The sequence below is a fragment of the Streptomyces sp. 3MP-14 genome, from assembly GCF_006334905.2.
GTDB classification, from domain to species: domain Bacteria; phylum Actinomycetota; class Actinomycetes; order Streptomycetales; family Streptomycetaceae; genus Streptomyces; species Streptomyces triticirhizae.
This window is the reverse complement of record NZ_VDLZ02000012.1, coordinates 56,556-114,226: the sequence shown is the minus strand read 5'-3', so window position 1 is coordinate 114,226 and position 57,671 is coordinate 56,556. Positions and strand designations below refer to the sequence as shown.

55 protein-coding genes, 2 pseudogenes and 1 riboswitch are annotated in these 57,671 nt (G+C 69.8%); of the genes and pseudogenes, 34 read left to right on the top strand and 23 right to left on the bottom strand.

All coding sequences use genetic code 11. The features are described 5' to 3' along the window. Positions 1-56: 56 nt before the first annotated feature. From FH609_RS20325 to FH609_RS32465, 3 genes and pseudogenes are all read left to right on the top strand, one after another. Entirely contained in the window at positions 57-779 is a 723-nt protein-coding gene (locus FH609_RS20325; protein ID WP_139672431.1) for a DUF2637 domain-containing protein, read from the top strand. A gap of 266 nt (positions 780-1,045) precedes the next feature. Then, a complete protein-coding gene (mobC, locus tag FH609_RS32310) occupies positions 1,046-1,399 on the top strand; it encodes a plasmid mobilization relaxosome protein MobC (RefSeq protein WP_319789611.1) in 354 nt (117 codons plus the stop codon). After that, positions 1,396-1,833, top strand: a pseudogene (locus tag FH609_RS32465) (relaxase/mobilization nuclease domain-containing protein); the annotation flags it as partial. The gene mobC and the pseudogene FH609_RS32465, both read left to right, overlap by 4 nt. Before the next feature lie 769 nt (positions 1,834-2,602). On the opposite strand, the gene FH609_RS32460 reads toward FH609_RS32465, so the two are convergent. The 5 genes from FH609_RS32460 to FH609_RS20295 form a co-directional block, all read right to left on the bottom strand. After that, the gene (locus FH609_RS32460) at positions 2,603-2,908 is read right to left on the bottom strand and encodes a hypothetical protein (RefSeq protein ID WP_139672437.1); all 306 of its coding nucleotides are present in this window, start codon (positions 2,906-2,908) and stop codon (positions 2,603-2,605) included. A 120-nt stretch (positions 2,909-3,028) separates the two neighbouring features. Then, complete coding sequence (locus FH609_RS20310; RefSeq protein WP_139672440.1) at positions 3,029-3,235, bottom strand: DUF397 domain-containing protein; 207 nt, start codon at positions 3,233-3,235, stop codon at positions 3,029-3,031. A gap of 10 nt (positions 3,236-3,245) precedes the next feature. Next, the gene (locus FH609_RS20305; protein WP_226961836.1) at positions 3,246-4,100 is read right to left on the bottom strand and encodes a helix-turn-helix domain-containing protein; all 855 of its coding nucleotides are present in this window, start codon (positions 4,098-4,100) and stop codon (positions 3,246-3,248) included. Between the two features lie 7 nt (positions 4,101-4,107). Next, positions 4,108-4,635 carry a DUF6879 family protein gene (locus tag FH609_RS20300; RefSeq protein ID WP_139672446.1) on the bottom strand — a complete coding sequence of 176 codons (528 nt, stop codon included), beginning with the start codon at positions 4,633-4,635 and terminating at the stop codon, positions 4,108-4,110. Beyond that, positions 4,595-5,014: a hypothetical protein gene (locus FH609_RS20295; protein WP_139672449.1), complete on the bottom strand. Its 420-nt coding sequence runs from the start codon at positions 5,012-5,014 to the stop codon at positions 4,595-4,597. Before FH609_RS20295 ends, FH609_RS20300 begins: the two co-directional genes overlap by 41 nt. Positions 5,015-5,240: 226 nt before the next feature. On the opposite strand from FH609_RS20295, the gene FH609_RS31180 reads away from it, so the two are divergent. The 9 genes from FH609_RS31180 to FH609_RS31805 all read left to right on the top strand — a co-directional run bounded on the left by FH609_RS31180 (position 5,241) and on the right by FH609_RS31805 (position 10,470). Beyond that, a complete protein-coding gene (locus FH609_RS31180) occupies positions 5,241-5,414 on the top strand; it encodes a hypothetical protein (protein ID WP_193318058.1) in 174 nt (57 codons plus the stop codon). Beyond that, positions 5,411-5,572, top strand: coding sequence for a hypothetical protein (locus FH609_RS31175; protein ID WP_193318059.1), 162 nt, complete (start codon positions 5,411-5,413; stop codon positions 5,570-5,572). The genes FH609_RS31180 and FH609_RS31175 overlap by 4 nt, the downstream gene beginning before the upstream one ends. A 235-nt stretch (positions 5,573-5,807) precedes the next feature. After that, entirely contained in the window at positions 5,808-6,332 is a 525-nt protein-coding gene (locus FH609_RS20290; RefSeq protein WP_139672452.1) for a hypothetical protein, read from the top strand. Positions 6,333-6,592: 260 nt separating this feature from the next. Continuing rightward, positions 6,593-7,135, top strand: coding sequence for a hypothetical protein (locus FH609_RS20285; RefSeq protein ID WP_139672455.1), 543 nt, complete (start codon positions 6,593-6,595; stop codon positions 7,133-7,135). An 89-nt stretch (positions 7,136-7,224) separates the two neighbouring features. Continuing rightward, positions 7,225-8,214, top strand: a complete 990-nt coding sequence (locus FH609_RS20280; protein ID WP_139672458.1) for a radical SAM protein — start codon at positions 7,225-7,227, stop codon at positions 8,212-8,214. A 2-nt stretch (positions 8,215-8,216) separates the two neighbouring features. Further along, positions 8,217-9,005, top strand: a complete 789-nt coding sequence (locus tag FH609_RS20275) for a hypothetical protein (RefSeq protein ID WP_139672460.1) — start codon at positions 8,217-8,219, stop codon at positions 9,003-9,005. Between the two features lie 75 nt (positions 9,006-9,080). Continuing rightward, positions 9,081-9,884, top strand: coding sequence for a hypothetical protein (locus tag FH609_RS20270; protein ID WP_139672463.1), 804 nt, complete (start codon positions 9,081-9,083; stop codon positions 9,882-9,884). Beyond that, on the top strand, positions 9,860-10,204 hold the full coding sequence (locus FH609_RS31810; RefSeq protein WP_226961835.1) for an AAA family ATPase: 345 nt from the start codon (positions 9,860-9,862) through the stop codon (positions 10,202-10,204). The genes FH609_RS20270 and FH609_RS31810 overlap by 25 nt, the downstream gene beginning before the upstream one ends. Next, positions 10,189-10,470, top strand: a complete 282-nt coding sequence (locus tag FH609_RS31805; protein WP_226961834.1) for a hypothetical protein — start codon at positions 10,189-10,191, stop codon at positions 10,468-10,470. Before FH609_RS31810 ends, FH609_RS31805 begins: the two co-directional genes overlap by 16 nt. Positions 10,471-10,729: 259 nt before the next feature. Here the strand turns inward: FH609_RS31805 and FH609_RS20260 are convergent, their stop codons facing one another. The 3 genes from FH609_RS20260 to FH609_RS20245 form a co-directional block, all read right to left on the bottom strand. Further along, a complete protein-coding gene (locus FH609_RS20260) occupies positions 10,730-12,322 on the bottom strand; it encodes a hypothetical protein (RefSeq protein ID WP_139672466.1) in 1,593 nt (530 codons plus the stop codon). A 1,266-nt stretch (positions 12,323-13,588) separates the two neighbouring features. Continuing rightward, on the bottom strand, positions 13,589-15,595 hold the full coding sequence (locus tag FH609_RS20250; RefSeq protein WP_264372785.1) for a Shedu anti-phage system protein SduA domain-containing protein: 2,007 nt from the start codon (positions 15,593-15,595) through the stop codon (positions 13,589-13,591). A 104-nt stretch (positions 15,596-15,699) separates the two neighbouring features. Next, positions 15,700-16,299, bottom strand: coding sequence for a transposase family protein (locus tag FH609_RS20245; protein ID WP_139672472.1), 600 nt, complete (start codon positions 16,297-16,299; stop codon positions 15,700-15,702). An 842-nt stretch (positions 16,300-17,141) separates the two neighbouring features. On the opposite strand from FH609_RS20245, the gene FH609_RS20240 reads away from it, so the two are divergent. From FH609_RS20240 to FH609_RS20230, 3 genes are all read left to right on the top strand, one after another. Further along, positions 17,142-17,945 carry a hypothetical protein gene (locus tag FH609_RS20240; protein ID WP_139672475.1) on the top strand — a complete coding sequence of 268 codons (804 nt, stop codon included), beginning with the start codon at positions 17,142-17,144 and terminating at the stop codon, positions 17,943-17,945. Further along, entirely contained in the window at positions 17,932-19,101 is a 1,170-nt protein-coding gene (locus tag FH609_RS20235; protein ID WP_193318060.1) for a helix-turn-helix domain-containing protein, read from the top strand. The genes FH609_RS20240 and FH609_RS20235 overlap by 14 nt, the downstream gene beginning before the upstream one ends. A gap of 216 nt (positions 19,102-19,317) precedes the next feature. Beyond that, positions 19,318-19,686: a CPCC family cysteine-rich protein gene (locus FH609_RS20230; protein WP_226961833.1), complete on the top strand. Its 369-nt coding sequence runs from the start codon at positions 19,318-19,320 to the stop codon at positions 19,684-19,686. Here the strand turns inward: FH609_RS20230 and FH609_RS20225 are convergent. The 9 genes and pseudogenes from FH609_RS20225 to FH609_RS20185 form a co-directional block, all read right to left on the bottom strand. Then, positions 19,683-20,945 carry a tyrosine-type recombinase/integrase gene (locus FH609_RS20225; protein ID WP_139672480.1) on the bottom strand — a complete coding sequence of 421 codons (1,263 nt, stop codon included), beginning with the start codon at positions 20,943-20,945 and terminating at the stop codon, positions 19,683-19,685. The genes FH609_RS20230 and FH609_RS20225 overlap by 4 nt on opposite strands. Further along, positions 20,945-21,157, bottom strand: coding sequence for an excisionase family DNA-binding protein (locus tag FH609_RS20220; protein ID WP_139672484.1), 213 nt, complete (start codon positions 21,155-21,157; stop codon positions 20,945-20,947). The genes FH609_RS20225 and FH609_RS20220 overlap by 1 nt, the downstream gene beginning before the upstream one ends. Next, positions 21,150-22,457, bottom strand: coding sequence for a replication initiator (locus tag FH609_RS20215; RefSeq protein ID WP_193318062.1), 1,308 nt, complete (start codon positions 22,455-22,457; stop codon positions 21,150-21,152). Before FH609_RS20215 ends, FH609_RS20220 begins: the two co-directional genes overlap by 8 nt. 141 nt (positions 22,458-22,598) lie before the next feature. After that, a complete protein-coding gene (locus FH609_RS20210; RefSeq protein ID WP_139672490.1) occupies positions 22,599-22,793 on the bottom strand; it encodes a hypothetical protein in 195 nt (64 codons plus the stop codon). 23 nt (positions 22,794-22,816) lie between these two features. Next, positions 22,817-23,002 carry a mobile element transfer protein gene (locus tag FH609_RS20205; protein ID WP_139672493.1) on the bottom strand — a complete coding sequence of 62 codons (186 nt, stop codon included), beginning with the start codon at positions 23,000-23,002 and terminating at the stop codon, positions 22,817-22,819. Between the two features lie 18 nt (positions 23,003-23,020). Further along, the gene (locus FH609_RS20200; protein ID WP_139672496.1) at positions 23,021-23,590 is read right to left on the bottom strand and encodes a DUF2637 domain-containing protein; all 570 of its coding nucleotides are present in this window, start codon (positions 23,588-23,590) and stop codon (positions 23,021-23,023) included. 5 nt (positions 23,591-23,595) lie between these two features. Beyond that, positions 23,596-24,927: an FtsK/SpoIIIE domain-containing protein gene (locus tag FH609_RS20195; RefSeq protein ID WP_139672499.1), complete on the bottom strand. Its 1,332-nt coding sequence runs from the start codon at positions 24,925-24,927 to the stop codon at positions 23,596-23,598. A gap of 1 nt (position 24,928) precedes the next feature. Beyond that, positions 24,929-25,302, bottom strand: a pseudogene (locus tag FH609_RS20190) (hypothetical protein). Positions 25,303-25,455: 153 nt separating this feature from the next. After that, positions 25,456-26,244, bottom strand: coding sequence for a GntR family transcriptional regulator (locus tag FH609_RS20185; RefSeq protein ID WP_139672502.1), 789 nt, complete (start codon positions 26,242-26,244; stop codon positions 25,456-25,458). Between the two features lie 85 nt (positions 26,245-26,329). Here FH609_RS20185 and FH609_RS20180 point away from each other — a divergent pair, with 85 nt between their 5' ends. From FH609_RS20180 to FH609_RS31790, 5 genes are all read left to right on the top strand, one after another. Continuing rightward, positions 26,330-26,761, top strand: coding sequence for an NUDIX hydrolase (locus tag FH609_RS20180; RefSeq protein WP_139672505.1), 432 nt, complete (start codon positions 26,330-26,332; stop codon positions 26,759-26,761). A 130-nt stretch (positions 26,762-26,891) separates the two neighbouring features. Next, on the top strand, positions 26,892-27,344 hold the full coding sequence (locus tag FH609_RS31800; protein ID WP_226961832.1) for a hypothetical protein: 453 nt from the start codon (positions 26,892-26,894) through the stop codon (positions 27,342-27,344). 3 nt (positions 27,345-27,347) lie between these two features. Further along, positions 27,348-27,557: a hypothetical protein gene (locus FH609_RS31795; RefSeq protein WP_226961831.1), complete on the top strand. Its 210-nt coding sequence runs from the start codon at positions 27,348-27,350 to the stop codon at positions 27,555-27,557. A 290-nt stretch (positions 27,558-27,847) separates the two neighbouring features. Then, entirely contained in the window at positions 27,848-28,027 is a 180-nt protein-coding gene (locus tag FH609_RS20170; RefSeq protein WP_319789610.1) for a hypothetical protein, read from the top strand. Positions 28,028-28,071: 44 nt separating this feature from the next. Continuing rightward, a complete protein-coding gene (locus FH609_RS31790) occupies positions 28,072-29,988 on the top strand; it encodes a hypothetical protein (protein WP_226961830.1) in 1,917 nt (638 codons plus the stop codon). Positions 29,989-30,274: 286 nt separating this feature from the next. On the opposite strand, the gene fxsT is transcribed toward FH609_RS31790, so the two are convergent. Both fxsT and FH609_RS20155 read right to left on the bottom strand, forming a co-directional pair. Continuing rightward, entirely contained in the window at positions 30,275-33,082 is a 2,808-nt protein-coding gene (gene fxsT / locus FH609_RS20160; RefSeq protein WP_139672508.1) for an FxSxx-COOH system tetratricopeptide repeat protein, read from the bottom strand. A 918-nt stretch (positions 33,083-34,000) separates the two neighbouring features. Further along, positions 34,001-34,435 (bottom strand): hypothetical protein, encoded by a 435-nt coding sequence (locus FH609_RS20155; RefSeq protein ID WP_139672511.1) that lies wholly within the window; start codon positions 34,433-34,435, stop codon positions 34,001-34,003. 477 nt (positions 34,436-34,912) lie between these two features. Here FH609_RS20155 and FH609_RS20150 point away from each other — a divergent pair, with 477 nt between their 5' ends. From FH609_RS20150 to FH609_RS20135, 4 genes are all read left to right on the top strand, one after another. Next, positions 34,913-35,404, top strand: a complete 492-nt coding sequence (locus FH609_RS20150) for a hypothetical protein (RefSeq protein ID WP_139672515.1) — start codon at positions 34,913-34,915, stop codon at positions 35,402-35,404. Between the two features lie 103 nt (positions 35,405-35,507). Next, positions 35,508-36,008, top strand: a complete 501-nt coding sequence (locus FH609_RS20145) for a hypothetical protein (protein ID WP_139672518.1) — start codon at positions 35,508-35,510, stop codon at positions 36,006-36,008. A 143-nt stretch (positions 36,009-36,151) separates the two neighbouring features. Continuing rightward, positions 36,152-40,690, top strand: coding sequence for a DUF6531 domain-containing protein (locus FH609_RS20140; RefSeq protein WP_139672521.1), 4,539 nt, complete (start codon positions 36,152-36,154; stop codon positions 40,688-40,690). Next, positions 40,687-41,139 (top strand): SUKH-3 domain-containing protein, encoded by a 453-nt coding sequence (locus tag FH609_RS20135; RefSeq protein WP_139672525.1) that lies wholly within the window; start codon positions 40,687-40,689, stop codon positions 41,137-41,139. The genes FH609_RS20140 and FH609_RS20135 overlap by 4 nt, the downstream gene beginning before the upstream one ends. Before the next feature lie 177 nt (positions 41,140-41,316). On the opposite strand, the gene FH609_RS20130 is transcribed toward FH609_RS20135, so the two are convergent. Genes FH609_RS20130 through FH609_RS20120 form a run of 3 tightly spaced genes read right to left on the bottom strand, consistent with a single transcriptional unit; the run spans position 41,317 to position 43,495 of the window. Beyond that, entirely contained in the window at positions 41,317-42,168 is an 852-nt protein-coding gene (locus FH609_RS20130) for an ABC transporter permease (protein WP_139672527.1), read from the bottom strand. Next, positions 42,165-43,109: an ABC transporter ATP-binding protein gene (locus FH609_RS20125; protein WP_139672530.1), complete on the bottom strand. Its 945-nt coding sequence runs from the start codon at positions 43,107-43,109 to the stop codon at positions 42,165-42,167. Before FH609_RS20125 ends, FH609_RS20130 begins: the two co-directional genes overlap by 4 nt. Further along, the gene (locus tag FH609_RS20120; RefSeq protein ID WP_139672533.1) at positions 43,106-43,495 is read right to left on the bottom strand and encodes a GntR family transcriptional regulator; all 390 of its coding nucleotides are present in this window, start codon (positions 43,493-43,495) and stop codon (positions 43,106-43,108) included. The genes FH609_RS20125 and FH609_RS20120 overlap by 4 nt, the downstream gene beginning before the upstream one ends. A gap of 162 nt (positions 43,496-43,657) precedes the next feature. Here FH609_RS20120 and FH609_RS20115 point away from each other — a divergent pair, with 162 nt between their 5' ends. The 10 genes from FH609_RS20115 (at position 43,658) to FH609_RS20070 (ending at position 57,369) form a co-directional block, all read left to right on the top strand. Further along, positions 43,658-44,035: a hypothetical protein gene (locus tag FH609_RS20115; protein ID WP_139672536.1), complete on the top strand. Its 378-nt coding sequence runs from the start codon at positions 43,658-43,660 to the stop codon at positions 44,033-44,035. A 113-nt stretch (positions 44,036-44,148) separates the two neighbouring features. Beyond that, the gene (locus FH609_RS20110) at positions 44,149-44,865 is read left to right on the top strand and encodes a hypothetical protein (RefSeq protein WP_139672539.1); all 717 of its coding nucleotides are present in this window, start codon (positions 44,149-44,151) and stop codon (positions 44,863-44,865) included. 112 nt (positions 44,866-44,977) lie between these two features. Then, positions 44,978-45,086: riboswitch (SAM riboswitch) on the top strand. A gap of 114 nt (positions 45,087-45,200) precedes the next feature. Continuing rightward, complete coding sequence (locus FH609_RS20105) at positions 45,201-46,406, top strand: peroxidase-related enzyme (RefSeq protein ID WP_139672542.1); 1,206 nt, start codon at positions 45,201-45,203, stop codon at positions 46,404-46,406. 135 nt (positions 46,407-46,541) lie between these two features. Then, positions 46,542-47,648: an ABC transporter substrate-binding protein gene (locus tag FH609_RS20100; RefSeq protein ID WP_139672545.1), complete on the top strand. Its 1,107-nt coding sequence runs from the start codon at positions 46,542-46,544 to the stop codon at positions 47,646-47,648. After that, positions 47,645-48,883 carry a FecCD family ABC transporter permease gene (locus tag FH609_RS20095; protein ID WP_226961829.1) on the top strand — a complete coding sequence of 413 codons (1,239 nt, stop codon included), beginning with the start codon at positions 47,645-47,647 and terminating at the stop codon, positions 48,881-48,883. Before FH609_RS20100 ends, FH609_RS20095 begins: the two co-directional genes overlap by 4 nt. Next, complete coding sequence (locus FH609_RS20090; RefSeq protein ID WP_139672548.1) at positions 48,880-49,764, top strand: ABC transporter ATP-binding protein; 885 nt, start codon at positions 48,880-48,882, stop codon at positions 49,762-49,764. The genes FH609_RS20095 and FH609_RS20090 overlap by 4 nt, the downstream gene beginning before the upstream one ends. A gap of 77 nt (positions 49,765-49,841) precedes the next feature. Further along, positions 49,842-51,791, top strand: coding sequence for an FAD/NAD(P)-binding protein (locus FH609_RS20085; RefSeq protein WP_139672551.1), 1,950 nt, complete (start codon positions 49,842-49,844; stop codon positions 51,789-51,791). A 73-nt stretch (positions 51,792-51,864) separates the two neighbouring features. Next, positions 51,865-56,355 (top strand): DUF6531 domain-containing protein, encoded by a 4,491-nt coding sequence (locus tag FH609_RS20080; protein ID WP_139707890.1) that lies wholly within the window; start codon positions 51,865-51,867, stop codon positions 56,353-56,355. 71 nt (positions 56,356-56,426) lie between these two features. Beyond that, positions 56,427-56,783: a hypothetical protein gene (locus tag FH609_RS20075; protein ID WP_139674920.1), complete on the top strand. Its 357-nt coding sequence runs from the start codon at positions 56,427-56,429 to the stop codon at positions 56,781-56,783. A 10-nt stretch (positions 56,784-56,793) separates the two neighbouring features. Then, positions 56,794-57,369 carry a GNAT family N-acetyltransferase gene (locus FH609_RS20070; RefSeq protein WP_139674923.1) on the top strand — a complete coding sequence of 192 codons (576 nt, stop codon included), beginning with the start codon at positions 56,794-56,796 and terminating at the stop codon, positions 57,367-57,369. Positions 57,370-57,395: 26 nt separating this feature from the next. Here FH609_RS20070 and FH609_RS20065 read toward each other — a convergent pair whose 3' ends face one another. After that, positions 57,396-57,626, bottom strand: coding sequence for a PH domain-containing protein (locus FH609_RS20065; protein ID WP_139674926.1), 231 nt, complete (start codon positions 57,624-57,626; stop codon positions 57,396-57,398). Positions 57,627-57,671 lie beyond the last annotated feature (45 nt).

Below are 57,671 nucleotides of genomic sequence, written 5' to 3'. Positions count from 1 at the left end.
GCGAGAGCAACGGCAAGACGGCCAATACGGCACCTCACGCACCACCCCGAGGACCCATGAACGCCAACACACCCACCGCCACCCGCCGGGACCGCTACGCCATCGTCGGCCTCGGCCTCGCCGGCTGCGCCCTCTCCTACGACGCCCTCGTTCAGATGGCGCTGGCCGCCCACATCCGACCGCCGTTGACCTACCTCTTCCCCATAGTGATCGACGGCTTCATCGCCTACGGTGTCCGCGCCCTCCTCGTCCTGCGCACCGCGCCCGTCCGCCCTCGCCTCTACGGCTGGACGCTGTTCATCGCCGCCACCACCGCCAGCATCTGGGCCAACTGCCGACACGCCATCAACCTCAACCAACCCGGCACCACCACCCTCCGCCTCGACGACACCACCGTCGCCGTCCTCTCCGCCATCGCACCTCTCGCCCTCGCGGGAGCGACCCACCTCCACATCCTCATCAACCGCCACAGCCACCCACCCGCCGCATCACCCTCCATTCCGGCCGACCCGGCCGGCCCGCCCCCAACCGGCCAACCGCCGCTCCCCATTCGGCCGGCCCTGGCCGAAACAGACCGGCCCCACCGCCCCGGCCGCCGCGCCGATGCCTCCATCCCGCACCTCGCCAGCACCATCGCCGCCGCCCACCCCCATGCCGACCACATCACCCGCGCCATGGCCCGCACCGCCATCGAGGCCGCCGGCCTTGCTGCCGGCAACCAACGCATCAAGGAAGCCCTCCACCACCTCCACACCGCCCGCCCCACCCCAGGAAACTGACCATGGCCGCACACCACCAACGCCCACCCGCAACCACCGACGGCGGAGCAAGGTATCCCGTTGGACCGTCCAAGGGCCGGTCCAACGGGGAGTCCTCCGCCCCGGGGGTGGCGGATGAGGGCGGGCGCCGAGGGGCGCCCGAGGGGGAGAGGGCGGGCCCGTCGTCGGTGCGGAGTGCCGCGGAGGAGGCGGCGTTGCGGCGGGTCGCTCGGCGTCGCCGGCGTGAGCCCGTGCGGCGGGCGGAGCGGGTGGATGTCCGGTACAGCGTGGCGGAGAAGCGGGCGATTCTGACGCGGGCCCGGTCGTTGAACATCGCGGGCGCCCATCTGGTGGGCGCGGCGGTGATGGCTTATCTGGACGGCGAGTTGACGCTGCCGGGGCAGCGCACGGCGGTGGACGACCTGGTCGACGAGTTGGCCGCGTTGCGCGCCCAGGTCGCAAGGCTCGGCGGCAACGTCAACCAGATCGCCCGCGCGTTGAACTCCCAGGCCGATCCCCAGCCTGTGGACGCGGTCGTCCTTACCCGCGCCCAACGTCTCCTGGAGACCGTCCACTCCACGATCGCGGCGCTCGACACGGCAGCGCACCGCACCACGGCCGGAAGGCCGACGGCCACGTGATCGCGAAGATCACCCGTGGCGGCGACACCGGGAAGCTGATCGCGTACCTCTACGGCCCTGGCCGAGCCAACGAACACACCGACCCGCACCTGGTCGCCTCCTGGGACGGCTTCGCCCCCGATCCGGGCCGCATCAACAGCACCACTGCCATCGCCGCCAGGAAGCAGCTGGTCAACGCCCTCGACCTGCGCGTCCACCAGGCCGGACAGCGGGCGCCGCGCCGCCACGTGTGGCACTGCTCGATCCGTGCCGCGCCACAGGATCGCCTCCTCACCGACGCCGAGTGGGCGGACATCGCGCGCCGGGTCGTGGCCGCCACCGGCATCGCGCCCGAAGGTGATCCGGACGGCTGCCGCTGGGTTGCCGTCCGCCACGCCGACGACCACATTCACATCGCGGCCACGACCGTGCGGGGCGACCTGCGGCCGGCCCGGCACTGGAACGACTACCTCACCGCCGACCGTGAACTCTCCCGGGTCGAGATCGACTACGCGCTGCGGCGCGTCCCACGCGGCGACCGCACCGCCGCCTCGCGCCCCACCCCGTGCCGAACGCGAGAAGGCCAACCGCGTAGGCCACACGGGCACCGCCCGCGAGCGCCTCCGCACCCTCATCCGCACGGCCATCGCCGCGGCCAGCAGCCCCGAGGAGTTCCTCGCGCTGCTGGCCCACACCTCCGATGTCCTCGTCGAAATCCATCGCCTGCCTTCGGGCGACATTCGTGGCTACAAGGCCGCGCTGCGAGGCGACATCAACGCGGCCGGCCAGCCGGTCTGGTATGCCGGTTCCACCCTCGCCGAGGACCTCTCCTGGCCCCGCATCCGCCAACGCCTCCCCGCAGCGCCGTTCCACGCCCCGGCCTCCTGGCACAGCACCGCCGACACCGTCGAAGGCATTCCGCACCATCTCCACCACGGCCCCGATCCGGCAGCCCAAGCCCACATCAACGCTCTCGGCGAGACCCTCGACCTGCTGCCTCTCCTGGTCCCACCCGCCCTTGGGGCCCAACTCCGGTCCGCAGCAGCGGCCTTCGAACGCGCCACGCGCTCCCGCATCAGGGCCCACCACGACCACGCTCGCGCCCTGCGCACAACCATCCGCGCCCTGCTGCGTCAACCGCCCCCGCCTCCGGGCGACGCGACCTTCGCCATGCTCGTCGACGCGCTCGTCCTCGCCGTCATCGCGGCCCATCATTGGCACCGGTCACGCCAGCACGACCAGCAGGCCGCTGCCGCGCACCAGACCCTCGTTCATCTCCAGGCCGCCTACCGCCAGGCCACCGAGGCGCTTCCCCTGGGCGTCGCGCACCATCGGCCGCCCCAAGCCGCCGCACGCGCCCGGCACCTCTACCACCTCCGCCGCGCCCTCCCGGCTCATGCCCAGCAGATCATCGACGACCCTGCGTTCCCGCACCTCAGCGCCGCGCTCTCCGCTGCCGAAGCCGCGGGCCACGAACTTGACCATCTCCTCCGGCAGGCCACCCACCAGCGCCCCCTCGACTACGCGCACGCCCCCGCACGCCTCCTAACCTGGCGCATCCAACGCCTCATCCCCAGTGCAACCTCAACCCGCCCACACCCCACCCCTCGTCCTCAACAGCCCCGACGCCGCCGCTGAACCAGGCAAGCCTCAACTCCCCGCTCCCGGAGCCCGCTTCGCGTACTCGACGAACGCGCCCCAGGCGTCCCGCCGGGCGGTTACCGTTCCCCTCGCGCGCGCCTTGGTGTCCCTGACCCTGACCTCTCGCACGTCGTTGTCGGCCACCTCGACACAGCTGTCGGACTTCGTGTGGGTGCTGGTGCGCCAGTTGGGTACCACAGGGCTCGCGCAGTTCATGAGGACTTTCCTAGTCGGTCGGCAGTTGGTCGTAGTGGTGGCTCGCCCGAAGGACGAGTTCACGGACGGCGGTGCCGTAGACGGCCGACTGCTGGAGCAGGGCGAACGCCTTGGTGTACATCTCGATCTCGCGGGGCTGGGTGACGGACAACTCGGCCGAGTAGGTCTCGACGAGGACCAGTCGGTCGTCGAACATCGAGAAGGAGTTGCCCGGCCAGATGGCGACCGGTGCCGTCCTGGGGATGATGCCGAGGCTGAGGCGCGGCAGCCGCATCACGGCCAGGAGCCGGTCGAGTTGGCCCTTCATCGTCTCGGGGCCGCCGAAGTTCGTGTACAGCGCCTGTTCGCCGAGGAGGACATTGAAGATCTTCTCGCCTCGGTACAGGTAGCGCTGGCGTTCCAACCGTTTGGCGACGGCTGCCTCGGCGTCGTCGGGGACCTCGTAGAAGCCGACGACCTGGTCGAAGACCGCCGCGGCGTACTCGGAGGTCTGGATCGTTCCCCAGATGACCGTGGGGTGCCAGATGCGGAACACCCTCGTCTTGCCATAGATGGGAATCGCCTGTTGCTGTCGCTGTTCGGCGCCCGTGCGCAGCAACCTGCGCAGGTCGAGCCAGAGTTCGTCCACGTGGCGAACGATCGCGATCAGGTCGCCGAGTTGGTCGTTCTGTCCGGTGGCCTGGCACCAGATCCGGATGTCGTCCTCGCTGGGCCGCTGCCTGCCGTTCTCGATCCGGGAGACCTTCGACTCCTGCCAGGAGGTGGCGCGCGCGAACGCCCGGCCGCTGGTGAATCCGGCGTCCTTGCGGAAGCCGCGCAGCCGGGCGCCGAGCGCCTGAAGTGCCTCTTCTACCTGGGTGGTCACGGGCGGTTCAGGACAGGTGGTAGTCGCGGTGCGGAACGGCGGCGGCCCAGAGCCGGTCCCGCAGGCGGACGCAGGCGGCCACGGTCTCTGGGTCCTGGACCAACCCCGAGCCGAGGACCCGGCCATCGTTGTCGAAGTGGCCGACGGCGAGGAGGCGGTCGTCGAACAGCCACCAGTCGTTGCCTCCCACAGGAAGAGCGAGGCCGGTCGGCAGTCGGTGTCGGGCGAGCCAGCGAATGTCCTCGCCTGCCTCCTCGTTGAAGCGGGTGGTGGCGTGTTCCCAGCGGATGTAGGGGCTGGGCGGCTCGGTGACCACGCGCACCCGCCGGACCGTGCGCCCCTCACTGGTGACGCGTCGTATCAGCCGCGTCCAGGGCGCCATGTAGGAGTAGTCGACGTTCTCACCGCGCAGCCAGCTGGTGAACGGGCTGTCCTCGTCGGGAACGGAGTAGTCGTCCCGCAGCTCCAGGTGGAACGCGTCCCGCTCGAAGCTCTCAAAGAGCTGGTTGCGCTCGGCGCTGGAGATCAGCTCCACGTGGCTCCTCCAGTAGGGCGGTGATCGCGGTCCTGGGGACCTCGACCACGGTCTCGTAGTCCGGGATGTCCATCTGGGCCAGGGCGCCCGGGTCGGTCACCTCACGCCCCTGGACGACGAACGTACCGCCCGGCGTCAGGATCATGATCGGGTCCGCCACTCGCCTGATCTCCCCGGTTGGCAGGCCGTCCTCGGTGAGGTGCTCGAACAGTTCGGTGGGCACCTCCACGGCGGTCTCTCCCTTCCGGAGGTTGAGCCGCATCAAGAGGTCGTTCGCGAAGATCCTCCAGCCCTGGACGAGGTAGGTGTCACGGTCGGTGGCGTACAGGGTCGGGCAGTCGCCGACCGTGGAGTTCTTACCAAGGAACCGTAGCTTCATGGTCGTTCCCCTGTCTGCTGCCTTGCAGAGTTTTGCGCGACACGACGATGGTCGGTTCGGTGTTCGAGGCAGTCAATCGGCTTGCCGCAAACTCGCGCAATCTCCTTGGTGCCTCAACGACGGCCGCTCTACCTTCGATCCCGAACCCGAGCTGCCGAGGCGAACAACCCGCCCCACGGCACCGCCCGAACGAAGGAACCTACCCACGCAGCAACGGAGTCGACCCATGCCTCCACCCCCACACCACGCACCCGACCCGAACCCCGAAGGCCGCCAGCCCTCGACCTCCCCACCCGAGGAAGCGGCGGGCGATCAGGCCCTGACCACCGAGGAACTGCTGGCCAGGGCCAACGACTTGCGCAGCCGCGTCCATAGTCACCTCGCGGGGATGGCCCAGTGAACGGCCGCCATCGCCGCCAGCACCTCCCGACGATCGACGGCCACTTCGCCGGCCTGGCGCTGATCCTCCTGAACGTCTTCGGCCTGGTCTTCATCGGCTACGCCGCCGAGACCACCGCAGCCATCTCCGACCAGGCGACGACGGCCCCGGACGCCTGACGGCGCTCTCCCACAGACTCCGCCCGACGGCCTGGCGTGTTCTCCTGCTCCCAGTCCCGGAGAACTGCACACGTCGGGCGGACCGTCGCCCGCCCCGGGCGTCCCGCCTCTCGCGGTGGGTGCGGGCGACACCCCGCCGTTCCCCCGGGCCGGGCGAGACCCAACGCTCCCGGCCCGGGGGAACGGCCCCAGCCCACCCCCTGAATCCCTGCCGTTGCGACCCCGGAGTGTTCCCATGCCGCAGACCGCCACCGACAGCCCGTCGGCCCCGTCCCCCGAACTCCCGCGCATCACCCGTCCGTTGACCGTCCGGGTGACCCTGCTCGCCACCACGCGCGACAACCACGTGCTGATGGTCCGAGACCCGCACATCGAGGGCGGCTGGCAATTGCCGAGTGGCACGGTGCCGCCGGGCGACTGCCCGGTACGGACCGCGCGGCACCTGAGTGTCTCGCAGACCGGCTACTACCAGGAGGCCACGCACGCGTTGGCCATCACCCTGGAGCACGGCCCGTCCGGGCTCCCGATCGCGCTGGACTACATCCTTGACGGCGGCCGGACGGACACCCCGCCCTGCGACGCGGCATCCCTCACGGCCGGTGCCGGTTGGCGCCCCATGCGGGAGTTGCTGGAGTCCCTGCCCCTGGTGCAGAACGCCCTGTTGGCTCTGGCCCACGGTGAGCGTGTCCCCGTCCTGGTCAACGGTGACCGACCGGCCGCCGACTGGCCGGAGCCGGACGCCGAGGACCAGTCCGCCTGATGCTGCTGGCGCTGTGCGCCGCGCCGCTCGCGTTGTTGGCACCCCCTCCTTCCGGGGTGTGCCTTCACCGTCGTGTTGGTCCGGCGCATCGCTCAGGCCGACCGCGACACCGCGCAACCCCACCCCTTCAGCCGTCGCCCGGAAAGTTGATCGCTGTGCCCGAACTCCTCGTCCCCGAATCCCTGATGACCTGGGGCCCGCGCCGTCTCCCGGTTCCCTACGCCGCGGCCTGGAGTGGCGAAGAATCCAATGGGCGAGGGGTGACGATCCGTTCGGACTTGGCCGGCATTCGCTACCGGGACGAGACGCCGGCCGACCGCGACACGTTCGGCGTGCTGTGGGCGCGGGTGCGCCAGGCGCCCGGCGAGGGCCGCCCGAACTTCCCCGCCATGCACCCGGCGCGTCAACGCCAGGTGCAGGCCGAGCGGTTGTGCCAGGTCTGCGGCGGGACCGCCAGCCACACCCGCGACGGCTGGCTGTTCCTGATGAACGACGACGAGGACTGCTACGAGGGGGCGAGGGTTACCAAGCCCCCGGTCTGCCTCCCCTGCGCCGCCCTCGCCGTCCGCCTCTGCCCGCACCTGACCAACCCGGTCGGAGTACGCTCCCGCCGCCCGAAGATCTGGGGCGTCTTCGGCACCCTCTTCGGCCCCACACCGAACGCCCAACTGAAGGTTCATGAGGACGACCACCTGCCCTACGGCCACCGGGCCAGCGACTGGTTCCTCGCGACGCAGCTGGTGGTGCAACTCAAGCGCTGCACCGTCGTGGATCTCGACACGGAGCTCGCAGCTTTGACCTGATCTCGGTGCTCACGCTGGCCCCTCCCCGGCTCACCCTCGTGCCACCCCGCATGTTGTGGCCCCAAATCCAACCCATGGGAGAGACGAACATGACGCACCTTGGTATCCCCGCCGTGCCCAGCCCGGCCTCGCGGCCTGTCGGTGGCGGCGTGGCGTTCGCCAACGACGGCCATCACTTCGCCGCCGACACCGGCGTGGACACCGCCTCGTTGGCCGCTGCCGCGAGCGCTCCGCTGTCTGTGATCCTCCAGGTCACCAAGCGGTGCAACTTCGACTGCTCGTTCTGCTCGGAGATCCTCCAGTTGCCCGACCCGACGTTGGAGCAGCTCGACGTGATGCGTCGCAACCTCACCGGCGTGGCGCGAGTGTTCCTCTCCGGTGGCGAGCCGTTGATGCGGCGGGACTTCGGCGAGATCGTGGACATGTACCACCAGGACCACATCCTGGCGGTGCCGACGAACGCCACCCACGGGTTACAGCACGCCCGGCAGATCGCGGGGAAGATCGCTTTCGCCAACGTCGGGTTGGAGGGGCCCAGGGCGACCACGAACCGCGTACGGGGCGACTACGACCAGGTGATGCACGGAGTCCGGGCCCTGATGGACGCCGGCATCCCCCTGTCCCTCTCCGCCGTGGTCTACCGCTCCACGCTCCCGGCGTTGCCGTTCACCTGCCAGATCGCCGATGTGTTGGACGCCGGCAAGGTCAAGCTGATCATGCCGCTGCGCAAGGGCAACGCGCTGGACCTGGACGAGAACGAGTTCATCTCTGACCAGGAAGCCGCCGAGACCTTCTCCCGGTTGTCGGAGTTGCGCACCGTGCACCAGTGGCGGCCGGCGCTGCGCATGACGACGTGGACGCCGAGCAACGAGGGGCACATGATCGTCATCGAGCCCAACGGTGTGGCGCGGGCCTGGCCGGTCTACGACGCGCCGGACCTGTGGGAGCCGCTGGGCAACGTGCTCCAGGAGCCGATCAGCGCGATCTGGCAGCGGTACCGGTTCAAGGAGAACCACTTCGCCAAGTACCTCGGCCGCTCCATCCGCACTGCCGCCCACACCCCGGCAGCGCGAGGCTGACGGTGCTGCGGATCTCGAACCTGTCCTGGCCCGACACCCCCTTCGGCGCGGACAAGCGCCCCTTCCCCAGGAACGTGCGGCTGTTGACGGGCATGGCGATGCACTGCGCCGACGACGGACAGGACACCGTGCCGGTCAGTGCGGCGGCCGTCTTCCTGCCCGTCAAGCGCACCCAGCGCCGGCACGTCGAGGCGGCGACCCTGCACTTCGGCTTCCGCCTCGCGGTCATCGAACATTCCGAAGACGCACAGGAGTTGCTGCGGCTGACCGATGGCGTTCTCGTTCAGGGGCGGCGGCACGCGGAGATGCTGGCCTGGCACTCCTTCCCGGACGACCTGCACGTGGTGCGGATGCTGGCCGCTGGACGCCTGCCGGGCTTCACCGCAGTGGGTGACGCCTGGCCCAGGCGCGCGGAACGGGAGCGCGGGCTGGCGACCCTGGTGGACACTGGCCACGATCTCGGCACCACTTCCCTCGCCAGTACGATCGCCGGTGACCTGGGGATCGACATCGGGCCGCGCCTGCACGCCCTCCAGCAACCGGCAGCGATACAGGCACGGTTCGAGGAACTCGCCACCGGGCGTTCCGACTCCGCCCGCGCGGTGCAGGAGCTGGCGGCAGGGGTCCTCGGCCAGGCGCTGTGCGTGGCCCTGCTGACGGGCCAGCACACCGAACGCCTCGCTTGGCAGGCGCCGCTGAACGCCGCCGAAGCGGTCGAACGCGAGGCGTGGCACCTGCTCCCCGCCGTGTTTTCGACCAACCCACCGAACACAGCCGATCCCAACCAGTAACGTCCCCAGGGCAAGCGGTGGGACCAGCCCCGGCAACGGTCGCCGGCCCCACCACCGCCCCGTTGGAGAGACGCCGTGATCACCACCAGCAACCTGACCAGCCCCACCCGCGCCCCCGAAAAGCGCTCCGCTGTCGTGCGGTTGGCGTCCATCGATGTCGAGTGGACCAAGAACTACCGGATCAAGAACGGCAACCGGCCCTTCTGCTACTCCGTGGTCTGGCTCGACCTCCCCACGGGCGTGCGGGACCCGTCCGACCTCGCGGACGTCCCGTTCCACTTCACCAGCGTCTATGTCGAGGACGCCGATGAACAGCCGGCCCTGGTGCGCTCGGCCGCCAACGCCCTGCGCACCGCTACCAACAGCGCTGACCTGATCACCGGGCACCAGCTCTGCTCGGATCTCGCCGTCCTCGCCGCCACCGCCGACCGGCCCCAACCCACCATCGACCAGGCCCGCGCCTCCTGGAAGCAGCGCAACGCCCCAGCCGAGGGGGACCCTCGCTACCTGGACACCCGCTTCGACGCCGGCCACCTGCTGACCGGCACCTCACGCCGCCTGGTCGATGTGTGCACCGAACTCCGCCTGGACGTCACCCAACCCGAACTCCGCGGCACCTCGATGACCGCCCTCCACCGTCGCTGGCTCACCGAAGCGGACGCCACCGCCCGGGAGAAGATCAGCGTCCTCAACCTCCGCCATTCCCTGTCCACCGCCTATGTCGCCGCCCACGCGGCCGGCCTGGGCCACTGGGCGCCCGAGGGACTCAACGTCAACCGCGTCCTGGCCGCCACCACCACCGGCGCCTGGGACTGGCTCGCCTCCCCCACCTTCCACTCCCTGCTGGGAGAACCATGCCTATCCGCGACTGCACCGTGATCGCCATCGAGGGAACCCAGGCCGCCGGCAAGACCACCCTCGTCCACGCCCTGACCGCCCACTACCGCGAACGGTCCGTCAACGTCACCTGCACCGGCGAACCCGCCCGCACCAGCCCGTTCATGGAGGCCGTCGTCCTCCACGGTCAGGGCACCTTCGACCTCGCCGCCGAACTCGACCTCTTCGCCCTCCAACTCACCACCCCGTTACGCGCCGCCCGCAACCACCGCCTGCTGATCACCGACAAGACCCCGGCCAACGTCCTCGCCCTGGCCGCCTCGTCCTCGACCCGAACGAACCCGGCGTGGCCGACACCCTGACCGCCATGGAAGCCCTCTGCACGGCCTGGATGCCCACCGCCTACGACCTCGTCGTCCACTGCCGCGACCGGTTCGACCAACGCGCCGGCGGGGACCGCTTCCGGGACAAGGTCCTCACCCTCCAGGAGCAGGCAGACCAAGCCGTCCTCGACGCCTGCACCGCGACCGGCGTGCCCCTCGTCGAGCTTCCCACCGGATTGGACACCTCCGAGCGCGTCGCCTGGATAGCCGAGCAGCTCACGCTCCGCGATCTCCCGCCCTGCTGACACCGGCGGACTCGCTAGCGGAGGAGCAGACCCGGGCCCACCGCGCAACGATCCGCTTCCGCCAACTGGCGCCCCGCAGTGGGCGGCCCGGGCTGCTGCAGCCCGCATGACGTGAGCGGTCTGCTGAGGAGGAGAACCGCCATGCTCAGACGGTCTCGCCATCTCGGCTGTCCCTGGGGCCGCGCCCGGAGCCCAGTGCTCGCGACGCAGGCCTTTCATCGGAACGCGTAGGGCACGCCCAGTTCGCGAGCGGAACCGTTCACCCAGGCCCCTGCCCCGCAGTACGGTCCGACCTGTGGCGTTCCGCACAGCTGTCGGCCGGGTCGCCGGCCGGACCGACGCGGACCTGCTCGGTCGGCACCCGCAGCGGCTTGTCGGTCGTGACGTTCCACAGCACGACCTGTCCGTCGGCCGCCCCGCCCCCGAAGGACACGTACGGGCGGGTGGGTTCCAAGCGTCCGCCTTGCTCGTTGAGGTCCGCGAGCGGCACGGTCGGCGTGATGCACACCCACTCCGGCTCTACCCCGAAGTACGACGGCGGCGCAGTCCGCTCCTCCGCTGCCCGCCGGAGCGAGGCGGCCGCCTCGGCCGGCGAGTCGAGGGCCGCCACCAAGTCTGAAAGCAGCGCCGAGACGAGGGCGAGCACTGCCATGGTGATGCCGGCTGGGTGCCTGGGGCGCAGGAGGTGGAGGTACCGCAGCGTCCCCCACGTGGCGAGGATCAGCAGACCGGTGGCCAGCGACGGCCACACGAGCTTGATCGCCGCGAATACCTGCCACAGACCGAGCGCGGAGGTCTCTGACTCGGTGAGGCCCAGCTCGTCCGCGTACGCGTCGTGGAGGAAACGCCCCACACCCGGCGCGACGGCGAGCAGGACGGTAACGGCACTCGGCACCAGCACGCCGGCCAGCACGCCCCGCCAGCGCCAGTGGCGGACCAATAGCCAGTTGCCCACGACGACGTAACCACCGGCGGCGAGCGCCAACGCCTGCCGGCACTCCAACCCCTCGTAGCCCCCTGGTATCCCCAGCGCCCACACCACGACCAGTACCGTCAGCACCACGGCGACTGTCGCAGCGCCGGCCTGTGTGGATGCCACCGGCAGCCTGACGGCGCTCCAGCACGCCGTCCCCGCAAGAGCGGCGGCGGCACCCCCAAACAACAGCTTCCCGGGAAGCGGTGCCTCCCGTGCGACAACCAGTACAAGCGCCATCAGGAGGAATGGCACCACCACCATGACCATGCCACGGTTGAAAGCGTCCTCCTTGTGCTGGACGCCCCCCGCACGGCCCCGGCCATCCAGAGGCCGCACGTCGACATCGGTCCGCGGCCCGCGAGCCGGAAGGCGCCGGGCCAGGCTGAGCGCCTCTTCCCGGTCGCCGCGCACCCGCTCGCCGACGTCGAACATCCCCAGCCTGACCGCCGTGCCGTACAGCCGAGCCCGTAGCCACCACATGGGCCCCGCCCACCACGCCACCAGCGCTGGCCTGGTTGCCCAGGCGGCGTGCCGCGTGCTGTAGACCCGCCACTCCGGTAACAGCGTCCGATCCGCATCCTCTCGCCCGAACCATCGGGCCTGGAGCACAAGCTCGCCCTTGCCGACCCTCGCGACCTGCCAGCCCGCCTCACGGTCCAGCCCCCACACGGAGCCCGGCACTGGCACGTCGGCCCAGAAGTAGTCGAACCCCCGCTCCCGGCCCCCGAAGATCCGCCGCGCTACCCGCCTTTCCCTCGGAGATGCCTCCCGGACCGGCCATCCCCGCTCCCGGAACAGTTCCCTGGCCCGCTGCCACTTCGCGGCGCCGCCCTCGACCTCCACCAGGGTCGGCACCAGGTAGTCGTGCCCTTTCACTGCGGCCCATCCAGTGGCTCGTCCAGCCGCCGGCTCCAGAACAGCGCGGTCGCACTCGCGCTAGGTATGCCCTCGTACATGGCGGTGTTCAGGCGTACAGCGCGGTCGCCATACGCCGGTACGCGCGCACCGCAGTCACCTTCACGTTGCTGACCTCCAGCCAGGCAGTACGGGTGCTGCGCCGCCGCCCGTACGCACCCACCCGCGCCATCGGCTCGGCGCCGATTCCGCGGTCGCGTGTGGCGGGCGCCACCGTTGCCGTCCCACAGGCGGCGTGGCCGCTTCTCCGCCTTCGGGACTGCATAGCCGCACACCTGTCCGTTGCACCCGGCGACCTGCACATGCCAGTCCAGGCGCACGGAGCCGCTGTCCTCGCCCGGAACCCCTTCCCCCATAGCGCATCGACCGGCACCGCCCATAGTGCGAAACCGCCCTCCGGCAGCCGTAACCTCGAACATCGCGTCCACACTGAACGAGTCGTCGAGGCACGTGACCGCCTCCAGGCCCGTCGGCATCGCCTTCCGGTACACCACGCCCCGCGGCACGTCCACCCCTTCCCCCGCACCTCGACGCGACGTTCGCCCGGTGAATGCGGAACACATGATCGTAGCGGTCTTCGGTGAGCATGGGCCTGCCGAAGGGCGTGGGCAGCGGCCTCTACGGCTGCGCGTTCCGGGGAATGGCAGCCGATCGCGGGCCACGGCTGGCGTTCGCGATCCCGAAGCTGCGGGCTGGCAGCTTCTACGAGCACCACCCGGCCTCCTCCGCTTCCCGTGTCTACCCACGTCATGGCCCTCTGCCTCTCCGGCGTGAACGCCCGCCACCTGGCGCGACCCGCACGCGGTGCCCGCATGAACATCCAGCCCCTGCTCGACACGCCCGACGTCCAAGATGACGTTGCCCGGGCCCTGGCCGACGACCTCCGCTCACAAATCACCGAACTGCAGGGTCGACTGCAGGAAGCCGAGACCCACCTTGATCACCTGGCCATCACCCGGAAGACCGACACCGCCCTCACCGAACGGCTCCACGCCCGAGCCACCTCGCCCGACCTGCCCGAGCACCCCGAGTACCCCACATCCTCGCCGTCTTCAACGAGGCGACCAGCCCCCTCCGCGCCCGCGATATCAGCCAAGTCCTCGGCCACGAACTGCTGCCGAAGAACATCAAAGACACCCGCGCCAAGCTGAAACGCCTCGTCAAGCGACGTCCTCGCCGAGGTCGATACCGGCAGCTTGTGGCACGTCTTCCGCGGTCGGGTACGGCTCAGCGGTCCTCCACGATGAAGCAGGCTCGTTCGTAGAGCTCGTCAAACGTGATGACTTCGACGTCCTGGATAGATCGCCTGTACTGCTCGAAGGAGGCCATCTTTTCTGGGTTCGTCGCGCCTCGCTCGGTGAACTCGCTGAGACTTCCGATCACAAGCACCTGTCGGGGGCGAGCGGTAGAGATTTCGATGTCGGTCGGGGCGCCGTCGTCCCGGTAGAGCCTGTGCAGTTCGCCGGTGATCAGACGTAGGGCCTTGTGAGCGGTCTTCTGCACCTGCGCCACGGCGCCAACGACATCCTTGGAGACCTGGTAAACGTCCGGAGGTCGGTACGGTGCACTGGCCAGCAGGGGTGTGACATGGGTCTTGATCTCGCAGAGCAACAAACTGCTGATGAATCCCTTGGAACGCATGACGGCGTCACTGCGCTTCCCCGCCCCTGTGAAGATATTGGCGCCAGTCGTGATGCGCTCCAGTTTTCCGTCATCGAGGGGTTCACAAGCGACGAGATTGAGGCCGTAGCCGAAGATCCACGGATTCTCCTCGAAGAATCTTTGCCAGACCGCTTCCGGTCCTGCCGCCTGAACGCGTTCCCGTTCGAAGAACTCCGTGTCGGTCAACAGGCTCTTGAACCGCTGGAGTTGCCACTTTCGGTTGCTGACTCGCCGAATGTCCTCTTCCGTGAGGGCACCGCCGATGGCGGTCCTGACGGCTTCGAGGAGCGTCGTCCGGTCTTGGTCGGCGAGCAGCCTGGCCAACTCGGCCTCGTCTCCGACGAACAATCGTCGGCTTCCTCCTGGGATGTTGCCCAGCCCGACACAGTTCTGGATGAAGCAGATGACCTTCCAGAAGTTCTCGTAGACATCGCTAGTATCAACGAGCGCCTTGACAATATGAGTGGCCTCAGTGCCGGGTATCGCCTCCCTGGCCACCGTCCTCTCGGTCCTTGTCTTGTCTTTCTTCCACAGTTTGATCCTGGGCGAGAGGGCGCCGCCCTTGTCGATGAGGGTGACGTGGCACAGCGTTGCCACCAACGGCCGGTCATCGAGGAGGAAGTCGGTGATCACCCGATCTGTACGGGTGTCGTAGAAGTAGGAGAATCCGCGGCCACGAATCTCAAGGTCGGAAAAATCTTGCCGTGCGACATCGAATTCCTTGGACGGGAAGGCGATGCGAAGGCCCCGAACGAACGAGGGATTGAACTCGGCCGTCTGGTTCCGCCAGTCCGGCGCGGCGGCTGGCAACGGTTCGATGTCACCTTCGACCACGAGGGTCTGGACATCGTCGCGTTGCAGCCTGGCAAGCACGGCTTCCAACCGCTGCCAAATCGCCTCGGTGACGGCCTCTGTGAACGCGGGCAGGAGCGCACGATCCACGATAAGAACAGCCTCGTAAGTATCGGCTGTCCATCCGTCGCCGGGCATTGGGTGGTAGAAGCCGCCGTCACGACGCAGCGTCAGGAGGGCAGGGCGGAGCAGGTCGCGGGCGACCTCCTCACCATCGCGGTCGAGGAGGCTGTGGGTTTGACCGAGAACGAGGTCGAGCTTCCCGGTGTCGTCGTCATCGAGGGGCAGCGACACCAGTGGGCCGGTGGCCTGCGTGCGGACCGGTGTATAGATCGGCCGACCCGACAGGAACTCGACGGCGCGGAGGGCCCAGCCGTCCGGCCCGAGAAGGCGGTTCAGCTTCTCAACACGTTGGGATGATTGGTCGGCATCGGGCAGCACTTCTGGATGGACGAGCCTAGCCAGGAAAGCGAGAAACACTTCGTCGGGGCCGTCGAGGAGTCGGAAACGCGGGTCTTCGAGGACCCAGTCGTCAGGCCAGTCCAATGGATTGTTGATCCGGTGCTGGACGTTGTCACCGCGCACTGTCGCGAACCGGGAGTCCGTCGACGCCAGCCCGTCCAGGTCATACAAGCCCTTGAGGAAGTCGGTCTCTTCCAGCCGTCCCCACCAAGGTCCGCCCTCGCCACGTATGTAGTCGAAGACGTCGCGTCGCGTCACCGCCGTGATCCTCCGCGTACTGTGCGGTGTGAGGGAAGGGTCAGACAAAGTCATGCGCCCAGGATGGCAGCCCGTCGACTCACCGGGGGAGTCATTGAGCTCTTTCAGTACTGCCGCTCCAGAGTGAGGACAGCTGCGGAGATTGACGACATTCGATTCGGACTGCGTCGGGACTTGCGGAAGATCCGCCATGACTTCAGTCGTGCGACGCCGCGCTCGACTGGCGCCCGCGCTGTGGACAGCGCGCGGTTGACAGTTTGCTGGGTCGGTGTGAGGTCACGGCCTGGCGGGCGTCTGAGGGGTGTCGTCACCCATGGTCCGGCTCCCATGGAGGCGCGGTCGGCGAGGACAGGAACGCCCTGGCGTTCGTAGATCCGGAAGATTCGGTCGCACTCCGCGAGGGTGCCGTCGAGCAGGGCGTAGTCCGGGTTTGCCTCGCGTAGGGTGCGCAGCAGGCCGGGTGCGCGGTCGGCGAGCAGGTCGACGACGGCTGTCGTGTAGGCGTGGGCGGTGTCGACGGAGATGCCGATCCCGGCAGCAAGCTGGGCGAGGGTGTTGTGCCGGCGCAGGTACACAAGGCCGACCAGGGCACGCTGGTCTGGTGGGAGCTTGCAGCGGCGGTCACCCTCGCGGGTGACGATGAGCATCGTGACCCACTCGACCAGGGCGTGGGGAAGGTCGAGTGCGGCAGAATACCGAACCAACGCGGCTCCTGTGCCTGTGGGTTGAGACTTCTAACACCTCCCCCAAACGGCACGGGAGCCTCGTGCGTTGCGGGCATCGATCCCGTCACCCGATCAGTGACCACGCTGAAAGAGCTCAGTGCCTCGTGGAAGAGACCGGCGGTGAAGTACGCGTTCCACTCCGGCAGGGCACTGGCGAGATGCGACCGGGCGGAGATCTGCCAGGCCACCGGGAGGGCACCCAGCTCGAACGAAGCGCTTCACGCGTTCACTCTGCACCGCACGGCTCGTTCGGGCTCACATAGAGAAGAGTCTCGCGGGCGGTCGGCCACATCCGCCAGCCGGCGGCCGAGAGGACTGCATCCACCTGGTCGACAAGAGCATCGTCGTCGCCTGCCAGGTGACGAGGGATGACCCAATACATCGGATCCGGGAGGGAGGAGGCATGGTGATGCTGCCAGCACAGGGCGCCTCAGTGAGTTCAGGCTCCTGAGCAGTCGTCTACGTTGACATGGCTACACGGCTGCATCCAGCCCCTTGGGCTTCTTCTCCGCCTGCCTCCGGCGAACCGGCTCAACAGAGGGACCCAACCCACGGCGGGCCCGTCTGCTCCGATGCCACGGCCGCGCGCCCTGCTTGTCAGTTGCGGGTGTGATGATCCACTGCATGGCTACCCGGCCAGGCAACACCAACTTCGACGGGCAGCCACCAGCAAGGACTGAAGTGTCGCTGACCGCTCGGGCCCGGATCGATGCAAGGATCACGCGACACGGCCAAGCAGTTGTGAAAAAACTCGTACATCAACTAAAGTGCAGCGCGTACAGGAATGCTCCGATGCGTAGTCCGACTTGAGGAGTCGCCGCATGAGTGTGCACGTTCCCCCCTGGGCGGCTAACGTCCTCGGCAAGGCGGCGCCCCTGGTTCAGGTGGGCCTCGGACAGGCTCTGCGGAACATGCAGGCCAACGCTCAGGCGGCCCACGAACAGAGCGATTCCCAAACGAAGCACACGTTCGGAATGTCCCGCTGGGAGAACCAGTTCCAGCGCGTTCAGGACGAACTGAAGGACCTACCTGACGCGACCGCCGTGAGGCCGTACCGTTTTCCGTTCGACCTGATGCTGGTCGGGCGCGGTCTCATCTACCCGTACAAGTATGCCGAGACCACGGTCGACGTCAGGAAGGCGCGTGGCCCGAAGGAATCCGAGCTGATCCGGGAGCTCTTCTCCTTCGCACCTCCGACGCGCCACGTCCAAGATGCACTCGACATCGATTGGGATGTGTCGGCCCCTCAGCCCGAGCCACGCGGTGGGCTGGCAAACCTGCCCGAGGGAACGCGCCTGATCCTGGTCCCCTTCGCCTGCAATGCCTCCGAGCTCCTGGCCGCGTTCTGGGGTATCGCAGCACTGGGAACGGAGCGTCATCTGGAGTGGGTCACCGAGCCTGCGCCCCTCACGGTACCCAAGACGGTCACGTCCCACGGGACACGGCTCTCCACCATCCCGGCACAGGCTTCGGTGGAATCCCAGCACACCGGCTTCGCCGAGGGAAGCGAGCCCACGCTTACTCTGTCCTCGCGCGGGTCCTCGGAGCGACTTCGAGGCATCCCGCCCCTGACCGAAGCAGAGCCCGTCCAGGACCAAACCAGCGAAGACGATGCGACCCACTAGGCAAGACCTCATCCCGGGCTTGGAGGAGCGGGGCACAACCCCTCGCGCCATCGCCGATGCCTTCGACCCCGCCCGGCTGACACAAGCACGTCGGCTGGCGGAGATGACCAAGAAGGACGTGGCAATAAGCCTCGGGGTGACACCGGCCGCCGTGGGTCAATACGAAACCGGCGTCTCCAAGCCCCGTCCTGACCTGATCCCGCGCCTCGCGGAGACGCTTGGAGTCCCAGCGACGTTCTTCCTCGTCGGACGACCGGCCAACCGCCTCGATGCCTCAATGGCCCACTTCCGTAGCCTCCGCAGCACCCCAAAATCGCAGCGGGAGCGGGCCCTGGCATTCGCAGAGCAGATCTGGGAACTCACCTACGCCTTGGAGCAGCGCGTGCAGCTGCCCTTCGTCGATCTTCCGGGCTTCGCCGGCGGAGAGGTGCACCCTGGGGCGGAATTGCCTACCGATCCCGTCGCAGCCGCGCAGGAGCTACGGCTGCGTTGGGGCCTGGGTGATGGCCCCGTGACTCATCTGGTGCGCAGGATGGAATCCCACGGCATCGTCGTCGTCACTCCCCCCGCCAGCGACCCCTCCGCATCCACCGTCGATGCCTTCTCCACCCGGGCAGCACGACCGCTCGTCATCCTGACCGCCAATCGCGCCGACGATGTCTTCCGCCACCGATTCACAGCAGCCCATGAGCTCGGCCACCTCGTCCTTCACGGGGATGCGACAGGTGACAGCCGCCAGGAGAAGGAGGCCGACGCCTTCGCCGCAGAGTTCCTGACCCCGCAGGCGAGCATCCTGTCGCTCCTGCCCAAGAGGATGGACTTCACCTGCCTCTCCGAGCTCAGGCAGATCTGGGGCGTGTCGATCCACTCCCTTGTTTACCGTTGTCGCGAAGTCGGGCTCATCTCCGACGCCACGACAAGCAGGGCCTACCAGCGGCTCCGTGCGCTTGAGGGGCAACCTGGATTCTCGCCGGAATCGGTGTCCAACTACGCCGGGGAACAGCCCTCGCTGCTCAGGCAAGCCTTCGACCTCGCAGCTCAGGAAGCGAATCTGTCTGTGGGGAAGCTCGCCCACGAACTGGCATGGACCACAACGCGAGTGCGCGAACTACTCGGCGTGCAGGACCAACGGCCCATCCTGCGGCTGGTGCAGTAGCAGCCCAGCATTCAATCCACTCGATGGAGGCTCCCAGAGCACAGGGGAACGGCGCCGCTACTCGGTAGCTAGACCAGCCTGGGCGACCTCAGTGACCGCCACGCCCGTAGTTCGCAACCAGGGAGCGCTACGGCCGGCTGCTCCGGATACTCATGTGGTGATGTCGTACGTGAATGTTCGTAGAGACGCTGGTGAGGGGCCGTATCCCTGTCCCTGTTGCAGGTTTGTCACGCTCATCGAGAGCGGCGGATAGAGATCTGCCCCATGTGCTTCTGGGAGGACGACGACCAGGACGACCACGATGCCAGCCGCGTACGCGGAGGGCCGAACGGACGGCTGAGCCTCGGCCAGGCTCGCAGCAACTTCCACGCCATCGGAGCATGCGACGAGCGCCGGGGTACCACTGGTTCGGGAGCCGACTCCCACGGAGTACCCGCCTCTGCGACGGGAACGGCGACGGGCGTCGCAGTCGAAGGCCCCGCGCACCAGATGCGCACCAGATCGGGCGGGAAACAGCGGTCAACAGAGGGGTCTTCCGTCATCCCATGTAGCTGCCAGTCTGCCTGTTCTCACAGGTCAGGCTAGCAATCGCGCCTCTGGACACGGTGATTCCCAAGCTCAGAGCGCGAGTTCGATTCTCGTCGCCCGCTCTTGTGAGTAAGGCCCAGGTCAGGGACATGGGCCTTCGTCGTGTTCGAACTGATTAGGGCTCCCGCACCAGATGGGTTGATCTTGTTCCGCATGACGCGCACGTGAGCGTCGATGCCGGCTGCCACTTCCCGTTGCCGTTCACGGTCCGAGTGCTGGTAGATCAATGCCGCCTTCTCCGAGGACTGGCCCGCGCGAACCATCGTGTCCCACAACTTCGCCCCACTGCGGGTGGCCAGGGTGTGACCGGTGTGCCGCAGGTCGTAGAACCGGAAGCCCTCCGGCATCCTGACCTTGTCCCGCGCCCTCCGCCACTTCCGCCCGAAGGTGGACCGGCGGAACGGCTTGCCACGCTCCCCCACGAACAGCAGTCCGTTCGGGTCCTTTTCGGCGTACCAGTCCAGGTGCCGCCTCAGCTCCTTGGCCAGAAATCCAGGCAGCACGATGAACCGCTTCCCCGCCTCGGACTTGGTGTCGCCGACCACACGCCGCCCGGTCGTCAACTCAGGCGCGGCCCGGCGCACCCAGACGCCGGGCACTTCCACGTCCACATCCCGCCGCCGCATCTCCGCCAGTTCCTCCGGCCGCGCGGGACCGTAGGCCGCGATGTACACCATCAGCCGCCAACGCGGCCCCATCACGTCGGCGAGGGCATCCACCTGGGCGACGGTGGCGATCGGCCGCTCAGCCGCCGACTCCTTACCCGCTCCCCTGATCCGGCAGGGGTTGCGGCGAATCAGCTCGTCATCGGCGGCCGTCTCCAGGACCGCCTTCAACAGCCGGTAGGACTTGGCGACGGTCGTCGCCCCCGTCGCCTTCAGCAGCTCGGCCCGCCAGGACCGAACCCGGGGCGGCGTGATCTGGTCCAGGTCGAGCGCGCCGAAGATCGGTAGGAGATGCAGCCGCAGAAGGCGTCGGTACAACTCTTCCGTGGTCGCGGCCAGGTCCCGTTCCTCAACCCACTGCGCCGCGTACGTCCCGAAGTTCACCTTCCCCGCATCCGGGTCCCGCCAGTCCCCCCGCGTCAGGTCCGCTCTTACCTGGGCCAGCCAGACCTCGGCATCCGTCTTGGTAGCGAACGTCTGGGGCGAACGGCGTTCCTCCCCGTCCTGGTCCCGGTAACTGGCGGTCCACCGGCCTGAGCGGTACTGCCGCACAGCACCGAAGTTTCGCCGAGAGCCCTTCTTGTTTCCCATCAGGCCGCCCTTCGGTAGCGGCCACTCCGCCGTTGAGCCGGGCGAACGGTACGGGCTTCCAGAAACTCCCTGAGGGCACTTTCCGGGATACGCACGTGCCGCCCAACCTTGACGAAGGTGATCCGACGCTCGGCGATCAACCGCCGGGGGAACCGAACCGTCGTCCCGAGGACTTCGGCCACCTGGCCCACGCTGAGAAACCGGTCATTCATCGGCGTACCCCTCTCGGGAGTCGTCCGCCAGCGACGCCGAGAGCCACGCTTCGGCGGGGCTGAGGCCGCTGCCGGCATAGGCCCAGTGGGCGACGACGAGGACGGTTTCGTCCGGGCCATGGCCGCCGGTTTGTTGTCTTCTCCATTCCGCCCGCGCGTCGCGGAATGCGGTGAGAGTGGTGGAATAGCGGCGAGACTTGGTGGAGAAGTGGCCTCGGAAGCCGAGCATGTGAGCCCAGGCGCGCAGGCGGAGGTGTTCCAGGTCCTTGCGTGCGCCGAGCGTCCAGGCCGTTCGGATGAGCCGTCGGGCGTGCTCCGAGATGTCCATGGGTGCCAGCTCGGCCAGAAATCTCAACGGCCGATCCAGTGCGCCCGTCGTTGTCTCGGCGCCTTTGGTGGCGTATTTGGCGATGTAGCCGGCGACCGCCTGATCACTCAGTTCGGTGTCGCCGTTGAAGTTCGTGCTGCGGATAGTGCGCACGTCCGTCTGTCGGCCGAAGGCGAGGGCGTGGGCGCTGCCGTCGATGTCCGGGCCTGTGAGGTGGGTGCGTTGCACGGCAGTGTGAATCGCGTCGGTCAGCAGCTCGGCGCTCGCCCACAAAGGAGGCGGAGAGGAACCGCCCTCGGGGCCGTCGAGCCGGATGACGGCGTGGAAGTGGACGGCGCCGCACCTCTGGAACTCGGCGACCTTGGCGAAGGACACCCGCGCGTGGTCGGCCAGCGCGCGTTGGGTGAGTCCGGCGCGCTTGGCGATCTCTCGCCGGAGGTGGATGGTGAAGCGGCGCCAGAGGTGCCCGGCGTGGGCGTTCCAGAGCACCGCGGATTCGTAGTCGTAGCGGCCGGGGTTGAGCGGCTGGCCGAGTCGGGCGTCGTCTTGGTCGTGCGCGGTGCCGCAGCGGCAACGTGCCTGGTTGGTGGGTCGGTTGTGGACGGGGCCGAAGCTGGGCGCGGTGAGGGTCGCGAACACACGCGGGTGCTCGGCAACTCGTTCCGGGGTGCCCTTGCCGCCTTTGAGGCCGGCGGTAATGAGGTGGTAGGTGTCCCGGCGGTAGGTCTCGGCACAGGCCGCGCAGCGAGTCGCACGCCGGCTGTTGCAGCGGGTCAGCAGGTTCCCGGCGGGCAACTCAGTGGAGACCAGTGACCGTACGGCGTCGCCGATCTCGCCCGTGGTGGTGTCGATGGGGTGTTCGGTGCGGTGTCCGTTGAGACGGACAGGGCGGGTGCAGCCGCCGAGGCCGGCGAGCTGGTATCCGAGCGCGGGCAGGGTTCCGGTCGCGGCGAGCTTTCCAAGTTCGGGCAGCGGGGGCGGGGTGGTGCGGGTGATGATGGGACTGTTCCTTCTGCGCGTGCGTGGGTGGAGTCGGGGTCCCGGGGCGGTGGATGCTTGGCGGTATCGGTTCCGCCCCGGGGGCCTTCGTTCTGCGACTCGTTGGCTAGTTGTCTAGTCGTGTTGGTCGTTGATGATCTCGACGCCGGTACGGGTGCCGAAATCGATGGCGGGGGCGGCGAAGGTGTCGGCGAGGTAGAAGCCGAACAGGGCGATCAGGGCCACGGCCCACGGGCGGATGCCGAGCAGGCGCACGGCCGCCCAGGCGGCGAGGCCGAAGACGACGACCACGGGCAGGTTCACGTTCACAGTGCGGACTCCCTCAGCGGTGTTCAGTAGGCGGAGCAGCGGTGTGTGGTGGCGGCGAGTTCGGCGGCCGAGCGGGTGTCGTACTCGGCGGAGAACCCGCAACGCGGTGCGATGCAGGCGGCCGTGTGCTTCTCCCGGCCACGCTGGTCATGTCCGGTGGCGACCTGGACCGGGCCGACGCGGGCGACGTTGCGGAAGCGGCGCAGCATGAGGCGTGGTCTCCCTTGTCAGAGGTGGTGTGTGATGGCCTCGGCGAGGGGTGCTGGGACGCCGAGGCGGGCGCGCAGGGTGGGGGTGTCGATGGGTTGGCCGGTGCGTTGTTGGTGTTCGGCGGCGATCTTCCGTGCGTGCTGGACCAGCGCCGCAGGCACCGCAGGAGGAGGCGCAGCGGGAGCCGTCTCGGGTTCGGTCGGGGCGAGGCGTTGGTGTTCTTCGGTCGGTGTGTGGGCGAGGAGGGTGCCGCCGAGGAAAGCGAGGGCGGGCCAGCCGGCGACCAGGACGCGCAGCCAGTCGGGCACGTCGCCCAGGTCGAGGAGGCCGGCTGTGGCGATGTTCGCGCCGAGGGAGGCGGTCAGGGCGATCAGGAACCAGCACCAACCGGCGGCCACACCGTTCCCCGACCGCAGCCGACGCCAGGCGGCCACGAGTAGCAGGTCGACGGAGACCGGGTAGGCCCACGCCTTCCATCCGTCCTGTCCGGCAGCCGCCGCCAGGTCGTGAATGTGCGCGAACGACAACGCGGCAGCGATGACTGCCTGGACCAACACCGGGTCGGGCCTGATCAGTTGGGCGCGCATCGCGATCAGCTCCCCGCAGGTTCCGACTCGACCGCCGCCGATGCCACGGGCCGGAAGCGGGCCAGCGCCGGCAGCGTCGGGGCACGGTGGGCGTGGATCGCGCAGGGCGTGGCAGCGTCGGACAGCGACAGGTAGGGGGTGCGTATCCGTGCCCAGCGGCCGGAGGAGTCGGCCGCCACCGCGAGGCCGGGACGTTCGGCGGGGATGACGCAGGCGGCAGTCACCGCTTCGGGTGAGATGTCGCCGAGGGCCATCTTGGCGGGGGCTTCGTCGTTGACGCGGTGGCAGACACGACCGGTGAGTTGGGCGCGGAGCATGGTGGCGCCCTTGCCCAGCTCGGCGCCGAAACGCTCGCCGCAGACTTCGAGGTAGATGCCGGCGGCGCGGCCGAGTTGGGCCAAGCGAACCAGGTGGGTGACCAGCTCATCCCGCCGTTCCTCATCCTTCCGCGTCGCCGTGAGGAACAGCTCCGCCACCTCATCAACGAACACCACCACCGGCACCGGCCGCTCCTCCTCCGGCACCCCCCACACATTCGACGTGGCGCCGTTGTCGCGTTGCCGGGCGCGTATGAGGTCGTAGCGTTCCTCCATCAACGCGACCAGTGCGGGGAGGAGTTCGGCAGCCTCGGCCGGATCGGTGGCCAGGGCCGACAGGCGCGGAGCGAACGGTGCCAGCTCGACGCCCCGCTTGCAGTCGATCCCGACCAGCGCGACACGCTGCGGAGCCAACCCGGCGACCAGAAGCCGCAGGTACATGGACTTCCCCGACAGCGTGGCGCCGAGGGTGAGTTGGTGCGGGACGGCGCGGTAGTCACGTACGAACGGCGTGGCATCCTCACGCAACGCCACCGGCACCCGAAGGAGCCCACCCCCGCCCGTCCTCGGCATCCGTACGTCGTTGAGTACGTCGAAGCCGACCAGGCGCAGTTCCGCCACCCCAGGCTTGACCTCGGCGACGTGGGCGTGAACGCTCCACGCGTGCCGGAGTCGTTCGGTCGCGGCGGCCAGGTCGGCGACTTCCTGCCCGGGGGCGAGTCGCAGTCGGACCCGCAGCCCCGTGGCCGTCGGACGGACCAAGTCCCGGCGAGGTGGAACGGGCCGTACCTCGCGGCGCGTCGTCGCCCGGACGGCCAAGGCCCTCAGCCGGGACGGGGGAACGGTCAGGCCGCAGGCATCCATGACCGAGCTGTAGGTGGCCAGCAGCCGGGCGGCCGACCACGGCAGGCCGACCGTCGACCAGTACAAGCGCGGGTACCTCTCCCGCGCCAGGGCGGCGCCCCCGGCAGCAACGGCCACCGGGGCGCCCGTGCTCAACAGCGTTACCAGCTCGGACATCTCAGACTCCCGCCGAGGCCGGGAGGGCGGCTGGGGTGACGGCGGCGGCGCGGAAGGCGATGCCGTGGCGGGACTGACCGTTGAAGACGGACTCCCACGGCCGGGCGACCAGCCCCGGCAGCGCGACCGGACCGCCCAGGGCCAGTCCCTGGGACACGCCGGACTCGGGAACGGTCACCTGGAGGAGCGAGGACTCCCCGTCCTCCAGGCGCCGACCTTCATCAACGTCTCACCGCTGAGCGCGTCCTTGGGGATCTCCCCGGTCTGCCGGTCCCGGACCTTCGGGGCCGGCTCCTCGGTCAACAGGATGGTCGCGGCCGAAGTCTCAACTCGGATCGTAAAACGCACGTTCGTTACTCCTCGTACGTCCCTCATCGGCCACATACAGCTAGTCGTCTAGACAAGATGCGACCCGGTGAGCCCACGAGCGTGGTGGCATGGTCCAGTGTGCCACACACCTGACCACTCGTCTATACGAGTATGGGTGTTGGTGTGTACGAGTCGTTCCTGCTGCCCGCTCAGTCGCGCTTAGTTCGCGGGGAGTTGGTAGGCCAGCACGTACGCGTCGGCAGCCATCACGGTGTCGCAGACCTCGACGGCGCGGCCCTCGGTGTCGTAGGCAGTGCGGACGAGATGGATGACGGGAACGCCAGCAGCCAGATGCAGGGTCTTCACCTCGACCGGGGTGGGCATTCGGGCGCGCACCTCTTCGTCGAAGTGGTCGAGGCGGTGGCCGAGTTCTTCCAGCCGGGCGTAGATCCCGCCGGGCCCTGGGTTGGGTTGGGCGATGGGGGTATCGCGGGCGATGTCCAACGGCAGGAACGAGGCCGCGAACTCGACCGGTCGCCCGTCCAGCAGGTAACGCCGCCGGCGGGCCAGGACCCTGCGCGGTTCGCCGAGCCTGGTTGCGATGTCGCGGGTGGGGCGTTCCTCCTTGACCTGGAGGTTGTCCACCTCGGGGCGGCTTCCGGCGGCCTCGGCCTCCGCGGTGAAGGCGGACTTGCCCTGATCCCGGTGGCGTCGAGCGAACCGGTCGGAGGCGAGGCGCCGGACGGGCGGTCGGGGGCGGACGAAGACGCCCTTGCCGTGCTCGGAGTGCACCAGTCCTTCGCCCTGGAGGACGGAGAGCGCGTTGCGCACGGTCATCCGGGAGACGCCGAAGTGCTCCACCATCTCGGACTCGGACGGCAACTTGGCGCCCTCCTTGAAGCGTCCCTTGTCGATCGCCTCGCGCAGCCGGTCGGCGATCTGCCGGAAGACCGCCCGGTCACTGGTGGAGTCCAGCGGGCCGAGGACGCCGGAGGGAAGTGCCGCCATGTGATTACTCCTTTAGGTATCTAGACGAGAAGTCGAGTTCTGTTGCTACGGTGGGAAGCCTAGCCAGTCGAGAGGGTCGAGGAACATGAGTCGTGAGCGTCCGCACTCCGTCAGCGTTGCTGGAGTGATCGTGGACGATCTGGGACGCGCACTGTTGATCAAGCGGCGCGACAACGGCAGGTGGGAACCGCCCGGGGGCGTCCTGGAGGCCGGGGAGACGATCCCCGAGGCCCTGGAACGCGAAGTCCTCGAAGAGACCGGCGTGAAGATCGCCGCGCCGGCGACCCTGACTGGCGTCTACAAGAACATGACCGGGCTGATCGTCTCCCTGGTCTTCCGCTGCCAGGCTATCGACGGCCAGCCGACGACCGGGGACGAGACCAGCGAACTGCGCTGGGCCACCCGTGAGGAAATCTCGGCGCTGGCCGACGAGGCATACGCGGTCCGCGTCACGGACGCCCTGGACGGGGCCAACCCGCCGGCCGTCCGCGCGCACGACGGCGTGCGACTCGTCTAGCAACCAACCCATACCCCATAGCCGCCTACCACGGAAAAACTTGTATGCACGAGTATATGAGCACACGTGAGACAGGTAAATGGCCTCAGAACCATCGGGCCGACAAACAGCCCCCGAACACGGTGACCGGGTGGCTGCGATGAGCCCGGCGACCACCACCAGGGGCACCGTTCCCTACATCACCCAGTGGTCTGGCGAGCAGAATGCGGCCATGCCGGTGGTGACCCGACGCGGGCGTCTGGCCTACGCTGACGAACGCTCCTACGACCGCGACATCGGCGGCGTCCTGTGGCGCCGTGTCCCCTCCACCCCGGGCAAGGGCAAGCCCGACTTCGGCGCGGTCCATCCACTACGCCAACGCCTCGCCATGGCCGGCCTGTTGTGCCAAGTCTGCGGAGGCCCTGCGGATCGCAACGAAGACGGCGTGCTCTGGCTCATGGGCGAAGCATCGGGCAACCCTGGTGACTGGCCCCAAGGACTGGAAACAGCCCACCCACCCGTCTGCCTGCCCTGCGCGACGCTCTCTGTACGGGCCTGCCCACACCTGAGACAACTCTTCGTCGCCCTACGCGTGCGCACATGAACCTTGGCCGGGGTCCACGGCACCCTCTACCAACCCGGACTCGACGGCCCGGTCCTCACCGACGCCGCAGGCATCCCCTTCGACAACCTCGCCATAAAATGGATCATCGCCAGCCAACTCATCGCCACACTGGACCGCTTCACCTTCACCGACATCGAGGCCGAGGCCGACGCGCCCCGCAGCTTCACCGCCGGCCACCGGCAGCGTGAGTAACAACCTTCTCTACGACATCAAGGGCGCCGCGCATCCGCGCGGCGCGCGCGGCCCGGCTCCTCGCCGGGCCTGCGCTCCTGTCTCCGCCCCGCTCCGGCCCGGCCAGCGCCCGTGCCGCGCACTCAGCAATCAGCCACCTGACGCCAGAGAATGGGTACGTCGTGGCTGGGGCAGTCGGCTCCACGGCTTTACGGAGCCACTTTGGCGCGAGCCTCGAAGATCATGGCCCAACGTCGTGCTTTACCGGGCAGGTCAACAGACTGCCCGACGCGCCGCAAGCTTACGGAGCCATGATCACTCGCGCCAAAGCAGCGCCACCCCAAAGCCGCTACGCCAACCTGATCGTGACGCCGGACGAGGTGATTCAGTGCCCCAACCGGCGCCGGCCACGCGGCATGGTCTGGAACGGCCTGACGGCGGAGAAGATCGCGCAAATACCCGTTTTGAGTGCGAGGCTCGGCTCTGGTTGACTGAATGCGCCGACACCGAGCGCGTGATGTAAGCGGGGCAAGAAGTGGAACGTGTTGAATTTGAAGATCACGACGTGCACCCCGTTGACAGCGCGTCACGTGACCAGTCTTCTGCGCCGGGCTTCACCCCGTACCAGCATGATTCGGCTGCCGTACCGGCCTTGGCACAGCTTGTTGACATGGCTTGCGAAGGAGCCGAGGGCTTTCTCGAGGTGGGTATCAACGTACAGGAGCTCGCTGCAAAGCCGACGCCGCCCCTCGACCCCGCTGCGGTGCGCGAACTGGTGACGACTTTCGCGTATCACCTTTCGGTGATGCCGCTCGGATCAGCTCAGCCCGGCGCATCCCTCGTGCCGCTCGATGGACCGGCTATTCCTAGAGCACTGAATGATTCCGACGATGAAGTTCGTGCCCTGTGGCGGGAGCTAGCGGGCAGCGTCACGCATCCTGCGGCACGGGCGCGCTGCGCTGATATTCTCTTCACCCTCCGCCTTGTTAATCCTCGCGATGCGGCTGAGCAGGCCGCTCATGGTTATCTTAACTTGGTCGGCGGAGACTTCCGGATGACCGAGCAGAGCCATGCGTTGCTTCGCGCCTGGACGCTGGCCCGCTCTGTCAAGCTCATACTACTAACGCAACAAGTGGCCTCCGTCATGTTCGATACAGCACAGGACGCACTGAGACGCCAAGACGCCCCCCATGTTTTTGTGAATCTGCTGGATACGCTTACGGCGCCGCAGCGGAAAAAGAATGCCCAGCCAGTGGATCCGAGGGTGGACGATCTGCTCGATCGGGCATTGTTGACGTACACCGATACGCATATCATCGCCCAGGTTGCGAGACTGGTGCGCAGACGAGCTGTGGGCGACGACTCGCGTATTCGGAAAGCTAGTGAGGCAGAGGTGACAGCCTATCTGAACGACGCTGATCGAGCAACCGATGGGATCGTAATCCGGGCCCACCTGAACAATGCAGCTTCAAGGGCGCGTCAGCTAAATGTGCCCGCGCTGGAGAAGGTTGCAGTCTCCCGTCTACAGTCGGCGCCACCTGTGGAATGGAAGACGATAGGGGCTGAGATCAAGATCCCGAACACCCTGTTCCGCAGCTATCTGCGCCCGTTCGAGCGTGCGGACACATGGCTTGCTGCTCTGGGGTACTGGTTTCATACCGATTCGCCCAGCGGCACGCTCGCGGTTAACGAACGCACGGCACGTGAAGTTTTCCATGAGTCTGTGTTTAGCCGGCTGGTTACGACTGTTATGTTCGGCGACAACGACCTACCGAAGAGGGTTCTTGGCGACGATGATGACGCCCTCCAGCGGGAGCTCATCCGTGTTGAGACCATGAACATTCACTTGCACGGGATCGTTCTGGCGGATGCTCTGGATCTCATCAAGACCCGCTTTGGCATTCCGTCGTTCGAAGAGCTGAACATGTCGCTGGTTGACTCAGGGGTCCATCCGGACTTTGCGCAAGCCCTGGCAAAGGCTTTTATATTCTACTGGGTTGGTGAGTTTGAAGCCAGTGCTCACCTGGCAGTCCCCAAGGTCGAAGCGGCAGCTCGCGCGCTTCTGCTACAGCTCAACGAACCCCTGTACCGAACGGCAGTCGGCGATGGGAGCGGCCAGTTCCCTGGGTTGGGAGTTCTCCTCGATCCGTTGACAGAGAACGAGTTCGATCCGGACTGGAGACGCTTTCTCGAAACATTCCTACTTGGAGAAGGAATGAACGTCCGTAACCTCATCGCCCACGGATTCATGAAAGAAGTAGGTCGTGAGAGGGCGGCCCTCGGTCTGCGAGCACTCGCGCTATTGGCTCTGATCACTTCTGCCGATTCTGTAGATCGTGATGAGGCATCCGTACATGCGGCCCTGGCCAGTCCGCATGGTGCCCCCTCGCGTTCGTGGAGGCAACGGGCCGTAAATGCTGTAAGAGCTGCATGGATCGAGCTTCGTAGGTAACTGAGTGGTCTGCGCCCAAGGTCGGCCGCGGCGCTCCGCCAGAGCTAAACTTGTCTGAGCGTCTAACTGCGTGACAACGCCAGCAAACGGCGGCGAACAACCGCGAACGCGTGCGGACCATCGGCGCAGATGAGCGGCACACCAACCCAAGGAATACCCCTCACCCAGTTGCTTCGGGACGAAGAGGTCGTGGGTTCAAATCCCGCCACCCCGACGTACGTTAGCGCTATCGCATCAGATGTCAGTGCGGCGCGGCCCCACTCGAAGGAACACTCCTTCGACCCCGTTAGCTGCCCCCATCTGAGCATTCCGTTGTACGGCGTCCCAGTAGAGCGAGGACTTTGAGTAGCGGGGCAGTGGCAGGGTGGTCAGGCCCCAGCTTCGCCTCAGTGATCGTCAGTGCCTGCTCAGCCAACGGCAGCGCCTCGGAGTACCGGCCCAACACGAAGAAAATGCCGGCCAGGTTCCCCGAGTACCGGGCGGTGGTGGGGTGTTCGGAGCCTAGCGTCGCCTCAGTGATCGTCAGTGCCCGCTCAGCCAACGGCAGCGCCTCGGAGCCCCGACCCACCGCAGCGAAAATACTGGCGAGATTGCCGAGCCGCTGAGCGGTGGTGGGGTGTTCGGAGCCTAGCGTCGCCTCAGTGATCGTCAGTGCCCGCTCAGCCAACGGCAGCGCCTCGGAGCCCCGACCCATGGCAAAGAAAAGAATCGCGAGATTGTTCAGCCGTTCCGCGGTGGCGGGGTGGTCAGGCCCCAGCGTCGCCTCAGTGATCGTCAGTGCCCGCTCAGCCAACGGCAGCGCCTCGGAGTGCCGACCCATGGCGAAGAAAAGACTGGCGAGATTGTTCAGCCGTTCCGCAGTAGTGGGATGTTCGGGTCCCAGGGTGGCCTCAGTGATCGCCAGCGCCCGCTTTCTCAGCGGCAGCGCATCTGAGTGTCGTCCCAAATCGGAGAAGGTGCTTGCTAGATTATTCACCCGTTCCGCAGTGTCAGGGTGATCGGAGCCAAGGGTGGCCTCGGCAATCGCCAGCGCCCGCTCCTCAAGCGGTTGCGCATCCGCATACCGCCCTAGATCGGTGAACGTGCAGGCGAGGTTTCCTAGAAGCACGGCGGTGTCGGGGTGGTCGGAGCCAAGGGTGGCCTCGGCAATCGCCAGCGCCCGCTCCCGCAGCGGCAACACATCCGCATACCGACCTAAATCAGAGAGTGTGCGAGCCAGGTGTCCTAGCGCCCGAGCTGTGTCAGGGTGGTCAGGCCGTAGCGTCGCCTCAATGATCGCCAGCGCCCGCTCAGCCAACGGCAGCGCCTCGGAGTACCGACCCATCGCAGCGAAAATACTGGCGAGATTCCCTAGCACCCGAGCGGTGGTGGAGTGGTCGGGGCCCAGCGTAGCCTCGACGATGGTTAGCGCCCGTTTAGCGGGCGGTAGCGCCTCAGCGTGCCGACCTAATGCGGAGAAGGCGCTCGCGAGATTGTGCAGTTGTGCGGCCGATTCGAAGTGGTCGAGCCCCAGAGTGACCTCAGCGATGGCCAGCGCCCGCTCGCTCACCAACAGCGTGTCCGAGTGCCGCCCCAGGTTGTTAAAGGTCTCGGCCAGTCCGTTCAGCAGCTGCGCAGTGTCAGGGTGATCGGGTCCCTGCGTCGCCTCGGCTATGGCCAACGCCCGCTCAAGTAGCGGCAGTCCCTCCATTGCTTGCCCCCTAGCGGTCAAATAGTTACCCGCCCTGCCCAGCAAAGCCGATAGTTCGTTCGGCATAGCGGCGGCAGAGTGATACGCAGTGGCCGTGCGGATATGGGGCAGCAAAGCCTGCCAGTACGGCCATGCGTCCACTTCCCGGGGGTTCTGCTCGAGAGCCGTGTCTAGCAGCAGTGTGACCATCGTGGCGCTGGGGTCGGGGGGTGCTGTGGACGGGGTGGCCGAGCGGCGCCACGGGAAGTAACGACGACGGCGGCTGGCGCATGGAGCAGGCTGTGGTGCGGTGCTGCGCACAACTGTTTGCAGGAGTCGGTGGACGGTCACGGTGGTGTTGGTCAGGTTGATCAGGCTGTAGGCCAGCAGGAGCCCTAGGGCTTGGTCCACCTCCTCTCGGGTGGTCAGGGCGGTGTCCAAGACGTCACGGGGTAGGGGAGTGGGGGCGCAGTAGGCCAGGATGCGCAGAAGCGCAACGGCGTCGGGGCTGGTGTTGTCAAGGGTGTCCAGGGTCACGGACCACAGGCGGGCGATGGTGCGCTGATGTGGCCCGCCCGGGGTAGACGTAGCCAGAACGCCGGCGGGATCAGCGCGCAAGCGCTGAAGGTAGCGAACCGGTGCGGTACGGGTCTGCGCGAGGTAGGCGCCGGCCTGCTGCAACGCCAGCGGCAAATGTCCCAGTTCTTCGGCCAGCTCCCTCCATACGTTCTCGTCCGCTGTGACGTTTTCCCCGGCCACGCCGCGCAGCACCGTCAAGGAGGCGTCCGGGTGCAAGGGATCCAGTCGCAACACCGTGCTCATACCCGGCCAGGGCACATCCCGGCGGGTGGTCACCAGCACCCGCCCTGTTCCCAAGCGCCCCAACCAGGGCGCGATGTCGTCGGGGTCGTTCACGTTGTCCAGCACCACAAGCCAGCCGGTGCGGCCCTGCAACCAGGTCACCGCCCAGTCCGCCGCCTCCTCCAGCGGCAGCGCGGCATGCACCGGACTAACCGCCGCGGCCAGCCGCGCCAGCCCGTCCACCACCTGCTCCGGGTTCTCCGCCACTACCCACCACACCGGCCCACCGCCAGCCGCCAGATGCGCCCGCGCGTGATGCAGCACCAGCGTGGACTTGCCCACACCCCCCATCCCGCGCACCGCCTGTGCCATCATCCCTGCCCCGCCCGGGGGCAGCGCCGCCAGTTCCTCGCCCCGCCCCTCGAAGACTTCACTATCTACCCGTGGCAGGTTGTGCAACCGGGCCAGCTCGTCCGCCTCCACGCCAGGGGCCAGCGCGCCAGGAGCAACCACTAGCGTGCGCTGATCGACCCGGGTGCCATCACCGGACACCATCACACCTGGGTTACTGCCCGCCGCGATGGAACGCTCCCCGCTCGCCGACACGTTCTCCGCCGACGTCATCGCTGGACCGTGCTCCCATCACCCATCACGATCACGCCCGAGTTCTCCCCCACCGCTACCGAACGCTCCCCCGACGCCACCGGCCCAGAGCCCGCACCAGCCGGGGACGGGGGCGAGGAGGGAGCCAGCGCCGACGCAGCCCACGCCCCAAGCAAACCCGCGACCACCGCCCCAGCACCGCCGCCCACCGCGATCCGCTCAGCCCGATCCCACGGCAACACCGTGTCACCCACCCACACGCACCCACCGAACACGATCACCGCTCCCGCGATCACCAATAACCAACGCGTCACCGAAGACATTCCGATCCCTCCCGCAACAACTCGGCCCCCATCATCGTCCGCCATCTCAGCCATCCGAAAGGTGAACCCATACTCCCGCAGTACAGCAGCGGGGTACAGCAACCACCGCGACCGCTGCCGGCCGGCGTGAGCCCGAGACGGCCGGCTGACCACCTGGGGAGACCTCAGCAACCGTGGTGCCCGCAGTTCGCAACGAGGTCGCACTTCGCCGCACCAGATGCGCACCAGATCGGGCGCTGCACAGCGGTCAACGGCGGGTATCTCAGGCAGTTCACGAAGCCGCCCGCAAGGGTGTATCCGCAGGTCAGACAACAGGTGACGCCCCAACCACCGCTGATTCCCAAGCTCAGAGCGCGAGTTCGATTCTCGTCGCCCGCTCTCGCAGGCAAGGCCCAGGTCAGGGACGCTGTCCCGTACCTGGGCCGTTCTGTTGTCCGGGCCCGTTGGCCGCCGCGTGCCGGGTCCGTGCCAGCTCCGTGCCAGATGCTCCGTCGCCGCGCTTCCTGGCAGCGGCTTCACGCTGTGCCCGCACCCGGGCGTCAAACGCTTTGGGCGATTTCCTGTTGCCGTTCACGGTTGGAGTGCCGGTAGATCATGGCCGCCTTCTCCTCCGCGATCACCCGCGCCATTCCCCAATACCGTCCCACGCCATTTCCACCATGCGAAGAATGTACCCATTCCCCATCCCTTGGCTCAAGGCATCCGCATGATGAAGAGCAACCAACATCATGTCCACTCCACCCGCCTTGTTAAGCCTTTCCCCGATAATCCTGACCTCACCACGTCCGTCATTCAACGCCGTCGCGCCAATGAGAACCAGCCTGTTCACCAAGGATTTGTACACCGAGTCGAACTGAGGGTTTATCAGGCGTGCCAGCTCGATATAACTGATCAGCTCCCCTTCGGTCCTGCGAGGCCATCGGATGGTCGGCCAACGAAAACGCCGCCGACGAGTGTAAAGATTGAACGGTTCGCGCGCTGGCCGCGTCGCGACGATAAAACCGACGAGCAGCACAAGACCAGTTAGCAATGCCATCGACACGACGTCCATGCATCAACTCCCGCGGTCATGACGCCCGGCGAGGAAGATACTTTCACCCTCTCGGGACCCCTCCCGGGATAGAACGGGGCAGCGCGGGTTCGGTAGCGGCGCCGGGAGGCCCCAGAGGAATCCCATACATGCGGTGGCGTGCCAGTCGCGTGCCAGAACGGTCGGAGAACCACGGTCAGCGACAGGCACGACGAAGCGTTCGAAGCTGCCGGCTGAGGTGGCGTTCGCTCAGGTCAACCGGCATACGATGATTGCCCGCCGGCCGGCCGGTGGGGGTGGCTATGCTCCAGGCTGGTGCGTGGCCGGGGGACAACGGCCGAGTCGTACGGGGGCGGGGAGTTGGCTGGACGACGGGTGCTGCGGCACCGTGCGCGATGTGCCGCGTGGCTGCTCGCCACGGCGGCCGCGATCACGTGCGGCGCACTGAGCGTGTGGTCGTCCACGAGGGACCGTGGGCCGTTCGCCCCCGAGACGTCGGTGAGCCCGACCGAGTACGTGGTGTGGGCCGTCCTGACCGGCGTATGCGGGCGAGCCGCGTCGCGCGGGCTCGTGCTGCGCGGCGACGAGGCCGTGCTGGTGGGGCTGGTCAGGACTCGTCGGGTGCGCTGGGCGGACGTCGTGGAGGTCGAACTCGCACAGCGCACGGGCAGCACGCAGCCGGGCGGACGGTGGCGGGTCGCGCTGCGTATGCGGGACGGTACCGCCCGCTGGGTGCCGTCGTTCGTCCACGGCGGGATGGGGTACCAGCGGGGGCCCGAGTTCGGGCCAGGCGACCGGGGGCAGTACGGGAACGTCTTCCACCACGCGCCCCCGCACGCCCCGAAGGAACTGGCCCGCCTGCACCACGCGTTGCGCGACGCCTGGCTGCGCGCGGGAGGCGTGCCCCGGACACCCTCACGGCCGGACGGCCGAAGGCGACGTCCCGAGGGCCGTAGGCGCCGCGCGGGCCAGGACGGCGGGGCACGGTGATCGGCGGTCAGGACAGAACGGGGAGCATCGGGTGCGGGGGTCGGGATGGAGACGGGGACGGTGGCTGACGGACGGGGCACAACACGCCAACATCGGAGCGCTGTTGCTGATGTGGCTGGTGTGCGCGCCGGTGGCGTGGTTCGTCCTGCAACTGGTCGAGGACGTTCCGGTGCGGCAGGCGAGGATCATCGCGGCGGCCTTCGACTGGCACGGCGAGGAGGGCACCGTCACCGTCAGCGAGTCCAAGCGGGTGTACGAGGGAGGGGGCCGAGGGGGAGGCAGTATGCGAACGCACTGCTTCGGCACCTTCGTCCCTGACGACGGCACGGCGCCGTTGACCAACATCCGCGTGCACGTGGGGGACTGCGAGATCGGGCGCGTCGCCGAGGCGCGGCTGATCCCCAAGGACCTGGGGAGTTGGGTGATACCCAACAGGACGGACCAGGCCTACGCGGGTGACGGTTGGGGCCAACCACTGGTGCTGATGCTGTTCATGGGCCTCTTCCTCCTGATCGCCGGCGGCCCCTTCGTCCTCTGCGCGGCGCTCTTCCCCGTGATGATCCTCCTGGCCCTCTACCGCCGCTGGCGCCCCACCGCCGACTGACCTCACCGGACGGTCAGCACCCAGGCCCTCGTCGTGCTGCCGCCCGCGTCGTCGGCTGCGGTGTCCCCTGGTAACCCGTTGCTCCTCGTTGCCTTCTCTGAGTAGTGTTTGGTCGCTTTTGGGGAGCACTGCCTGGGGGGATCATGGCGCGACCGTCTGACTGGTCACCGGTGGACATGGACCGGGACCCGACGCCTGGGGACCCGGACGAGGTCCGCGAACTCGCCGACGATCTCCAGGAGTTCGCCGACGACGTCGGCGAGGCGCTGGGCAAGATCCGGGGGTTGGCGTCCGAGCGCGCCGTTCTGGACTGGGCCGGCCTGTCCGCCGACGCCTTCCGCCGCGAGTTCGACGGCGTGCCCGACAACCTCACCAAGCTGGAAGACTCCTACAGTCTTTGCGCCCAAGCACTCCACACCTACTGGCCCAAGCTCCAGACCGCCCAGGGCATGGCCGACCGCGCCCTGGACCGGGCGATCTCCGCCCAGGCCGATCTCACCGCCGCCCAGTCGGCGCTCGGGGATGCGCAGGACTGGGTCGGCCGGGCCGGCGACGAGGCCGAACGCCTCCAACGCGAGGGCGAACGCGACAACGTCGAGCCCCCGGACGAGGCCGACGTCCGCGCGGCGGCCCGCGACCAACAGGCCGCCGAGGCCGCCGCCGGCGCCGCCCGAGCCCGCGTCGACGACGCCCAGGAACGCCTGGCCGCCGCCCGCCAACTCGCCCTCGACGCCCAGGAGATGCGCGAAGAAGCCGCCCGCGAATGCGCCCGCGACATCGACGAGGCGAGCGACGCCGGCATCCAGAACCGCAAATGGTGGCAGAAGGCCATCAAATGGGTCACCGACAACTGGGACACCCTCGTCGAGATCTGCAAGGTCATCGTCGCCGTCCTCGGCATCGTCGTCATGATCATCGGCGGCCCCCTCGCCTGGGTCGTCCTCGCCGCCGCCCTCGTCGTCCTCGCCGACACCCTCATCAAATACGCACGCGGCGAAGCCGGACTCCTCGACGTCGCCTTCGCAGCACTCGACTGCATCCCCGGCATGAAGGGCCTGACGACGCTGGGCGGGTTGGCCCGTGGGCTGCGGGGCGCGGCGTCGACGGGCCTGCGGGGGTTGCGCCAGGGAGCGTTGGGGCTCGGCCGCAGCCTGCGGCGTTCCGGGCGCGGCGCGGACGACCTTGTCTGCCGCACCGACCCCATCGACATGGCCACCGGCGAGATGGTCATGAGCGAGACCGACGTCGAGTTGCCCGGCGAGCTGCCGCTGGTCCTCCGGCGTCACCACCGGTCGCGTTTCCGGTCCGGCGGCTGGTTCGGCCCGTCCTGGACCTCGACGCTCGACCAGCGCCTGCTCCTCGACCCCGCCGGCCTGCGCCTGGTCACCGAGGACGGGATGATCCTGGACTATCCGCGTCCCGACGTGGAGGAGTCCGTCCTCCCCGTCGAAGGGCCGCGCTGGCCGCTGCGCTGGGAGAGCGGGCCGGGTTCGCCGCTGGTGGTCGAGCGCGTGCGGACGGGTGAACTCCTGCACTTCGCACCCGTGTCGGGCCGGTCGGGGAGTGAACTGCCCCTGGTCGCGATCACCAGTCGCAACGGGAACCGCGTCGATGTGGTGTACGACGGGTCCGGCGCACCCACCGACGTCGTCCATCAGGGCGGCTACCACATCGGCGTGACGACGCGGGACGGCCGGATCACCGCGCTGCACCTGCTCAACGACCCCGCGCGCCCGCTGCTGCGGCGCTTCGGATACGGCGAACGGGGCGACCTCACCCAGGTCTTCAACTCCTCCGGTGCCGCAACCGAGTTCAGCTATGACGAGAAGCACCGCATCACCGGCTGGCAGGACCGGAACGGGGTCTGGTACCGGTACTCGTACGACGAAGACGGCCGTTGCGTTGCCACCGACGGGATGGACGGGCTGCTCAGCAGCCGCATCGCCTACGACACCGAGGCGAACCAGACGCGCTTCACCGACGCGCTGGGCCACACCACCGTCTACCAGTTCAACGACAGCTACCAACTCGTCACCGAGACCGACGCGTTGGGGCAGCGGACCGCTCGCGTCCACGACCGTTATGACCGGCTCCGGTCGTTGACCGACCCGCTGGGTCGGACCACGTCCTACGAGTACGACGCGGGCGGTCACCTCGCGGCGATCGTGGAGCCGGACGGAACCCGTCACACCCAGGAGAACAACGAACTGGGCAAGCCGGTCGCGGTCACCCAGCCGGACGGCGGCGTCTGGCGGATGGCCTACGACGAGCGGGGCAACCTCACCTCGGAGACCGACCCCACCGGCGGCCGGATCGCCTACACCTACGACGCGACCGGGTCCGTCGTCACCATCACCGACGCGGCCGGCCGCAGCGCGCACCTGGAGAACGACGCGGCAGGGATGCCCGTGTCCGCCACCGACGCCGAGGGGTCCGTCACCCGGCTGGAGCGGGACGCGTTCGGTCGCGTCATCGCCAGCACCGCACCCGACGGGCGGGTCGAACGGTCGAGTTGGACGGTCGAGGGCCTGTTGGCCGAGCGCGTCCGCCCCGACGGCGGGATCGAGCGCCGCCGGTACGACGGCGAGGGCAATCTCCTCGAACACGTGACCCCGGACGGCGCCGCGACTCGGTTCACCTACTACGGACTTGACCTGCTCAGCGGCAGGATCAACTCGGACGGCACCCGGCTGGGGTTCACCTATGACAGCGAGCTGCGCGTCACCACGGTGACCAACGGGGCTGGCGCCACCTGGAGTTACACGTACGACCCGGTCGGGCGACTGACCCGCGAGACCGACTTCGAGGGGCGGACCCGGACCTACCGCCACGACGCCGCCGGTCAGTTGCTGGAACGCGCCAACGCCAGCGGCCAGGCCATCCGCTACGTTCGCGACCACCGCGGCAAGATCCTCGAACAGCACACCCCGGAAGGCACGACCACGTTCGCCTACGACCCGCTGGGTCAGGTGCGGCACGTGCACGCCCCGGGTGTCGAACTGGCCTACGAGCGCGACCCGTTGGGTCGCATCCTGGCCGAGACCTGCAACGGGGCAACCGTGCGTTCCGAGTACGACGCACGCGGGCGTCGTATCCGTCGCGTCACCCCGTCGGGTCATGAGAGTCGCTGGGAATACGACGACCGCGACCAGCCCACCGCCGTCGAGAGCGCCGGCCGGCGCATGACGTTCGCCTACGACGACAGCGGCCGCGAGGTCGAACGCCGCGTTGGCGAGTCCAGCCTGAGCCAGACCTGGAACGACGCGGGACAGCTGGCCAGTCAGACCCTTCACGCGGGTCACGGGCCCACCGGGCGATCGCTGCAACACCGCGCCTACACCTACCGCCCCGACGGCGCGGTCAGCGCCATCGTCGACCGCCTCGGCGGCGACCGTTCCATCGACCTCGACGACCGGGGCCGGATCACCGGCGTGCGGGCGGCAGGGTGGACGGAACGCTACGCCTACGACGCGGCAGGGGACCTCGCCGACGCCGAACTGATCCAGGGCGGCGAGGGGCCGGAACGCCGCCGGTCCGACATCAGCTACCAACATGACGCCCAGGGGCGCGTCGTCGTCCGCCGCCGCAAGCGCCTCTCCCGGAAGGCCGACGTCTGGCACTACACCTGGGACAGCCAGGACCGGCTCGTCGCGCTCACCACCCCGGACGGCACCCGCTGGACCTACCTCTACGACCCCTTCGGCCGCCGCCTCGCCAAACGCCGCATGGCGGCCGACGGCGAGACCGTCGAGTCGGAGACCCGGTTCCACTGGGACCGCTTCGTCCCCGCCGAACAGGCCGAGACCACCGCCGAAGGCGACGTCCGACGCACCGTCTGGGACTGGGAACAGGACCGGTTCACACCCGTCACCCAGATCGAGAGCGTCGCTCTCCGGGACCGCCCCCAGGAGTGGATCGACGAACGCTTCTACGGCATCGTCGCCGATCTCGTCGGCACACCCACCGAACTCCTCGACGAGACAGGCGAGATCGCCTGGCAGCAGCACGCCACCGTCTGGGGCGCCCCCCGCACGCGGCCAGGCGACCAACGCGCCTACTGCCCCCTGCGCTTCCCGGGACAGTACGCCGACGCCGAATCCGGCCTGCACTACAACTACCAACGCCACTACGACCCCGACACCGGCCAGTACGCCACCCTCGACCCCCTCGGCCTCGCCCCCGGCCCCAATCCGCGCGGCTATGTCGACAACCCCCAGACCGCCGTCGACCCGTTCGGCCTCGCCCCCGACTGCGAACGCGCCCTCGCGGCGGCGCGCGAGCGCGCCAACCTCGAACAGGCCCGCCCGGGTGCGAACAAGCACACGCGTCCCACCAGCTCCGCCGGCCTCACCGTCACCGACGCCGCGGGGAACCAACACACGTTCACCGGCGCCAGCATCAAGGGCGGCGGCGACCACAACCTCCACCCGGACGTCCGGGCGGCCTACGACCGGGTTCCGGCGGCGATCCGAGAGGATGTCGGCAACCAACACAGTCGATGCGGAGAGGCCGAAGCGCTTAGCGACGCACTCAACGCCGGAGTCGACCCACGGGGAGGCACCATGGCGGCGGTGAACGTACGCGCGGAAGGTAATCCTCGCCACGGTGAGATCAAACCAATCTGCGACTCGTGTCAGCACGTGCTCGATCAATTCGGAATCAACGGATTAAGGCGACCATGACGACTCAGGAAACGCACAGATGGTCAGAGAACACGGAGCGGGCCCTTCGCGCTGCCGGCTGGTTCCCGGGGCGGCAGGTGGAAACGGCGCACTGGGAGGCTGCTCTCGAAGAGCGCGGCGGATTCGAGATCCATCGGGCGGCGCGTGTCTTCCTGCAAGAGTTCGGAGGTCTTCAGGTCGAACGTGCCCCTGCGATGAGTGCACTTGGACGCACGCCCTTCGTCCTCGATCCGCTCGCGGCCGAGTGGGAGGAGGAGATCTTCGACGTTCTCGGCGAGCAGGCGGGTGTGCCGCTCTACCCTGTGGGCGCTACCGATCGAGGTGGAATCTATCTCGGCCTGTCACCGAAGGGCGCGATGTACTCGGGCTTGGACTACGTCCAACTTGTAGCGGAAACACCGGACGCCGCTCTTGAGCGACTCGTGGAAGTTGAGCGTCGCAACTCCTGACAGGAACTCTGCCGGCTCATCCTTCCCGCAGTCGAATGCACCAGCAAGGTATGTCTCACCGGGCGGACAGCACCTAGCGGGCGAACTGAGGGCGGGGCGGGGCGTCCCCGGGCGGCGTGGGGTGAGGCCGCCGGCCCCCGCCGGCATCCGAGATGGATGGGGCGCCGGCGGCCCCCGTCAGGGCAGGCGGCGGCGCAGGGTTCGGAAGGTGGCGGCTGTTGTGGCGGCGGCGAGGGTCAGGATGATGGCGGTTTCGACGAGTTGGATCGGCCAGTAGTGGGCGGTGGGGTGGATGCTCGCGTAGAAGTCGACCGCTCCGTGGTCCGCCAGGCAGGTGGCGAGGTCGCCGGGGGCGGCCTGGGCGCCGCAGTCGAGGCCGCTGGCGCGTTCTCCTGACTCCAGGATCATCCCGAACTCGACCTGGTCGACGTGGTTCAGCTCCGGCCCCCACGGGCCTCGGACCTCGTTCGCCGGCCAGAGGGAGGACCGGACCCGGTCGCCCAGGTGGTACGCCAACCAGATGCCGCCGAGGGCCAGGCCCGCCGCCGGGAGGGTGCGCCGGGTGAGCAGCGCCGCCAGCGCGCCGAGCGCCAGTCCGAGCAGGACGTACGCCGGGCCCACCGGTCCGGCGGCGTGGAAGTACTCGCTGTTCCAGCGGTTGACCCCGTTGTCGGGACCGGTCAACCACGACCACCGGAACAGCGCGGTCAGCGCGGCCGTTCCGCCGAGGAGCGCGGCCGCCGGGACGGCCAGCTTCGCGGCGAGCCAACGGGCCGGAGTGACGGACTGGGTCCAGGCCAGGGTGGCGGTGCCGCGTTCCAGTTCCCGGCCGATCAGCGCGGCGCCCAGGCAGGCGGCGACGGCGCACGGCAGCCAGGCGAGGAGTTGGGCGTTCCGGAGTTCGTCACCCCTGGTCAGCGCGGCTGCCCCGGCGACGACCAGCGCCGCCCAGCCCAACAGTGGCACGCGGTGCAGTCGCAGCAGCGCCCGGGCGATTCCGTGGCGCGGGAAGTGCGAGAGCGTGGTCATGCGGCGGCCTCCTGGTTCGGGGTGGGCGAGGCGCTCCCCGTGAACAGGGCGGGGGCGCCGGGGTTGCGCAGGTGGGCCAGGACCAGCTCCTCCAGGGAGGGCCGCTCGACCAGCCACGAGGCCGCGTTGACCGGCCCCCGCGAGCGCACCAGCGCGGTGTGGCCACGGCCGGTCGCGCCGGACTCCACGACGGTGTGCGGCGCGAAGTCCGGGGAGGTGCCGGTGAGTCGGGCGTGCGCGGCCAGGATGTCCTCGTTCTCGCCAGCGAGCCTGATCCGCCCGTTGCCGAGCAGCAGCAGGTAGTCGCAGACGCCCTCCAGTTCGGCGAGGACATGGGAGGACATGACGACGGTGGTGCCGTGTTCGACGGCGACGGCCAGCAGGATGCCCATCAGCCGGTGGCGCGCGAGCGGGTCGAGGTCGGCCATCGGCTCGTCGAGCAGCAGCAGTTCGGCGCGCTTCCCCAGGGCCAGCGCGAGGGCGACCCGGGTGCGCTGGCCCCCGGAGAGGGTGCGGATTCTCGCGTTCGGCGCCAGGCCGACGCTCGACGCCAGGCCGACGCTCGGCGCCGGGTCGGCGCCGTAGGCGACCCGTTCCGCCGCCTCCTGGTCCCAGCGCCCCCGGTTGAGTTCGGCGCCGAGGCGGAGCGTGGCGGCCACGGTGAGCTGCGGGTAGAGGGGGCGGGTCTGCGCCACGTAGCCGATCCGGGCCCGGGACTCGGCCGGGCCGGCGCCGAGCACCCGCAGCGTTCCGGCCTCAGGGCGGAGCATTCCGGCCGCCAGGGACAGGAGCGTGGACTTGCCGGCCCCGTTCGGGCCGACCAGTGCGCAGATGCGCCCCTCGGGCAGCCGGAACGAGCAGTCCCGCAGGACCGGTTCGCGGCGGCGGCCGTAGCGCACCACGAGCCCCCGTGCCTCAAGTGCCGCTGGTTTCCTGCTCATTGCTCTCCCTCGGTGAACTCCTGCTCCAGAGCGGAGCCGAACAGCGCGGCGACGTCCTCGCGGTCGAGGCCCGCCGCGCGGGCGCGCCTCATCCAGTCGGTCAGCTCGTCGGCGAACGGCGCGCGGGTGGCCGCCGCCGTGCGCAGCGACCTCCGCACGAACGTGCCGAGGCCGCGCCTGGCCTCCACCAGGCCCTCGCGCTCCAGTTCGCGATAGGCCTTGAGCACGGTGTTCGGGTTGATGGCGGTCGCCTCGACGACCTCGCGGGCGGTGGGCAGCTGGTCGCCGGGCTCCAACAGGCCGAGCCGCAGGGCCTGCTTCGTCTGCTGGACGATCTGGAGGTAGGTGGCCACCCCGGTCCTCCGGTCGATCCGGTACTCGATCACCCAACCACCCTTTCATTAATTGAGTAGTGAAAGGGTGGTGGAAGGGGCGGCGGCATGTCAAGTCCCAATGGGTGACCTGTTCTTGGGGTGGGAGAGGGGCGGGGGCGGGTACGGCGGGCCGGTCCACGCGCGTGTGGTTCGGCCGGCCGGGACACTGTCACCATGTCGCCCACCCGACGCGGCCGTGGCCGCCTCCCGCGCGTCGAGGGCATCTTCGCCTCCGACATACAGGTGTTCCGTTTCTTTGCGGATGGAACGGTCCTCGACGTGTTGGTCAAGCCGGCCCCCGGGCCCGACCAGGCCGCCGCGATCGAGGGCTGGCTGCGGCCGGGCACCGCCCAGCGCGGCGTGCACCGCTCCACCTACGCCGTCAGCGGCGGACGGCTGTCGTTCACGACCCGGAGCCATGTCAACGAGGCCCGCATCACCGTCCAAGGGGTGTGGCGCGGTGGGCAGTTGGTTCTCGACCTGACGGGCGGGGGACGTGTGGAGAAGGCCCGTCGCTTCCAGCGTATCGACGTCGGGCGTTCGCTCCGGTGAACTCAGCCGGCGCGCTCCCGGACGGCGCGCCCGCGCCCGGTCCGAGCGTGCGGTTCGCGCCCAACCCGTCGTGGGCTGCCGCCCGCCGGGCGGTTCGCCGTAGAGTCGGGCAGATGGCCAGTGAGGCGTTGTCGTCAGCGGAGCTTCCGCCGCCGTGGTTGGCGCGGCCGGCGGGGGTGGGGCCCGGGCGGGGGGTCGTCGCGGGGTTTGACCGGCTGTTGGCGGGGTTGGGGCGGCCGGGGCCGGGTGGGGCGGTGCCGGTGATCGAGTACCGGCTGGCCGCGCCGAAGTGGCGGTTCCTCTGCCACGCCGTGGACGTCGGTGGGCTGCTGCTGCACGGCAGCGGCGATCCGGACATCCGGGTGCTGGAGCCGCGACAGCCCGAGGACGACTCGGAGTTGGGCAGCCGCCCCGGGGTCTACGCGGCGGCGGACGGCATCTGGCCGATGTTCTTCGCCACGGTGGACCGGGAGCGCCACCGGTTTCTCATGAGCAGCATGGGCGCGCGGCCGGGCGATCTGGGGCCTCCGGCGCCCGCGTTCTACTACTTCTCGCTCACCGCCGAGGTGCTGGCGCGGCGCCCCTGGCGGGCGGGCAGCGTGTATCTGCTGCCGCCCGACGGGTTCGAGCTTCAGGCCCCGATGGTGGCGCGCGGCGTCCGGGTGCGGCCGGCGCAGGCGGTCTGTCCCCGGCCGGTGCGGCCGGTGGCGCGGATCGCGGTGGAGCCGGCGGACTTTCCGTTCCTGGGGCAGGTCCTGCCGCACGACGACGAGGAGTTGCTGGCGATGGCGGCGGCCGAGCCGTTGGGCTTCCCCTGGTTGGGGCACTGAGCGGCCCGGAACACCTTGGGGCGCCTGGGGCGTATCCACTTCGTGAACAGTTGTCTCATATTTCGGACAAAGGCTTTCCCGGAGCCGTCCGGGTGGGCTAGGTTGCTCCGCAGGTCAAGAGTGCCAGCGCCAAGTCCCGGCTTGCTGGCCGGCAACCCTCCTGCACGGTGGGGTGCCCCCGGGACGACGACCCGGCCGCGGTGACGCGGCAAGCGTGCTCCTCGTGAGAACTCGTCCCGGTCCTCGGCTCCCTGGGCCGCGTTCTCGTCACGTACCCGACACGTTTGCCCCGCCCTCTCGGCCGCCCAGCGACCGAGCACGACGAGGCGGACACCATGAGCACCACCCCCGAGACGAAGGCCGTGGCCGGCCAAGTGGCCGACGACATCGGCCGGTTGGCCGGCCTGAACGAGCGGATCGCGGCGGCCCGCGCCGGGAAACCGCTGGTGATCGAGCGCGCCCAGGCGGCCGGCGAGGCGCTGTTCGAGGGGAACGCGCCGGTGCCCGCGCCCGTGCGCCGGGGCCTGGCCGCGCTGGCCGCCCGCTGGCACGGGCTCGACGACCTCGTGCGCCACCACGCGGAGCGAGACGGCGATCCCACGTTGTGGGACGACGCCCCGCCCGCCGACCCGGCGCTGCGCGCCGCCGTCGCCCATGTCGATCTCGTCACGGTCTCCCCCGCGTTGGCCACCCGCGAGGACCTGGACCGGCTCGTCGCCGCCGGCTGGTCACCGGACGCCGTGGTGACCATCTCCCAGACGGCGGCGTTCACCGCGTTCCAGGTCCGCGCCGTTCAGGGACTGCGCCTGCTCCAGGGCCACCCCGTCGTCCCCGCGCCGGCGCCGGCGCGCCCCACGCCCGGGCGCGGCCGCCGTAAGAGCACCGCGCGGACCGCCGCCAACGGGCGGGAGCGCCCGGTCGCCTACACCCGCGAGCTGCTGTCCTGGACGGCCTGGGTGCCGCCGGTGCCGACCGACGAACTCACCGAGGAACAGGAGGCGTCGTTCCGGGGCAAGACCAACGGCGAGTACTTCCGGCTGCTGTCCCGGCTGCCCGCCGTGCTGGCCGCCCGCACCGCGCTGGACGCCGCGATCTTCGCCACCCGGGAGGGACTGCCGCGCGCCGAGCGCGAGTTGGCCGCCGCCGCGACCAGCAAGGTGACCGACTGCGTCTACTGCGCCTCGGTGCACGCCCGCAAGTCCGCCCAGCTGTCGAAGCGCCCCGAGGACGTGGACCGGCTGCTCGCGGTCGCCCTGGAGCGGGACGCCGACTGGCTCCCGCTGGACACCGCGCCGTTGGCCGAGGGCCAGGACGAACGCTGGGCGGCGATCGTCGCGTTCGCCGCCGCCCTGGCCACCACGCCGGTGACCGCCACCCCCGAGCACGTCGCGCGGCTGCGCGCGCTGGGCCTGACCGACGCCGAGCTGACCGACCTGGTGGCGGCGACGGCCTTCTTCGCCTGGGCGAACCGGCTGATGCTCAGCCTCGGCGACCCCTACTGGCCGGACGACCCGACGACGACGGCGACGCCCCGGCCCTGACCCGGGTCCGCCTGGCCTGCCCGCAGCCGCCCGCCCCGGCCGTCCCGCCAGGCCGGCACCCCAAGCGAACGCCCCCCGAGCGAACAACCCCGAAACGAACGACCCCGAAACGAACGATCCCGAAACGGAAGCACCATGAGACAACGCCACGCCCGCGCGTCCGCCCTCCTCGCCCCCGTCGTCGCCCTCGCGCTGGGCGTCGGGGCCTGCGGGACCGTCACCGAGGAGTCGCCGGAGGAGGGCAGCGGCAGCGGCGCCGGCAACGGCGGCGCGGAGGGACTCACCGTCGTGGACGACGTCGGCCGCACCGTCGAACTGGACGGGCCGGCCGAGCGCGCGGTGATCCTCAACAGCTACGGCAACGAGTTCGCCCAGGCCATCGGGGCCGGCGACCGGGTCGTCGGCTATGACCGCGTCTCGGCCTCGCGCCTCCCCTACCTGGAGATATCCGACGACGAGGTGGTCAGCGAGGACCTCCAGGAGATCAACTACGAGTCGGTCGTCGAACTCGACCCCGACGTGTTCATCCTGCCCCGCAACGGCGCCTGGCAGGAGGCCAGCGAGCAGCTGGAGTCCTTCGGCATCCCGGTGGTCGTGGCCACCGCCTGGGACTTCGACGTCTTCCACGAGACGGTGGACCTGCTGGGCCAGGTCTTCGGCGAGCCGGAGGGCGCCGAGCGCGTCGCCGGCTTCTACGACGAGATCTTCGGCGTGATCAGCGAGCGCGTCGCCGACGTCGAGCCGGTGCGCGTCTACTGGGAGACCGAGCAGCCGTACCTCACCGGGCTGCCCGGCTCCGGATTCGACCAGATCATCGTGGCCGCCGGCGGCGAGAACGTCTTCGGCGACCTGGACACCGGCGGCGACGAGCAGGCGGAGACGACGGTGGACCCGGCGTCGATCCTGGAGCGCGACCCGGAGGTCGTGGTCCACGAGTTCGGCCCCTCGGCGGAGCCCACCGGCCAGGACCGGTTCGACACCCTGGCCGGGGAGCTGTTCGGGCGGGCCGGCTGGGAGAGCCTGTCGGCGGTCGAGGACGGCCGCGTCTTCGTGACCAACGGGTGGGCCACCAGCGGTCTCTCGAAGGCCATCGGGGCGCTGTACCTGGCGAGTTGGCTGCACCCTGACGCGTTCGCCGACGTCGATCCGGACGCGTATCTGGCGCGCTGGGTCGAGGAGTTCCAGGGCGCGGACTTCCCGGGCGCCGACGCGTACATCCAGAGGGTGGCCGATTCGCGATGAGCCCCACCCCACGGGACCCGGCGGCGACCGCCGTCCGGGCCGAGTTCGAGAAGGGCGACGGCGCGGCGGGCCCCGGAACAGGTGGCCCGGCGGCCGGCGTTGGCGCGGGGGCAGGGTCAACGGGCGGCGCGGGGGCAGGGTCAACGGGCGGCGCGGCGGCCGGCGTTGCCGCCGAGAACGCCGCCGGCCGGTCGCGTCGGCGGCGGCCCGCGTGGGCCGGGCGGCCGGCCGTGCTGTGGATCGGCGCCGTGGTGTCGGTCCTGGTCTCGGCCTGGTGCGTCACGGCCGGCACGACCGACGCCGGGCTGCTCGACGTCTGGCACGCGGTGCGGCTCCGCGTCTTCGGCGGCGTCCTGACCGAGGACTTCGCCCAGACCTACTCCGTGATCATCAACCTGCGGCTGCCGCGCGTGCTGTTGGCCTTCGCGGCCGGCGCCGCGCTCTCGCTGGCGGGCGTGGTCATGCAGGGCCTGCTGCGCAACCCGCTGGTCAGCCCGTTCACCCTGGGCGTCTCGCCGGCCGCCGCGTTCGGCGCCGCGCTGGCGATCCTGCTGACCGGCGGTTCGGCCGGCTCCGGCTCCTGGCTGGTCATCGGCTGCGCGCTGGGCACCGCGCTGGGCGTCTCGGCGCTGGTGCTGGGCCTGGCGTCCGCCAAGGCGATGTCGGCGGCGACCCTGCTCCTGCTGGGCATCGCGCTCACCCAGCTGTTCGAGGCGATGACGGCGGCCCTCCAGTTCGTGGCGGACGAGAACACCCTCCAGGCGATCGTCCGTTGGACCTTCGGCTCGGTGAACGACGCGGGCTGGAGCGACGTGGGCCTGGTCGGGGCGTGCACGGTGGCGGCGCTGCCGCTGCTGCTGTGGTTCAGCCGCGATCTCAACGCCATCGCGTTCGCGGGCGACGACGCCGCCAAGAGCCTGGGCGTCCATGTCACGGCGGTGCGGGTCGGGCTGATCGTGGTGTCCGTGGTGCTGGCCGCCGTGGTGGTCTCGTTCTGCGGGGTGATCGGCTTCGTCGGCCTGGTGGGCCCGCACATCGCCCGGCTGGCGATCGGCGCCGACCACCGCTATCTGCTGCCGTTCTCGTTCCTGACCGGCGGGCTGCTGCTGGTGGTCGCGGACACGGTGGGCCGCACCGTGCTGGCGCCCTCGGTGATTCCCGTGGGCATCGTGGTCGCGTTCATCGGGGCCCCGGTCTTCATCAACCTCATCCTGACCAGGAGGGCGGCGCAGTGAGTCTCGACGTCGCGTCGGTGCGGTTCGCCTACCGGCGCAACCAGGTGCTCAAGGACGTCACCCTGTCGGTGGCCGAGGGCGGGTTCTGCGCGCTGCTCGGCCCCAACGGTTCCGGGAAGTCGACGCTCACCAAGATCATCGCCCGGGTGCTGGCCCCGGCCGGCGGCTCGGTCTCGTTCGGCGGCCGGGACCTGCTGGCCAGTGCGCGCCGCGAACACGCGCGGGTGGTCGGCTATGTCCCGCAGTCGGGGGCGACGCCGTTCGACCAGACCGTGCGGGAGGCCGTGCTGTTGGGGCGCACCCCGCACATCGGGCTGCGGCCGACCCGGCGGGACTGGGCGACGGTGGACGCGGCGATCGAACGGCTCGACCTGTCCGAGCTGCGCGACCGCCCGCTGTCCCAGCTGTCCGGCGGGCAGGCCCAACGGGTGCTGATCGCACGGGCGTTGGCGCAGCAGCCCCGGGTGCTGTTGCTGGACGAGCCGACGTCGGCGTTGGATCTGCGGTACCAGATCGAGACGCTCCAGATCGTCCGTTCGGTGACCAGGGAGGAGGGGGTGACCGCGTTGATCGCGATCCACGACCTCAACCACGCGGCGCACTTCTGCGACCAGGCGGTGCTGTTGGACGGCGGGCGGGTGGTCGCGGACGGGCCGCCGGCGGAGGCGTTCGACGCGGCCGTGCTCAGCCGAGTGTACGGGCTGGACGTGCGGGTCACGCGGGGCGAGCACGGCGTCGAGGTGCGGCCGGCGGCGCTGGAGCCGGCGTTGGCGACGGGGGCGGCGGGGGCGACGGCCGCGACGGGGGCGGCGGGGAACGGTGCGGCGGCTGCGGCCTTCGGTGGCGGGCTGCCGGCGGCGAAGCCGGCGGAGCCGGCGTGACGGCGCGCGGAACGGGCGGGGCCGCTGTGCCGGCGGCGCGGGGAACGGGCAACGCGCCCCGGAGCGCGGGCGGTCGCGTGACCTTCGACGCCGTGGTGGTGGGCGGCGGGCCGCGCGCGGTCGCGGTCGTGGAACGGCTGACCGCCCGCCACCGGGACGACGCGCCGCCGCTGCGGGTCGCGCTCGTTGACCGGATCGAGGTCGGCGCCGGCGCGACCTGGCGCACCGACCAGTCCCCGTTGCTGCTCAACAACACCTACAGCGCGCACACCACCATCTACACCGACGCGTCCACGCCGATGACCGGGCCGGTGACGCCGGGCCCCGACCTGATCACCTGGGCCAGGGAGAGCGAGCCGCCGCCCGACCGCCCCGGGTGGGTGGCCGAGGAGGCGGCCGCGCTGCGCCCCTGGTCCTATCCGAGCCGCCGCATCCAGGGCGTCTACTACCGCGAGCAGTTGGCGCGCGCGGAGCGCGCCGGGCGGGTGCGCGTCACGCGGGTGCTGGGCACGGCGGTTGACCTGACCCGGCGCGCGGACGGCACGCGCGCCGTCCGGCTGGCCGGGGGGCGTGAACTCGCCGCCCGCACCGTGGTGTTGGCGCAGGGCATGGTGCAGGCGAAGCGCTCGCCCCGGGTGCGGGCCCTGGTGGCGGCGGCGGAACGGGACGGGCTGGTCTACATCGAGCCGGGGATGCCGGCCGAGCGGGACTGGGACCGGGTGCCCGCGGGGGAGACCACGCTGGTGACCGGCCTGGGCGCGAACTTCTTCGACGTGGTGGCGCTGCTCACCGAGGGCAGGGGCGGGCGCTTCGAGTCGGCCGGCGACCCGCTCCGGCCGGCGCGCCTGCGGTATCGGCCGAGCGGGCGCGAGCCGCGCCTGGTGGCCGGCTCGCGGCGCGGCCTCCCCTACCGCGCCAAGGCGACGTATCCGGACGGCTTTCCGCCGAGGTACGAGCCGCGCCTTGCCACCGCCGAGTGGTTCGCCGGGGTGGCGGCCGTGCCGGGGCAGGACTTCGTGCGCGACGTGTGGCCGCAGCTGGCGCGGGAGTTCGCGTGGGCGCAGCTGTCCACGCTGTTCGCGCACCGCCGCCAGGCGCTGGTGCCCGGCGCGGACGAGGCGGAGACGCTGGACCGGCTGCGGGCCGCCGTCGACAACGATGAGGTGGACCGGGTCATCGCGACCACGGTGGCCTCGGCGCGCTGGGCGATGTCCGTGGCGCGGCTGGACCGGCCGCCGGAGCCGGGGCCGGTGGCCCCGGAGACCTGGCGGCGGTGGGTGCGCGAGCACGTGGACGACGAGTTGGACGCGATGCACGCGCCGCTGACCCACCCGCGCAACGCCGTCAACCGCGCGATGGCCGCGCTGCGCGGGTCGGTGCGCCGGCTGGCGACGGCCGGCGCGCTGGACGGCGGCAGCGTGGCGCGGGACGTGGACGGCTGGTTCAACCGGCTCGGGCTGGCGCTGGCCTCGGGGCCGCCGCCGGACCGCACGGCGCGGGTGCTGGCGCTGATCGACGCGGGCGTGCTCGAACTGCTCGGCGAGGACAGCTCGGTGACCCATGAGGAGGGCTGGTTCATCGGCAGGTCGGCGGTGACGCGGCCAACGCCGGTGCGGGCGCGGGTCTTTGTGGAGACCCGCATGTCGAAGGGGATCGTGACCGACACCGACGACCCGTTGCTCGACGGGCTGTTGCGCGACGGGCGGGCCCGGCTGCACGGCTGGCCCAGCGCGTCGGGGCCGCCGGTGTCGAGCGGCACCCTGGACGTGACGCCGGACGGCTTCCACCTGGTGGACGCCGAGGGCGTCGCCGATCCCGGGGTGATCGTGCTGGGCATCCCGGCGGAGGCCGTGCAGCCGGGGTCCGCCATCGGTGCCACCCCCGGCTCGCCCTCCCCGCTGCTGGCCGGGGCCGACCGGGCGGCGGCCCAGGTCCTCGACCGGGCCGGGACCGGCCGGGCCGGGGCCTCCGGAACGGTGGCGGGCGGGGACCACACGGTTCCGACGGCCCGCCGTTCGCCAACGTGACGTCGACCATTGCCAGTTAGTGAACCCGTGGGTAGTGTTTGGTCGCTTTTGGGGAGCACTGCCTGGGGGGATCATGGCGCGACCGTCTGACTGGTCACCGGTGGACATGGACCGGGACCCGACGCCTGGGGACCCGGACGAGGTCCGCGAACTCGCCGACGATCTCCAGGAGTTCGCCGACGACGTCGGCGAGGCGCTGGGCAAGATCCGGGGGTTGGCGTCCGAGCGCGCCGTTCTGGACTGGGCCGGCCTGTCCGCCGACGCCTTCCGCCGCGAGTTCGACGGCGTGCCCGACAACCTCACCAAGCTGGAAGACTCCTACAGTCTTTGCGCCCAAGCACTTCACACCTACTGGCCCAAGCTCCAGACCGCCCAGGGCATGGCCGACCGGGCGTTGGACCGGGCGATCTCCGCCCAGGCCGATCTCACCTCCGCCCAGTCGGCGCTCGGGGATGCCACCGACTGGGTGGGGCGGGCCGGCGACGAGGCCGAACGCCTCCAACGCGAGGGCGAACGCGACAACGTCGAACCCCCCGACGAGAACGACGTCCGCGCGGCGGCCCGCGACCAACAGGCCGCCGAGGCCGCCGCCGGCGCCGCGCAGGGCCGCGTCGACGACGCCCAGGAACGCCTCTCCGCCGCCCGCCAACTCGCCCTCGACGCCCAGGAGATGCGCGAAGAAGCCGCCCGCGAATGCGCCCGCGACATCGACGAGGCGTCCGACGCCGGCATCCAGAACCGCAAATGGTGGCAGAAAGCCATCAAATGGGTCACCGACAACTGGGACACCCTCGTCGAGATCTGCAAGGTCATCGTCGCCGTCCTCGGCATCGTCGTCATGATCATCGGCGGCCCCCTCGCCTGGGTCGTCCTCGCCGCCGCCCTCGTCGTCCTCGCCGACACCCTCATCAAATACGCACGCGGCGAAGCCGGCCTCCTCGACGTCGCCTTCGCCGCCCTCGACTGCATCCCCGGCATGAAGGGCCTCACGACCCTCGGCGGACTGGCGCGCGGCCTGCGCGGCGGGCTCGGCGCGGCAAGGACCGGACTGCGGGGCCTCGGCCAGGGAATTCGCGGGCTGGGCCAGGGCCTTCGCCGGATGGGCCGCCAGGGCGACAACCTGATCTGCCGCACCGACCCCGTCGACATGGCCACCGGCGAGATGGTCATGGAGGCGGTGGACGTCGAACTCCAGGGCGTGTTGCCGCTGGTGATCCGGCGGCACCACCGGTCCAGCCTGCGCGAGGGCACCTGGTTCGGCCCGTCCTGGTCCTCGACGCTCGACCAGCGCATCGTCCTGGACGCCGGCGGCGGCCGGCTGATCACCGACGACGGGATGATCCTGGACTACCCGGCGCCGCTGCCGGACACCCCGGTGCTGCCGGTCGAGGGCCCCCGTTGGCCGCTGGCCTGGTCCGGCGAGCCCGGCGACCCGCTGACCGTGCACCGCCCCGACAGCGGGCAGACCCTGCACTTCGCGTCCGTCCCCGGCCGGCGCGGCGGCGAACTCCCGCTGGTCGCCATCACCGACCGCAACGACAACCGGATCAGCGTCGAGTACGACGCCGACGGCGCCCCGTCCGCCGTGGTCCACCACGGCGGCTACCGCGTCGGCGTCACCACCAGGGACCGCAGGATCACCGAACTGCGCCTGCTCAGCCACCCCGAGCGCCCCCGCCTGCTCGGCTACGGCTACGACGCGGCGGGCAACCTGGCGGAGGTCGTCAACTCCTCGGGCCTGCCGCTGCGGCTGCGCTATGACGAGAAGCGGCGCATCACCGGCTGGGAGGACCGCAACGGCGTCACCTACGCCTACGACTACGACGAGGCGGGCCGCTGCGTCGGGACCCGGGGCGTTGACGGATTCCTCGACAGCCGCATCGGCTACGAACCCGAGCGGCACCGCACGCGGTTCACCGACTCGCTCGGCAACACCACGGTCTACGAGTTCAATGACTGCTACCAACTCATCGCCGAGACCGACCCGTTGGGGCACCGGACCGAGCGCGCCTGGGACCGCTACGACCGGCTCCTCTCCGTCACCGACCCGGTGGGCAGGACCGTCCGTTACTCCTACGACGAGGCCGGCGAGCTGACCCGGATCGAGCGGGCCAACTGGCACGCCCTCGACATCACCCGCGACGAGCGGGGCTTCGTCACCGAGCTGGCGGAGGCCGACGGCTCGCGCTGGCGGATGGAGTACGACGAGCGCGGCAACAACACCGTCGCGGTGGCGGCGGACGGCAGTAGCACGCGCTGGGAGTTCGACGCCACCGGCGCCATGGTCGCGGTGACCGACGCGCTGGGCCGCACCACCCGGCTGACCAACGACGCCGCGGGGCTGCCGATCGCCGAGACCGACCCGCTGGGCGCCACCACCCTCCACCGCCGCGACGCGTTCGGCCGGATCGTGGCCACCGTCGACCCGTTGGGCTCCACCGCGACCGCCGAGTGGTCCGTCGAGGGGCATCAGCTCTCCCTCACCGACGCGACCGGCGCCACCCGCCGCTGGGCGTACGACGGCGAGGGCAACCGCGTGTGCGAGATCGACGAGAACGGCGGGATCACGCGCAACGAGTACGGCCCGTTCGACGTGCTGACCGCGCGGACCACGCCCGACGGCGCCCGCACCACCTGGCGCCACACCACCGAACTGGCCGTCGCCGAGGTCACCAACCCGCTGGGTCAGACCTGGAGTTACGCGTATGATGCGGCCGGCCGCATGGTCGCCGAGCGCGACTTCGAGGGCCGCGAGGTGCGCTACGAGAAGGACCCGGCCGGCCAGGTGACCGCCAGGACCAACGCGGAGGGCCAGCGGGCCGCATTCACCTACGGGCCGCTCGGCCAGGTGATCCGCAAGGACGTGGACGGGCAGGTCACCACCTACGAGCACGACGCGACGGGCCGGCTGGTGCGCGCCGAGGGGCCGCACGCCGAGGTCACGTTCGACCGCGACACCACCGGCCGGATCGTCGGCGAGTCCGTCAACGGCCGGTCCCTGCGCTACTTCTATGACGCGATGGGGCGCATCAACCGGCGCACCACGCCCAGCGGCCGGACCACGGACTGGTCCTATGACGCGGCCGACCGCATCACCGGGCTGCGCGTCGCCGGCCGCTCGCTGGGCTTCGACTACGACGAGGCCGGGCGCGAGATCGGCCGCTCGCTCGACGGCACGCCGGTGCTCGAACAGCGCTGGGACGCCGAACACCGGCTGCTGGAACAGCGGGTCACCGGCGGCGACCGGACGCTGGGGCGCGCCTACCGCTACCGCGCCGACCACCGCCCGGTGGCCATCGGCGGCACCCGGTTCACGCTGGACGCGATGGGCCGGGTCACCGAGGTCGAGGGCGGGGGCCGCCAGGAGAGCTACGCCTACGACGCGGCGGGCAACGTCGCCGCCTCGCGCCTGCCCGACGAGGAGGCGGCGCGGCCGCACGAGCGGGCGGAGCGCGTGGTCCGCGCCGGCCGGTTCCGCTACGAGTACGACCGGGCCGGGCGCATCGTTCTCAGGCAGCGGGTCCGGCTCTCCCGGAAGCCCGACACCTGGCGGTACACCTGGGACGGCGAGGACCGGCTCGTCGAGGTGACCACCCCGGACGGCACCCGGTTCAGCTACCTCCACGACCCGGTGGGCCGGCGGATCGCCAAGTGCCGGCACACGGCGGACGGTTCGGTGGCCGAGCGGGAGGACTTCGCCTGGTTCGGCACCACGCTGGTGGAGCGGACCGCCGCCGACGGCACCGTCACCACCTGGGACTACCAGGGCCTCCACCCCGTCGCGCAGACCGAGGGCCGGGTCCCCCGCCCCGGCGAGGACGGGCCGGGAACGTTGCCCCAGGGCGAGGTCGACGACCGCTTCTGGGCGATCGTGACCGACCTGGTGGGCACGCCGACCGAACTGGTTTCCCCCGGCGGCACGGTGGCCTCCACCGCGCCCCGCACGCTCTGGGGCGCGCCCACCCCCGACGCCGACGAACCGGCCGGCCGCCAGGGCGAGTTGACCCCTCTGCGCTTCCCCGGCCAGTACGCGGACGAGGAGACCGGCTGGCACTACAACCTGCACCGGCACTACGACCCGCACCTGGCGCGCTACGCCTCCCCCGACCCGCTCGGCCTGATGCCGGCGCCCAACGCGACCGCGTATGTGGACAACCCGACCACCACCTCGGACCCGCTGGGCCTCATCAGCTGCGCGCTGAGCCGCTACGCCGACCGGCTCCAGTTCCGCGCCGGCAAGCAGGGCGTGAAGTTCGCCTCGGAGTACACCTCGCCCGCCGGAGTCACCTACTTCGGCCACAACGTCAAGGGACAGATCAACTTCGTGCCCGGCGGCGTGATGGAACGCCTGGTCCGCATCCAGGGCCACCACGGGCACTGCGCCGAGATCATGGCCCTGGCCAAGGCGGAGTGGCGCGAGGGCCCGGCCGCGCTGCGCGGCGGCAGCATGGACACGGTCCGCGTCCGCAGCCCCCGGGGCGACCAGGCGATGCACGGCCAGCCGGCCCACCCCTGCGAGTCCAACTGCCAGCCCCTGCTGGACGCGCTCGGCATCAGCTACTGACGCACCGGACCGGCCCCCCAGACCGCGACCCGTCCCCGACCCGCACCACCGGATTGGTACCGTCCAGAACCATGCGCCCCTCGATCCCCGACTACCGCCCCGAGTGGAACGGCGCCGCCGAGCTGGCGTCCGCCGCCGACATGACGGCCGTCCGCGCCGCCGGCCGGGCCGTCGTCGACCTCGTGCTGACGGACGACGACGTCTTCTACGACAGCCTCTCCGACGGGCTCCAGGCGGACATCATCACGCCCGTGGAGATGCTGGAGATCGCCCTGAAGCCGCCGTCCGACGACGTCGACGTGGTGGCCGCCGCCCGCATGGTCCGCGCGGCGGTCGACCGCCACCACGGAACCCCGGGCGCGGCCCCCGGCGAACTGACCACCCTCACCGACCAGTTGCCCCCGGCCCCGCCGGAACTGCTCCGCTGAGGCCGGGCCGGTGCCGCCGATCACGCTCGATGCCGGCCGGCTGCGGCTGCGCCCGTTCACGGGGGCGGACGCCGACTGGGTGTACCGGGTCTCGCTCGACCCGGCGATGCGGCGGTTCATCGACCTGCCCTCCCCCTACCTCCGGGAGCACGCGGAGCACTTCGTCGAGCACCTCGCCGTGGCCGGCTGGAACGGCGGCACCCGCGCCGAGTTCCTGGTGGAGGACGCGGAGACGGCGCGCCGGCTCGCCCGGGTCGGCCTCCACCTGCGCGGCGACCGGACGGCCGAGATCGGCTACTGGGCCGACCCGGCGGCCCGGGCGCGGGGCGTCACCAGCGCCGCCGTCGCGGCGGCCTGCCGGTGGGCCTTCGACGATGAGCGGCTCGAACTCATAGAGTGGCGCGCCGAGGTGGGCAACCATGCCTCCCGGCGGGTGGCCGAGAAGGTCGGCTTCCGGATCGAGGGAACGCTCCGCCGCCGCCTTCGACACCGGGGCGAACGCGTGGACGCCTGGGTGGGTTCCCTGCTCCCGGGCGAGATCATCCCGCCCGCACCGGCCCGCCCCGAGGCCGACGGCGCACGCTAGGTCCGCGCACCGCCGGCCTCCGGTCGTCAACGGGAGTGCGCCGCAGAGTAGTTGCGGCCCCCGTCGCCGGGGCCGAACTCGGGGCCCTGGTGGAGGCCCATCGCGCCGTGCACAAAGGTCGGCACCCAGCGCGCGGTCCCGTCGGTCAGGCGCAGCGTCACCCGCCAGCGCCCGCCGGGCTGAGTGCTGCCGGTGCGCAGCGCGAGTTCCACCTCGACGACGTCCGCCCAGCGCAGCCGGCGACGAGCAGCGCCCACAGCGCGTACTCCGCCGCGCCCACCGAGGTCTCGGGCGCGAACGGG

Coding starts and splice junctions, on each gene's coding strand:
- FH609_RS20325 (WP_139672431.1), top strand. CDS start 57: ATGAACGCCAACACACCCACCGCCACCCGCCGGGACCGCTACGCCATC.
- FH609_RS20310 (WP_139672440.1), bottom strand. CDS start 3,235: ATGAACTGCGCGAGCCCTGTGGTACCCAACTGGCGCACCAGCACCCAC.
- FH609_RS20295 (WP_139672449.1), bottom strand. CDS start 5,014: ATGAAGCTACGGTTCCTTGGTAAGAACTCCACGGTCGGCGACTGCCCG.
- FH609_RS31180 (WP_193318058.1), top strand. CDS start 5,241: ATGCCTCCACCCCCACACCACGCACCCGACCCGAACCCCGAAGGCCGC.
- FH609_RS20290 (WP_139672452.1), top strand. CDS start 5,808: ATGCCGCAGACCGCCACCGACAGCCCGTCGGCCCCGTCCCCCGAACTC.
- FH609_RS20280 (WP_139672458.1), top strand. CDS start 7,225: ATGACGCACCTTGGTATCCCCGCCGTGCCCAGCCCGGCCTCGCGGCCT.
- FH609_RS31810 (WP_226961835.1), top strand. CDS start 9,860: ATGCCTATCCGCGACTGCACCGTGATCGCCATCGAGGGAACCCAGGCC.
- FH609_RS20240 (WP_139672475.1), top strand. CDS start 17,142: ATGAGTGTGCACGTTCCCCCCTGGGCGGCTAACGTCCTCGGCAAGGCG.
- FH609_RS20235 (WP_193318060.1), top strand. CDS start 17,932: ATGCGACCCACTAGGCAAGACCTCATCCCGGGCTTGGAGGAGCGGGGC.
- FH609_RS20225 (WP_139672480.1), bottom strand. CDS start 20,945: ATGGGAAACAAGAAGGGCTCTCGGCGAAACTTCGGTGCTGTGCGGCAG.
- FH609_RS20220 (WP_139672484.1), bottom strand. CDS start 21,157: ATGAATGACCGGTTTCTCAGCGTGGGCCAGGTGGCCGAAGTCCTCGGG.
- FH609_RS20205 (WP_139672493.1), bottom strand. CDS start 23,002: ATGCTGCGCCGCTTCCGCAACGTCGCCCGCGTCGGCCCGGTCCAGGTC.
- FH609_RS20200 (WP_139672496.1), bottom strand. CDS start 23,590: ATGCGCGCCCAACTGATCAGGCCCGACCCGGTGTTGGTCCAGGCAGTC.
- FH609_RS20195 (WP_139672499.1), bottom strand. CDS start 24,927: ATGTCCGAGCTGGTAACGCTGTTGAGCACGGGCGCCCCGGTGGCCGTT.
- FH609_RS20185 (WP_139672502.1), bottom strand. CDS start 26,244: ATGGCGGCACTTCCCTCCGGCGTCCTCGGCCCGCTGGACTCCACCAGT.
- FH609_RS20180 (WP_139672505.1), top strand. CDS start 26,330: ATGAGTCGTGAGCGTCCGCACTCCGTCAGCGTTGCTGGAGTGATCGTG.
- FH609_RS20170 (WP_319789610.1), top strand. CDS start 27,848: ATGATCACTCGCGCCAAAGCAGCGCCACCCCAAAGCCGCTACGCCAAC.
- fxsT (WP_139672508.1), bottom strand. CDS start 33,082: ATGACGTCGGCGGAGAACGTGTCGGCGAGCGGGGAGCGTTCCATCGCG.
- FH609_RS20155 (WP_139672511.1), bottom strand. CDS start 34,435: ATGGACGTCGTGTCGATGGCATTGCTAACTGGTCTTGTGCTGCTCGTC.
- FH609_RS20140 (WP_139672521.1), top strand. CDS start 36,152: ATGGCGCGACCGTCTGACTGGTCACCGGTGGACATGGACCGGGACCCG.
- FH609_RS20135 (WP_139672525.1), top strand. CDS start 40,687: ATGACGACTCAGGAAACGCACAGATGGTCAGAGAACACGGAGCGGGCC.
- FH609_RS20130 (WP_139672527.1), bottom strand. CDS start 42,168: ATGACCACGCTCTCGCACTTCCCGCGCCACGGAATCGCCCGGGCGCTG.
- FH609_RS20125 (WP_139672530.1), bottom strand. CDS start 43,109: ATGAGCAGGAAACCAGCGGCACTTGAGGCACGGGGGCTCGTGGTGCGC.
- FH609_RS20115 (WP_139672536.1), top strand. CDS start 43,658: ATGTCGCCCACCCGACGCGGCCGTGGCCGCCTCCCGCGCGTCGAGGGC.
- FH609_RS20110 (WP_139672539.1), top strand. CDS start 44,149: ATGGCCAGTGAGGCGTTGTCGTCAGCGGAGCTTCCGCCGCCGTGGTTG.
- FH609_RS20105 (WP_139672542.1), top strand. CDS start 45,201: ATGAGCACCACCCCCGAGACGAAGGCCGTGGCCGGCCAAGTGGCCGAC.
- FH609_RS20100 (WP_139672545.1), top strand. CDS start 46,542: ATGAGACAACGCCACGCCCGCGCGTCCGCCCTCCTCGCCCCCGTCGTC.
- FH609_RS20095 (WP_226961829.1), top strand. CDS start 47,645: ATGAGCCCCACCCCACGGGACCCGGCGGCGACCGCCGTCCGGGCCGAG.
- FH609_RS20080 (WP_139707890.1), top strand. CDS start 51,865: ATGGCGCGACCGTCTGACTGGTCACCGGTGGACATGGACCGGGACCCG.
- FH609_RS20075 (WP_139674920.1), top strand. CDS start 56,427: ATGCGCCCCTCGATCCCCGACTACCGCCCCGAGTGGAACGGCGCCGCC.